Below are 57,671 nucleotides of genomic sequence, written 5' to 3'. Positions count from 1 at the left end.
GGGTGCGCAATTCACGCACGCCGCCAGCCTGGCGCAGCTGTGGCGATGCTGCGGCGTGCTGCCCGACATCACCGTGGGCCACAGTTTGGGTGAGGTGGCGGCGGCCTACGTGGCCGGCGCCCTCGCGCTGCCCGACGCGGTTGCCGTCGTGGCGGCCCGGGCCACCGTCGTCGGTCGGCTTCCGGGCCGATACGGCATGGCAGTACTGGGCGTGGGTGCTGAGCGCGCCGGGCAATTGATCGCCGAAACGCCGGGCTGGCTGGAGGTCTCGGTGGTCAACTCGCCCTCGTCGAGTGTGGTCTCCGGTGACCGCGACGCGGTCGCCGGCATTGTGGGCGTGGCCGAGCAGAACCGTGTTTTCGTCCGCGAGCTCGACGTCGACTTTCCGGCGCACACCAGCAAGCTCGAATCACTGCGCGCCACCTTTGCCGACCTGCTGCCCACATCGGCGTTCCTGGACGCCCCAGTGGAGTTCGCCAGCTCGGCCCGCGGTGGCGTGGTCCGGGCCGACACCGATTTCGCCGACTACTGGTACCAGAATCTGCGCAACACCGTCCGTTTCGACCACGCCGTGGCGACCGCCGCGCAGCGCGGGGCGGGCACGTTCGTCGAAATGTCGGCGGATCCGTCGCTGCTGTATGCACTCGGTGAGCTGGTCCAGGACGCGGTGCTGCTGACTTCAGGCCGCCGCGACGAGCCGTTCGTCGAGCACGTGTCCGCCAGCATCGTCGCCGCCGCCGTGGCCAATCCGGGTTACCGGTGGTCGGATCTGGCCGACGTCGGCGACCGGCAGCCGCTGTGGGGATTCCCGAGCGCACCGATGCGCGCCGTACGTCTGTGGGCCACGCCGGAACCGCTCCCGCCCGTTCCCGGCTTGGTGCCCGCCGTCTTCGGCGAGGAGTGGCAGCCGCTTGCGGTCGGCGACGTCAACCCCGCCGACCGGCCGTCCTGCGGCGTCACAATCGTGGCGCCGGTCAATTCCGATGCGGGTGATCCGGTGGTGCGCCAGCTGACCGACGCGGTCACGACGCATGACGGATGCTACTTGACGGATCCCGATGAGGCGGAGATCGCAGTCCTGGTCGCGCCGCCGCTCATGGCGCCCGACGCGGTGTCCGCCACCCAGCAATTCGCCTCGGCCGCAAGGCAACTCGACTACCGGCGAGCCGTCGGTCAGCGCTGCCGGCGGGTCTGGCTGGTGACCACCTGCGGTGAGCGGATGGATTCCGATGCGCCCGCTGCCCTGCCGGGTCAGGCCGCACTGGCCGCGATGCACCGCAGCGTCGGATTCGAATTCCCCGAGCAGACCTTCGCGCATCTCGACCTGCCCAGCCGCAGTATCGACGCGGACACCGCTCAAGCATGCGTCGACGCGTTGCTGGGAGACCAAACCGAGGTCGCCTGGCGCGACGGTTGCCTTGTCCGGACTTTGCAGGAATGTGCCGAACCCCCGGCTGAGCGGGTCCTGGATGCGGCAGCACTGGACGATGTGGTGATCACCGGGGGCAGCGGAACTATCGGACTGCGGTACGCCCGGCACTGCGTCGAAGCAGGCGCGCGACGGGTTATCCTGTTGAGCCGCAACGGCCTCAGCCAGGACGACCTGAACCGGTTGACGCACGGATATCCGGCACAGGTACACGCCCCGGCCTGCGACATCACCGACGCCGACGCGGTGTCGATGGTGGCCGAGCAGTTCGGCGGTGCGGGAGCTGCGCTGCTGATTCACACCGCCGGAACGGCCAGGTTCGCACCCCATGATCAACTCGGCGAGCAGGATCTGGCAGATGTGTTCTCGGCCAAGGTAATCGGGTTGGTCCAGATGACCGAGATTTGGCCGTTGCGGCCTGAAGCGCGAATCCTGTTGTGCTCCTCGGTATCCGGGGTGTGGGGCGGCCACGGACACGGAGCCTATGCAGCGTCCAACCGGATCCTGGATGTCTTGGCCGCCGACCTGCGGGCCCAGGGGCTCGACGCCATGGCGGTGCGGTGGGGGTTGTGGCAGGGCACCACAATCGCCGACGCCGACGAAATCGCCCGCATCGAGCGATCCGGCTTGATCGCGATGGAACCCGACGCGGCAGTTACCGCCAGCCTGCGCCGCTACGGTGGCGACCCGCTGATTCTGGCCGCCGACTTGGACCGCCTGCGGGTTTTCTTCGAAAGCCAAGGCGTGGCAGTGCCTTTCACGGTGCCCGTCGCCGAGGCAGATGACGTTTCGCCGGCCCATTCCCAGAGCACCGATCAGCGATCGGTCAGCGACCTGGTGCGGGCCGAGATTGCGGCCGCGTTCAGCCTCGACGGACCGAAGTCGGTGGACCTGAGTGCGGCGCTGGTTGACCTCGGCGCGGACTCGATGCTGGCGCTGGACCTGCGCGACCGGCTGCGCCGATGGACCGGTCAATCGGTGCCGGCGGCCCGATTGCTCGGTGGCATCACCGGCACCGAGCTGATCGACCTGCTGCAATCGGCTGCCGAGCAACCCGCCCCGAACCCCGAGAACACTGCGAAACCCGAGAGACTGGAGAGGGTGGAATCCTCGCGTGACTGATACCGACCAACGCGTGCAGCCAAGCCAGAACCGAAACGCCCGACTATCCGATGGTCAGCGCCGGATGTTGTTCGTGCAGTCGATGGATCCGGCCAGTTCGCTGCTCAACGTCTGCGCGTCCTACCGCCTGACCGGCGCGGTAGACCTCGAGCGGCTGCACCGGGCGCTGGACGCCGTGGCGCTTCGGCATCCGGTGTTGCGCACCACGTATGAGATCGACTCCCAGGGCAATTCTGCGGAGCCGCGTCCGGTGATGCACGACGATCTGCGGCCCGGTTGGAGCGAACACGACTTGTGCGAGCTGACCGAACAGGCCCGGCAGCTGCGCCTGGAAGTGTTGGCACAGCGAGAGTTTCGCCGTCCCTTCGATTTGACCGCCGATTCGCCGCTGCGGCTGGCCGCCGTGCGGCTAGGGACCGAAGAGCTGGTGCTGTTGGTGACCGCTCATCACATCGCCTGGGACGACGGATCGTGGACCCCGTTCTTCGCCGATCTGACCCGCGCCTACCGTGACGGCGACCTGGACGGCGCTCCGCTGCCGGCGGTGATCGCTACCGGCATCCGCGCCGACGATCTGGCTTACTGGCGGGCATTGCTATCGGATCTCCCTGAGCCACTGGAACTTCCAGGCCCCAGCGGGTCGGCGCTGCCCAGTACCTGGCGGGCCCAGCGGGCGTCGGTGCGGCTGCCGGCGCCTACCATCGGCCGCGCCACCGCGCTGGCCGATCGCAGCGGCACCACCACCTACGCGGTATTGCTGGCCGCGTTCTCGGCGCTACTTCATCGCTACACCCACGCCACGGACTTCCTCATCGCGGCGCCGGTGCTCAACCGCGGCGCCGGGACCGAGAGCGCGATCGGCTATTTCGGCAACACCGTGGTGGTACGTGCCCAACCGCAGCCGCGCCAGACATTTCGCGAGCTGCTGGACCAAACCCACGACGGCGTCACCGGGGCGTTCGCCCACCAGCGCGTCAATCTGGACTGGCTGGTGAACGAATCAAACTCCGACCACGACCACGGCGCCGAACGGATGACCCGGGTGAGCTTCGGGCTGCGCGAATCCGACGGCGCCGGCTTCAACCCACCCGCTGTCGAGTGCCGGCGCGGCGAGCTGCGAGGCCAGTTCAGCCAGCTGCCGCTGAGCTTCATGGTGGAGCTGGCGCCGGCCGGCGGCGACGGGCTGGTCGAAGCCGAGTATCTCGGCGAGGTGCTGGACCGTCAGCTGGCCCACCAGTTCCTCGGCCATTTCCTCACCCTGCTCGACAGCGCCCTGGCCGACCCGGACGCCGTCCTGGAGCGGCTGGCGCTGTTCGGTGCGGACGAGTCGGAATGGCTGCGTGAAACGGCAACCGGCGAACAGTTTTCGACGCCCGCCACCACATTGCCGGCGTTGGTGGCCGAGCGCGCGGCGTCTTCGCCCGACGCCGTAGCCGTCGTCTCCGAAGGCCGCCAGTACAACTACCGTGAACTCAACGAAGAAGCAAACCGATTGGCGCACTGGCTGATCGACCAGGGAGTCGGCAGCGAGGACCGTGTCGCCGTGCTGCTGGACAAATCTCCCGGACTCGTCATAACAGCGCTGGGCGTGCTCAAGGCCGGCGCCGTCTATCTGCCCGTCGACCCGACCTATCCCGACGACCGGCTGGCCTACATCCTCAAGGACGCCGAGGCCAAACTCGTACTGCGCGAACCGGTTACGGATCTCTCGGGCTACTCGTCCGCCGACCCAGAAGCCGACGAACTGATCCGGCCGCTGCGGCCCGACAACACCGCGTATGTGATCTACACGTCGGGGTCCACCGGGCTGCCCAAGGGCGTGCCGGTGCCGCATGCGCCGGTCGCCGAGTACTTCGTCTGGTTCGGCGACGAGTACCAGGTCGACGAGACCGACCGGTTGCTGCAAGTGGCCTCGCCGGGATTCGACGTCTCCATCGCCGAAATCTTCGGGCTGCTGATCTGTGGCGGCCGGCTGGTGATTCCGCGGCCCGACGGGCTGCGCGATATCGGCTATCTGACCGATCTGCTGCAGCGTGAGGGCATCACCTCGATGCACTTCGTCCCCTCGCTACTGGGCCTGTTCTTGTCGCTGCCCGGTGTCAGCCGATGGCGCACCCTGCGCCGGGTACCCATCGGTGGCGAGCCGCTGCCGGGCGAGATCGCCGACAAGTTCCACACCACCTTCGATGCGCTGCTGTACAACTTCTACGGCCCCACCGAGACCGTCATCAACACCACCAGCTACCAGGTGGAAGGCACCCAGGGCACCAGGATCGTGCCGATCGGGCGGCCCAAGATCAACACCCAGGTATATGTGCTCGACGATGCGCTGCAGCCGGTGCCGGCCGGCGTCATCGGCGAAATCTACATCGGCGGAACCCATGTCGCGCACGGTTACCATCGCCGGCCGGCGCTCACCGCCGAACGCTTTGTGGCCGACCCGTTCACTTCCGGCGGGCGGTTGTACCGGTCGGGAGACCTGGCGCGCCGCAACACCGACGGCGACATCGAATTCGTCGGCCGCGCCGACGAACAGGTGAAGATTCGCGGCTTCCGCATCGAGCTCGGTGAGATCGCCGCGGCAATCTCGGTCGACCCCAGCGTCGGGCAGGCCGTCGTGATCGCCGCGGATCTGCCGCAGCTGGGCAAAAGCCTGGTCGGCTACATCACCGCGGCCGACGGCGGCACCGAAACCGTTGACCTGGAACGTATCCAGGCCCGAGTCGCCGCCGCGCTGCCCGACTACATGACTCCGGCGGCCTATGTCGTCCTCGACGAGATTCCGATAACCGCGCACGGCAAGATCGACCGGAACGCTCTCCCCCAGCCCGAGATCGCTTCCACGGCCGAATATCGCGAGCCCACCACCGACAACGAACGCCACATCGCCCAACTGTTCACCGACCTGCTGGGGCACCCCAGGGTCGGTGTGGACGACTCGTTCTTCGACTTGGGCGGGCATTCGCTGGCCGCGACCAAGCTGGTAGCCGCGATCCGATCCGGGTGCGGCGTGGAACTCGGAATCCGCGATGTGTTCGAGCTCTCGACGGTGGGGCGCCTCGCCGAACGGGTCGACGAACTGGCATCCGACCCAGATATGCCCAAGCGGCCCAAGCTGGTCGAGATCCCGCACGACGGGCCGCTGCCAGTATCGGCCGCGCAATTGCGCACCTGGTTCGCCTACCAGATCGAGGGCCCCAGCGAAGTCAACAACATACCGTTCGCGGCCCGGTTGAGTGGGCCGTGCGACGTCGACGCCCTCGTCGCCGCCGTCGGCGATGTGGTGAGCCGGCATGAAATCCTGCGCACCACCTACACCGAAATCGACGGTGTGCCACACCAAGTCGTGCACCCCGCCGCCGAGATACCGGTGCGGCAGGCGACCGGCTCGGGCGAAGCGTGGTTGCAGCAGCAGCTGGACACCGAGCGCGGCTACCGCTTCGAGCTGGACCGTGACTGGCCGGTGCGCGCCGCGGTGCTGCACACCGGTGACGAGCACGTGCTGTCACTGGTGGTGCATCACATCGCCATCGACCATTGGTCGGGCGGAGTGCTGTTCGCCGACCTGCTCACTGCCTACCGCGCCCGGCACACCGGCCAACAGCCGGCCTGGGCGCCGCTGCCGCTGCAATACGCCGACTACGCGGCCTGGCAGGGCGAATTGCTGGCCGAAACGGACCAGGCCAGCATCGCGGGCGTGCAACGCGACTACTGGACGCGGCAGCTGGAGGGAATACCAGAGGACACCGGGCTGCGGCCGGATCTGCCGCGGCAGCCGGTGCCCAGCGGGGCCGGTGACTCCGTCGAATTCAGCATCGACGGGCAGACCCGCACCAAGCTCGCCGACGTGTGCCGCCAGCTCGGCATCACCGAGTTCATGTTGTTGCAGACGGCGGTCGCGGTCGTGCTGCACAAAGCCGGTGGCGGCGTGGATATTCCGTTGGGTACACCGATCGCGGCGCGCGCTGAACCCGAACTCGACCAGCTGATCGGCTTTTTCATCAACATCCTGGTGTTACGCAACGACCTCACCGGCAACCCGACGCTGCGCGAAGTGCTGGGCCGCGCCCGGGAAACCGCACTGGCCGCCTACACGCATCAGGATCTGCCCTTCGACCGGGTGGTGGACGCGGTCAACCCGGTGCGCACGCTGTCGCGCAACCCGCTGTTTCAGGTCGTCGTGCACGTTCGGGACCACCTGCCCGCCGAACGCGTCGTCGACAGCGGCCCGGCCGGCGACACGCTGTTCACCGCGCTGGAGCCGACATTCGATATCGCGCACGCCGACCTCAGCGTCAACTTCTTCGCCAACGAGACCGGCTACAGCGGCAATATCCTTTTCCGTACCGAGCTGTATCACCGCAGCACGATCGAACGGCTGGCCGGCTGGCTGGGCCAGGTCATCAATGCGTTCGCCGGTGACGTCGACCAGACACTGCGCAACGTCCAATTGCTCGATGACGAAGAGCGGCAACGCATCCTGACTTTCAGCCGTGGTCCCGAGCCGCCGGCCGAACGCCCGCTCACCATTGCCGCGCTGCTGGAGCCGAGCCGGCAATGGGGCGCCGACCGCATCGCGCTGCGCTGCGGCGACCAGCAGATCGATTACCCTGCGCTGCACCGGCGTTCGGATGCCTTCGCCCAGCTGCTCGCCGATCACGGCGTCGGGCCCGGATCGCTGGTGGGCCTGTCGACACGGCGCGGGATCGACATGGTGGTAGCACTGGTCGGCATCATGAAGGCCGGGGCCGGCTTCTTCCCGCTCGATCCCGGCTATCCCCTGGCCCGCAAACAGCTGATGCTCGACGATGTCCGGCCGCAAGTCGTCGTGGTAACCGGCGATGCCGTCGACACCATGCCGGATTCGCCCGGGGTGACGTTCATTTCGCTGGACGAGCCCAAAGTGCAAGAGGCCCTGGATGTTCCGGCGGCAAGCTCGCACCGATTGCCCGCCGCGCATCCCGACGACCCCATGTATCTGGTGTTCACCTCCGGATCGACCGGCACACCCAAAGGTGTGCTGGGCACCCACCGGGCCATGACGAGCCGGTTGAACTGGCAGGTCTGGAATTATCCGGTGGCGGGCGCAGACACCGAAGACATCCGGCTGGCGCAGGCGTCCTGGACCTTCCTGGAGGGCTGCATGGAGACGCTGGGCGGCCTGGCCGCCGGCGCCACCACGATCCTGGCCGACGACGCCGAGCACCGGGACCCCGAAGCCCTGGCAGCGCTGATCCAGCGTCACTCGGTGGCTCAGGTGACGGCGGTTCCCAGCCTGGTCTCGACGATCGTCGACGCCTGGCCGGAGTCGCTGCGCTCGCTGACCCGGCTGGTGTGCGGAGCCGAACCGATGACGGTGTCCCTGCAGGAGCGGCTGCTGGACGCATGTGGCGGCCCGCACGGACCCGAGCTACTGAACAACTTCGGCGCCACCGAGACGTCCGGCGCACTCGTCCGCGGTCCGCTGACCCCACCGGTTCCGATTCTGGGCACCCCGATGCCCGACTCGCAGGTCTACCTGCTCGACGACGCGCTCAAACCCGTCCCGGTCGGTGTGGTCGGCGAGTTGTACTACGCGGGCGGCCAATTGGTGCGGGGATACTGGAAGCGCCCCGGCCTTACGGCGTCGCGATTCGTGCCCAACCCGTATGCCCAGGAACCGGGCGCACGGTTCTACCGCAGCGGCGACCGGGCCCGCTGGACCGAGGACGGCCGGCTTGAGTTCGTCGGCCGCGCCGACCATCAGGTGAAGGTACGTGGCTTCCGCGTCGAACTCGGCGAAGTGGAGGCCGCGCTGAAGGCGGCCGACGACGTGGCCGCGGTGGCTGCGCGAACGTGGGACCTGCAGGGCAGTACCACGTTGGCCGGGTATGTGGTGCCACACCGGCCGGCCGCCGACGATGCCGCCAAGGCGACATTCGCCTCCGCGGTGCGCGCCGAAGTCGCCGGCGTCCTGCCCGGATACATGATGCCGTCGTCCATCACCGTGCTCGACGAGATGCCGAAAACCGAGTCGGGCAAGCTGAACCGGCCCGGGCTGCCGCGGCCGGCCGTCGCCACGACGGGTCACGCGGATCCGCCGCAAACCGGCACCGAATGCGCGCTGGCAACGGTTTTCGCCGAGCTGCTCGCGACGCCGGAGGTGGGCCGCTTCGACGACTTCTTTGCGCTGGGCGGCGACAGCATCCTGTCGGTGCAGCTGGCGGCCCGAGCGCGCGCCGCCGGCCTCACGGTCAGCCCGCGGATGGTGTTCGAGAACCCGACCGTGCAGCGGTTGGCCGCCGCCGCCGAGTCCGCCGGCCCCGATGCCGACGGGGCCGAACCGGATACCCACCACAAACCGATGACCACTTCCGGTCTGTCCGAACAGGATCTGGCCGCGGTGACCCAGAGTTGGGGTGCGTCCGGGATAGGCGGCACGCCGTGACCGCCACCGAAACCGGAACACCACCGGCCATCGAGGACGTGATGGCGCTCAGCCCGCTGCAGGAGGGGCTCTATTCGCTCACCACTTTGTCGGAGTTCAGCGAGGACGACCCGTACCTGATCGGGATCACCGCCGACATCTCAGGTGAGCTCGACGTCGAGCTGCTCAAGGATTGCGCGGGGAAGATGCTGGCGCGGCACCCGAATCTGCGGGCCAGCTTCGTCAGCCGCGACATCGCACGTCCGGTGCAGATAGTGCCGTCGCGAGTCGAGCTGCCCTGGCGGCAGGTCACCGCCGCGCCTGGAGATGTCGAACGCCTCGAAACCGCGGAGCGATGCCGGCCGTTCGATCTGGAGCGGATTCCGGCGATCCGCTTTTTGCTCATCGAATTGCCGGACGCACGTTGGCATTTGGTGATCAGCGCGCATCACATCGTGATCGACGGCTGGTCGCTGCCGGTATTCGCCGCAGAGATGATCGCCCTGTACGGGGCCGGCGGCAACGTCGAGGCACTGGCCGCTGAGCCGCGTCCCTACCGGGATTACATCGGCTGGCTGGCCGGTCGTGATCACGATGCCAGTGAGCAGGTGTGGCGCGAACACCTCGCCGGGCTACCGGGCCCTACCCTGCTCTCCTCCGCGATGAGCACCGAAGCCCCGGGCACCGGCCTACCGCGACGCACCGAATTGCGCTTCGACTCCGGTACCACCGCGCGCCTTTCCGAAGGCGCCCGGTCCCGGGGCATCACCGTCAACACGGTGCTGCAGATGGCCTGGGCGCTGGTGTTGTCGCGGCTGACCGACCGCGACGATGTGGTGTTCGGTGTCACGGTATCCGGGCGTCCACCGGAGCTGACCGGTGTGGAAACCATGATCGGCCTGTTCATCAACACCGTGCCGCTGCGGGTGCGACTCGACCCCGACGCCGACGTCGGTACGCAATGCCTTGGGGTGCAACGGGATGCGGCGATACTGCGCGATCACGGCTATCTCGGCCATGCGCAGCTGCGGGCACTGGGCGGGGTCGGCGAGATGTTCGACACCCTGCTGGTCTACGAGAACTTCCCGACCGCCGGGCTGGTCGACGGTGGTGAATTGACCGCCGGCGGTGCGACGTTCCGGCCGTCCGGCCTGGAAAGTGTGTCGCACTTCCCCGTCGCGCTGGCTGCCCACATGGCCGACGGTGAGCTGGTCATGTTGGTGGAAGTCCTCGCCGGTGCGCTGGGTGCGACGACCGGCGAGACGCTCGGGCGCCGGGTGCTGGCCACCGCCGAGCGGCTGTTGTCGGGGTGGGAGCGGCCACTGCGCGAAGTCAGTGTGCTGTTCGACGACGAGGCGCAGCCGCTGCGGTGTGCGGCCGCGCCGCCGTCGCGGCAGGCGACCGGGTTCCACACCCGGTTTGCCGCAGTGGCCGCGGCCCATCCCGACCACGCCGCGCTCAGCTGGGCGGACGGGTCGATGAGCTACCGCGAACTGGACGCGTCCGCCAACCAGGTGGCCGCCCTGCTCAATACGCACGGGGTGGCGCCGGAAGCGCCCGTGGCGATTCGGCTTTCGCGCGGCCCACAGTATGTCGTCGCGATGCTCGGGGTACTCAAGGCCGGCGCCGTGTGCGTGCCGCTGGAACCGGGGATGCCGCCCGAACGGGTGGAGTCGATCCTGCGCCAGACCGGCGCCGGTGTCATCGTGGACGAGGACATGTTGTCCGCGGCAATCGACCAGCGCGGCGACGATTGCCGCACCGCCGACGTGGACCCGCAGCAAGCCGCCTACGTGGTCTTCACCTCCGGCACGACCGGAGAACCCAAGGGCGTCATCGGAACTCACGCCGCGCTGGGCGCCTATGCCGACGACCACATCGACGGCGTACTACGTCCGGGTGCGGCCCGGCTGGGACGCCCGCTGACCGTGGCGCATGTCTGGTCCTTCGCGTTCGACGCCGCCTGGCAGCCGCTGGCCGCGCTGCTCGACGGTCACACCGTTCATGTCGTCGACGAACACACCCAGCGTGATGCCGAAGCCCTGGTGCGCACCATCGGCGAACATCGCATCGACCTGATCGACACCACTCCGTCGATGTTCGCCCAGCTGCGAGCCTTCGGATTACTCACCGACGTGCCGTTGGCGGTGCTCGCGCTGGGCGGTGAAGCCATCGGCCCGCCGGCCTGGCGGGCGATCCGCGACGAGTGCCGCCGCAGCGGCATGCTGGCATTCAACTGCTACGGCCCCACCGAGACCACTGTCGAGGCGGTGCTGGCGCCGATCGCCGAGCATGACGCGCCGACGATCGGGCGCCCGACCCAGCAGACCCGCGGCTATGTGCTGGATTCCGCGCTGCGCCCAGTCCCCGTCGGCGTGCCCGGTGAATTGTATTTGGCCGGAGCCCAATTGGCCCGCGGCTACCTCGGGCGCTCCGGCGAGACGTCGCATCGGTTCGTCGCCGATCCGGTCGCGCCCGGCGAACGCATGTACCGCACCGGTGATGTGGTGCGCCGCCAGCCGGACGGCGCGCTGCAATATCTCGGGCGCGCCGACGCCCAGGTGAAGATCCGCGGCTACCGCGTGGAACCGGGTGAGATCGCCGCCGCGCTGCAAGCCCATCCCGAAGTGGGCAACGCCCACGTCCTGGTGAGCGAGCAACACCGGCTGACCGCCTACGCGTCGACCGTCAACGGCTCCGCGCCCACCGCCGACCAGCTCCGGGGCATGCTCGGTGCGCGGCTGCCGCGCTACATGGTTCCGCAGCGCATCGTGGTTGTGGATGACATCCCGTTGACCGCCAACGGCAAACTGGACGAGGCCGCCCTGGCTGCACTCGATTCCACCGTCGAGGTGGCAGCCACCCCCGAAACGGCGACCGAAGCCGCACTGGCCGAATTGCTTTCGGAGTTGCTGCAGCTTCCGGCGATCGACATGACCACAGATTTCCTGCAGCTGGGGCTGGACAGCATCGTGGCCCTCTCGGTGGTGCAGGCCGCACGCCGGCGCGGTATTCCGTTGCGTGCGCGACTCATCCTCGAGTGCGGCACCGTCCGTGAACTCGCCGCGGCAATCGACGCCGAAGCTTCCGAGGTGACCCACGAAGCCGAGGATGAGACCACTCCAATCCCGTTGCTGCCCAACGCGCTTTGGCTGTACGAATACGGGGAGCCGCGACGGCTGACGCAGGTCGAGGCGATCCGGCTGCCCGAGGCCATCACCGGCGACCAGGTGCGGACCGCGCTTCGCAGCGTGGTCGACGGCCACCAGGTGCTGCGCACCCGCCTGGACCGCGCCGCCATGACCTTGGTACCCGTCCCGGCCACCGACGTCCTGACCGAGGTGACTCCGACGGGCGATCTTGAGACGGGCGATCTTAGGGCGGCCGTCACCGAACACGCGAACCAAGCGGTGGAAAGCCTTGACCCCGAACGGGGCCGGCTGCTGGCAGCGGTGTGGCTACGACCGGGCAATGTCCTGGTGCTGGCCGCGCATGTGCTGGCGATGGATCCGGCGTCGTGGCGGGTGGTGCTCGGCGAACTTGACGCCGCCCTGCATGCGCTGGCCGACGGGCGCTCACCCGCGCCGATTCACGAGCACACCGGCTTCCGCCGCTGGGCCCAGGCTCTGGCCCAGCGCGCCGAAACACTTGACACCACATCGTTTTGGCTCGACCAGCTGCGCGGCGACGACCCGGATCTGGGAGCCCGGCGGCTGCGGCCCGGTCGTGACCGGGCCGCAGATCTGATCGTCCGCCCCGCGCTAAGCGACACGGAAGTCACCGGCCGGCTGCTGAAGTCGGGCCTGCCGATGTTTGACCTGCTGGCGGCGGCGGCGGCGCGGACGGTGACCCGGTGGCGTCAGGATCGCGGTCAGCCGACGCCGCCACCGCTGCTGGCGCTGGAAACCCACGGCCGCGCCGACACCGTGGTCGACGGCGCCGACACCACCGACACCGTCGGCCTGCTGAGCGGCATCTATCCGCTGCGCGTGGACACTGCGGACCCGCACCGGGTCGCGGCGCGGTTGACCGCGATTCCCGGTGCCGGAATCGACTTCGGCCTGCTGCGCTACCTGCGCGCCGACACGGCGCGCCAACTCGGCGAATGTCCCGGGCCGCAACTGTTGGTCAACTATTTGGGCCGCGGCGACGTCGGCGACGCCGGGTTGGCGCTGGACCGCGAACTGCTCAGCGGACTGCCGCCGCTGCCCGAGCCCGGCCTGGCGGTGCGTCACGAACTCACCATCATGGCCGCGCTGTTGGGCACCGGTGACGAACAAGTCTTGCTGACCCAGTGGCGGGCGCTGCCCGACATCCTCGACGAATCCGATCTCACTGCGCTGCAAGCGCTTTGGAACGAAGCTCTATTGGAGATGGTGGCATGAGCACACTCGCGGTAGTGGGGGCCGGCGCCAAGGCGGTGGCCGTCGCGGCCAAGGCATCGGTGTTGCGGGCGATGGGCGTCGAGACATTCGACGTCGTCGCCGTCGAACGGACCGGGGTGGCCGCCAACTGGCAGGCCAGCGGCGGCTGGACCGACGGCGCGCAAAACCTTGGCACCAGCCCGGAAAAAGACGTCGGATTCCCGTATCGCTCGTCGCTGGTCCCGCGCCGCAACGCCGAACTTGACGAGCGGATGACGTGCCACAGCTGGCAGGCGTACCTGATCGCCACCGGCCAATTCGCCCAGTGGATCGACCGCGGTCGCCCGGCGCCTACGCACCGCCGGTGGGGACAGTACCTGCGCTGGGTCGCCGAGCGCATCGACATGTCGGTGGTCTACGGCGCCGTCGAGCGGGTCTCCGTCGACGGCCGGCGCTGGGCACTGCACACACCCGAGCGCACCGTGCACGCCGACGCCTTGATGATCACCGGGCCGGGCCAAGCCGAACGGACGCTGCTGCCGGGCCATCCACGGGTGCTCTCGATCGCCCAGTTCTGGCACCGCGCCGCCGAGCACGACCGGATCACCGCCGAGCGGGTGGCAATGGTCGGCGGCGGCGAGACGGCCGCGGCCATGCTCAATGAGCTGTTCCAGCACAAGATTTCGACGATTACCGTCATCTCGCCCCAGGTCACGCTGTTCACTCGCGGCGAGGGTTACTTCGAGAACTCGCTGTTCTCCGACCCGTCGGAATGGACCGCGCTGACGCTGGCCGAACGTCGGGGCGCTATCGCACGGACCGACCGTGGTGTGTTCTCGTCCACCGTGCAAGACGCGCTGATGGCCGACGACCGAATCCGGCATCTGCGCGGACGGGTTGCTCATGCCGTCGCACGCGACGACCAGATTCGGCTCACGTTGAGCACCAACCGGGGCAGCGAAGATTTCGAGACCGCCCATGGCTTCGATCTCGTCATCGACGGATCGGGTCTGGATGCGTTGTGGTTTACCACGCTGTTCAGCCAGGACGCGCTCGACCTGCTCGAGCTGGGCCTGGGCGGCCCGATGAGTGGGGACCGCTTACAGGAAGCGATCGGCCACGACTTGGCCGTCAACGACGTCACACCAAAACTGTTTCTGCCTGGGCTCGCCGGGCTGAATCAAGGGCCCGGGTTCCCCAATCTCAGCTGCCTGGGCCTGCTTTCCGACCGGGTACTGGGGGCCGCGTTATCCCGCGCGTCATCGCCCGCCTCATCCCACGCCAATGGTTCGACAAGGAGAAATGATGAGCACCAATCCCTTCGATGACGAGACCGGCACGTTCATCGTGCTGATCAACGGCGAGGATCAGCACAGCCTCTGGCCGAGCTTCGCCGACATCCCGGCCGGCTGGCGTCAGGTCTACGGCGAAGCGGCCCGGGCTGATTGCCTGCAGTATGTCGAAGAACACTGGCCCGATATGCGGCCGAAAGCGCTTCGCGAGGCCCGGAACTCACGGGGTTCGACATGAGCGAAACCGATGTGATCCTGCCGCGGGAATTGACCGATCTTTCCGACGAAGTCCGTAATGTCCCGGCGCCCCCAGCCAATCCTGAAGTGCCCGAGCCGTATTCGTTTCGGTTGGCCGACCCCGACGCCGACGCCGAGATGATCGCCGAATGGATGAACCGTCCACACCTTGCCGAAGCGTGGGAGTACGCCTGGCCCGTATCGCGGTGGGAACGCTACCTGCGCGCCCAGATCGACGGTTGCTATTCGCGCCCCTTCCTCGGCAGCGAGGGCGGCAGGGAGCGCGCTTACGTCGAATTATACTGGGCTGCTAAGGATTCCATTGCCGACCGGTACGACTGCGACACATACGATCTGGGCATACACGCCGCGATGCCGGATCTGGAATACATGAATAAGGGAGTCGCCCAGCTGGTGCTGCCACACTTCGTCGCGAGCGTGCTCAATGCCGAAACGCGTTGCCGCCGAATCATGTTCGATCCGGACCATCGCAACACGATGGCCCGCCGATTCTGCGAGAGCGCCGGCTGTGTTTTTCTCGGCGAACACGACATGGCCAACCGCCGGATGGCGCTGTACGCATTGCCCCGCTCGCCCGAGGATGCTCCCAGGCCGGCTGGGGCCTGCGACTGAGCAGGTGGACACGCGAAGCGATGCCCACGATCACTGCCCGCTGAGCGTAAGTGTCCCTTCGGTCTTGAGCACGCGGTTAGCCGTAATCCGCTCAGCCTTGCGAGCATCGCGCTCGATGTAACGCTGCTTGGATTCTTCGAATTTGTCGCAGGATTCCTCGAGCTCCTTGATCAACAGGGCCAGGTCGTCGCGCATCCACGCCCCTTCGCCCGTGAAGTCTTCACGTTCGAAGATCCGCCAGTTTTTCAGCACCGGCATGACCACTTCTTCGAGATGGATCCGCGGGTCGTAGACGCCGCCGACGGCGATGATCACGGCCTTGCGGCGGAACTCCGGCACGGTGAAGCCGGGCATCTTGAAGTTACGCAAGATCCGGTGCACCGACTTGATCGCCTGGTTAGGGGCGATGTCCAGCCCGGCGGCGCTGACATCGCGGTAGAAGATCATGTGCAGGTTTTCGTCGTGTGAGACCCTGGCCATCAACTGCTCCGCGATCGGGTCGTTACTGACTTTGCCGGTGTTGCGGTGCGAGACGCGGGTTGCCAGCTCCTGGAAAGAGACGTACATCACCGAGTCGAAGATGCTTTCAGCAAACATATCGCCCTGGCGGTTCTGCCCCGGGCTGAAACCTCTCGTCATTTGCTCCATACGGAGCTTCTCCAGCGCTACCGGATCGACCGCGCGCGTCACCACCAGATAGTCACGCAGCGCCGTGCTGTGCCGGTTCTCCTCGGCCGTCCACCGGTTGACCCATTGTCCCCATGGACCGTCCATGCTGAAGTTCATCGCGATCTCACGGTGATACGACGGTAAGTTATCTTCAGTCAACAAGTTTTGCACCATTGCCACCAGTGCGACATCGGAAAGCCGGCTCTGCTCGGGCGCCCAGTCCTGGCCATCAAGGGCGTAGAAGTTCTTGCCGTCCGACCACGGAACGTAATCGTGCGGGTTCCACTCTTTGAACATCGACATGTGGCGGTTGATCAGCTTCTCCACTACAGGCTCAAGTTCATGCAGTAGCTGTAGGTTGCTCATTTCTTTTGACATAACGTCTCCCAGCTATGTGTGTCATAGAGTAACAGTGAATATATCTGTAAACCTCGGTTACATCAAGTCGGACACGCCGGGACGAGCGATCGTGTTGAGGTCGGCGTTGTGGCGCGGATGCAGCAGGTTGCACCGGCGGTGCGGTCAGCAGGCGTCCGTCACGCTGGTGCTGCCACACTTCGTCGCACGGGTGCTCAATGCCGATGTTCCCAGCCGCGTAAGCGCCTAGCTCGAGCGCCGATCGCGGCGGGTCGCCTGGTATGAAGCGATGACACCGAAAGTCGCCAGGACGGTGAACACCGCGTAGAGCCAACGAGCCTCTGCCACTTCACCGCCGGTGGCGGTGTTGACCACCACACCGGCCAGTCCGGCTCCGAACGCCGCGGAGATCACCTGCACGGTGTTGATCGCCGCGGCCGCCGCGCCGCTCTCTGCCGGGTCGTCGACGGACTCCATCGCTCGCGCGGACAAGTGCGGCCAAGTCATCCCGATACCGGTTCCCGCGATCAGCAATGCCAATGTCCAAACCACCACGCTCCCCAGCGGTGCGTTGGCGCGCTGGCTCATTGCGCCGAGTGCCAGACCGCATGCCATTACCAGCGGCGCGGCCAAGATGACCCGCCCAATGACCCGTGAGCTGCTCAACGATGCGCTGACGATTTCGCTGACCGTCCAGCCGATCGCCACCGACGCGCCCAGGAATCCGGCCACCAGCGGACTCAAATTTCCCAACCGCTGACCGAACAACGGTACGTAGGTGTCGATCATCACCGCCATCATCTGCACGGCCATCGTCAGATAGATCCATCGCAGCGGGCCGGAGCCAAACACGCTGGGCGGCAACACCGCTGCGCCACTGCGGCGATCGACGACCACAAACGTCGCGACCAGCAGCAGGGCGACAACAAGCAACCCACCGATCACCAGGGCGTTGTGCGGGAGCTGCGCGGCGCTTATCGCCAGCGCCGCCGCACCGACCAGCAGCAACGACCACACCGGCACCCGGAACGCGCGAGCCTTGGGCGCCGGGTCCGCCTGCTGGTCCGGTGCACCACCGTTGGTGGCCAGCACCATCGGAACCAAGATGGCCATCAGCGCCGTCAGTATGGTCATGGCCCCAAACGCCCACCGCCACAGGCCGAATTCGGCGAACAGGCCACCCATCGCGGGTCCGATCACCGTGGCCACTCCCCACATCGCCGATACCAGCGCGGAGGCCCGCGTCCACAGCGCTCGCGGCAGCGTCGAGTTGATGAGCGCGTATCCCAGGCCGGCCAGCAGTCCGCCGGCGACTCCTTGCAGAGTGCGTCCCGCGATCAGCACCTGCATGCTCGGGGCTGCGGCACACACCAGGCTGGCGACCCCGAACACGGCCAGTCCCAGCAGAAACGACGAGCGCGCCCCAAGGCGCTGCAGTACCGAGTTGACGGTGGTCGCCGCGACCACGGATCCAACCAGATACAGCGTGACCACCCACGCGTACAGCCGGTCGCCGCCGATCTCGGCGATGGTGCTCGGCAGCAGGCTGATGGTCAGAAACTCGTTGGTGGCGTACATCGCGACACCACCGGCCAGCACCGTAGCGGTGCCCAGGTAACCGCCCAGCAGCTCGCGCCAGCTGCCGGTCCCGCTCGCCGTTTCCGTCACTTCAGGCCGGCGGCGTCCATTCCGCGCAGTTCCTTTTTGAGGTCGGCGATCTCATCGCGGAACCGGGCGGCCAACTCGAACTGCAGGTCGCGCGCCGCGGCCATCATCTGCGCGGTGAGGTCCTTGATCAGGTCGGCCAGCTCGGCGCGCGGCATGTTGGAGGTGTCGCGGCCCTCGATCACCCCGGCGCTGACCGCGCGGCCGGGCTCGCCCTGTGCGCGCCGGCCGCGGGAGACGCTGCGCCCCGATCCCATTTCGACGGTTTCGGTGTCGTCGGCCTCGCGGTAAACCTGGTCGAGGATGTCGGCGATCTTCTTGCGCAGCGGCTGCGGGTCGATGCCGTTGGCCTCGTTGTAGGCGATCTGCTTTGCCCGCCGCCGTTCGGTCTCGTCGATGGCTTCCTTCATCGAATCGGTGATCTTGTCGGCGTACATGTGCACTTCACCCGAAACGTTGCGGGCCGCACGGCCGATGGTCTGGATCAGGCTGCGCGTCGAGCGCAGGAAGCCTTCCTTGTCCGCGTCGAGGATTGACACCAGCGAAACCTCGGGCAGGTCCAGTCCTTCCCGGAGCAGGTTGATGCCGACCAGCACGTCGTACTCCCCGAGCCGGAGCTGGCGCAGCAACTCCACCCGCCGCAGTGTGTCGACCTCGGAATGCAAGTAGCGCACCCGGATGCCCATCTCCAGCAGGTAATCGGTGAGGTCTTCGGCCATCTTCTTGGTCAGCGTCGTCACCAGCACCCGCTGGTCGGCATCGGTGCGTTTGCGGATCTCGCCGATCAGGTCGTCGATCTGCCCCTTGGTTGGCTTGACCACCACCTTCGGATCCACCAGACCGGTCGGGCGGATGACCTGTTCGACGAACTCGCCACCGGTCTGGCTGAGTTCGTACGGTCCCGGGGTGGCCGACAGATACACCGTCTGCCCGATCCGGTCGGCGAACTCCTCCCAGGTCAACGGTCGATTGTCGACCGCCGACGGCAGGCGGAAGCCGTACTCGACGAGGTTGCGCTTCCGCGACATGTCGCCCTCATACATGCCGCCAATCTGCGGCACCGTCACATGCGACTCGTCGATGACCAGCAGAAAGTCCTCCGGGAAGTAGTCCAGCAGGGTTGCCGGAGGCGAGCCCGCGCCGCGACCGTCGATGTGCCTCGAATAGTTCTCGATGCCGGAACAGAACCCGACCTGGCGCATCATCTCGATGTCGTAGTTGGTGCGCATCCGCAGCCGTTGGGCTTCCAGCAACTTGCCCTGGTTCTCGAATTCGGCGAGCCGCTCGGCGAGTTCCTCCTCGATGGTGGAGATGGCGTGCGCCATGCGCTCCGGACCGGCCACGTAGTGGGTGGCAGGGAAGATACGCAGCGAGTCGACCTGCCTGATCACGTCGCCGGTAAGCGGGTGCAGGTAATACAGCGCCTCGATCTCGTCGCCGAAGAACTCGATGCGAACCGCCAGCTCTTCGTAGGAGGGAATGATCTCCACGGTGTCCCCGCGCACCCGGAACGAACCGCGCGTGAAGGACAGGTCGTTGCGGGTGTACTGGACGTCGACCAGCAGCCGCAGTAGCCCATCGCGCGGCACCTCGGTACCGACCCTTAGTTCGACGGATCGGTCCAGGTAGGACTGCGGGGTTCCCAGGCCGTAGATGCAGGACACCGAGGCCACCACCACGACGTCGCGACGGGACAGCAGCGACGAGGTCGCCGAGTGCCGCAGCCGCTCCACGTCGTCGTTGATGGAGCTGTCCTTCTCGATGTAGGTGTCGGTCTGCGCGATGTAGGCTTCCGGCTGGTAGTAGTCGTAGTACGAGACGAAGTACTCAACTGCGTTGTGCGGCAACATCTCTCGCAGCTCATTGGCCAGCTGAGCGGCCAGCGTCTTGTTGGGCGCCATGACCAGGGTGGGCCGCTGCAGCCGTTCGATGAGCCACGCGGTGGTCGCCGACTTCCCGGTGCCGGTGGCGCCCAGCAGCACCACGTCGCGCTCCCCCGCCTTGATTCGCCGCTCCAGCTCCTCGATGGCGGCAGGCTGGTCACCGGCAGGGTCGTGCTGGCTGACCACGTCGAAGTGGCCGCCGGTGCGCACCAGCCCCTCCACGTCCTCTGCGGCTGGGCGGTATTCCGAATGCGCGATTACTGGGTGCTCGGTGGCGAAGGCCATACCAAACAGGGTAGAACCACTCACCGACAGCCCTTCCTGCCGCGAGCGTGCGCAGAATGCCATTCTCACCGGCGTGTCCCCGTACAGACATGCACGCTCGCGGGAAGAGGCTAGTGGTGACGGGTCCAGGTCCGGGTCACCGGATCGCATTCGATCAGGTAGCCGTCGCTGGATGTGGCCATGGCGAAGACGGGGATGTCCGGTCGATCGCATGAGCTACCGGCGGCGTGCACACCCGTCGTGATCGGGGCCTTGGCCCAGGCGTTGCCCTCGCACACCACCTGTTCGTTGCTGGTCTGGTCGTAGCCGAGTTTGTCCACGTCGCTGCATACGCCGCCGAGTACCGGCGGCGACGGCTTGGCCGGTGCCGCCGGGGCGCTCACCAGTTGGGCGGGGTCGGCCAAGGCCAGGCCCGGGGGTATGTCCCCCACCCGAGTCGCCACCACGGGTACCCGCAGCACCGACCCCTGCGCCCCACACTCATTGCTGCGCACGGTTTCGGTTTCGACGCCGCGCAGCCTGCCGTCGGGCTGCGGCGCCAGCGACCAGGACACCGCTTCCTCCTGGGTGGCCCGCACCGGTCCGTTCTGCTGACGGCAGCCCACCCGCTCCTGCTGTGGGGCACCTTGCCAATAGCCGGCGACGAACCGCAGCACGTCGGTCTGGCCACCGTCGGCCGTGCTGATCACCTGATGGTTCGCGTCGTCCAGCTGGACACCGGTGGCCGCGCACCCGTTGCTGGTGCACACGGAATGAAAGGCCCACCAGTTGGTGTCGACGCCGTCGTGGCGGATGGGAGTGCCGTTGGTGGTCCGCTTGGAGCGGTTGTAGTCCAGCCGGTAGGTGCCGTCGAGCACTCGCGCGGGAGTTGCCGCCACCGGGGTGGGAGCCGCCGGGGCGGCCGGGCTGGCGGCCAGCGCCGGCTTGGGCTGGACGACGGGGTCGGCCTGGAATGAGTACAGGATCGACCACGTCGCGGCCACGGCTATCAGCACGGCGCAAACCAGCGCGGCCGCCGCCTGAGTCCGTGGCGAAAACTTGTGGTTCAGACCGGCAAACAGCGTTCGCCGGCCGGCCCGCGGACCCGTGCCGGTGACGGTTGAGCCCTGGGCCATGCGCTCACCCACGGCCGCGGAAAACCCGCGACACCGCTCAAACCGGTCCTGCGGTCTCTTGGCCAGGGCTTTGCAGAACACGTCGTCGAGGTGCGCCAGCTCCGGACGGTAGTCACTGATCCGCGGCGGCTCGTCATGCAGATGCTGGCTGATGACGGCGACCGGGTTGGGGTTGCAAAACGGCGGCATACCGGTTAGCAGGTGGAAAGCCGTTGCGGCCAAGGCATATTGGTCTGCTCGGCCGTCGATGTTGGAGCCGGCCAGCTGTTCGGGTGCCGCATACGCGACGGTGCCCACCGCCACGTTGGTCTGGGTGATTCCGCTGATGTCGCCGAGGTGGCGGGCAACACCGAAGTCCGCCAACAGGATTCGTCGCTCGTCTGCATGCGAATGGCCGTCGACGTGGGCGAGCAGAATGTTGGCGGGCTTGACGTCGCGGTGCAGCAGGCCGCGATCGTGCGCGTAATCGAGTGCTCCGGCAACGGCATCGAGGATGGCAGACATCTCCTCGGCCGGCATGCCCTCGGGGTAGCGTTCCCGCACCAGCCGGGCGGCGTCGGTACCTTCCACGTAGTCCATGGAAATCCAGAGCTGGCCGTTGAATTCGCCGCGATCGTGTACTCCGACTATGTGTGGATGCCACAGCGTGGCGGCCAGATCGGCTTCCCGGTTGAACCTTTCGCGAAACTCTCGATCCGCGGTGATCGCCTGGGCCAGTACCTTGATCACGTCACGGCGCGGCAAGCGCGGATGCAGAGCCAGATAAACCTCGGCCATTCCGCCCGCACCCAGCGGCCGCAAGATGGTGTAGCCCGCGAAGGGCGCACCGCAGGCCATCGACCCGGGCCCGGAATTGACCTCGTCCGTGTGCAATTCGGCCGCACCCCCCGCGGGCGGGGGCGACCTGACCTCGCGGACGCGGTGCAGGAAGAGCGCGACGGTGGCCGACGGCAGCGATTGAAAGCCCGCGCGCAGCGCATCGAGACGCCGGGTACCGCCCCTGCGCTCGTCCATACGCCGCTACCCTCCCAGTACCTACCTCCATGTCGAATCATGCCGGAAGATTCAGTGCCGCTGGGCCGTTGCCGGCTATGAAGCAGCTATGAGTGATTCATTGGAAACAAAGCTGCTTCACAGCTGGGACAAATCTGCTCGCGTGACAGTGATCTAGTGACTCGATCAGCCCTGCCCGCGTTGACGATTCGGCACGAGGGGTCCCGACGTTCCTTCGCCGCGGGCTACGAGGTGGTGGTCGGTCGTGACCTGCAGGCCGACCTGCGCATCCCGGATCCGCGCATATCCCGCGCGCATTTGATCCTGCGTTTCGATCAGGGCCGTTGGCTGGCGATCGACAACGGCTCGCTGAACGGTACTTACGTCAACGGCTATCGCATGCCGGTGGTGGACATCCACGACGGCCAGAGCATCAACGTCGGAAATCCCGCCGGACCGCGTCTGACCTTCGAGATCGGGCCGCAGCAGGCCAACACCAACCGGCCGCCGCAAGGCAGATCGCTGGACAGCGGACCGCCAACCCTGGCCTGGACTACCGCCCCGGTGCCCACGCCGCCCCCGCCGAAGGCCACGCCCCGCGGCCGCAGACCCTCCCCGCGGCGCTCGCCGATGCCACCGCGGCCCAATCGCCGCGCGCTCGACGACCGCACCACGGTCAACGTCGCACCGCCCCCGGCCGAGTTCACGGTGATCGACGCCAAAACGGGCGACGTGTCTCATCTCGCGACCAGGATGGTCAATCTGCTCTCGCCGCGACCCTCCGCGCCGGTGAAGACGACCGGTTCCGTCACCATCGGCCGGGCCGACGAAAACGACATCGTCATCCCCGACGTGCTGGCCTCCCGTCAGCACGCGACGCTGCGGCCCACACCGATCGGCACCGAGATCCGCGACCGCAGCGTCAACGGAACGTTCGTCAACGGAACCCGGATCGGGTCGGCGATCCTGGCCGAGGGCGACGTCGTCACCATCGGGAATATCGACCTGGAGTTCTCTAACGGCACCCTGGTCCGGCGTTCCGAAAGCCCAACTCGCACCGGCGGTTTGGAAGTTCGCGGGGTCAAATACACCGTCGACAACGGTAAGCAACTCCTCGACGACATCTCGCTGGTCGCCCGCCCCGGCACATTGACGGCCGTCATCGGTGGCTCGGGCGCTGGAAAAAGCACCCTGGCCCGGCTGATCGCCGGCTACGCCCGGCCCAGTTCCGGCTCGGTCACCTTCGAGGGCCATGACATCCACGCCGAGTATGCGTCGCTGCGCAGCCGGATCGGCATGGTCCCGCAAGACGACGTGGTGCACCGCCAGCTGACGGTGAACCAGGCGCTGGGCTATGCCGCCGAGCTACGTTTGCCACCCGACACCAGCAAATCCGACCGCGCTGCCGTCGTCACCCGGGTGCTGGGGGAATTGGAACTGACCAAGCACGCCGACACTCGCGTGGACAGACTCTCCGGCGGGCAGCGCAAACGGGCCTCGGTGGCGCTGGAATTGCTCACCGGCCCGTCACTGCTGATCCTCGACGAACCCACGTCCGGGCTGGACCCGGCACTGGATCACCAGGTCATGACGATGCTGCGCCAGTTGGCCGACGCCGGGCGCGTGGTGATCGTGGTGACGCACATGCTGTCCTACCTGGATATCTGTGATCAGCTGCTGCTGGTTGCCCCCGGCGGTAAGACGGCGTACTGCGGGCCGCCGGACGGAATCGGCACGGCGATGGGAACGACCAACTGGGCCAAGATCTTCAACCAGGTGGGTGCCGATCCCGACGAGGCCAACCGGCGCTTCCGGTCGCAGCACCAGGCGCAGCAGCCGTCGGCGCCGCCCGACACCGCGCCGGCCGCACTCGGCAAGCCGATACATACCAGCGTGCGGCGCCAGATCTCGACCATCGCGCGCCGGCAGGTTCGGCTGGTCGTGGCCGACCGCGCCTACTTCGTGTTCCTGGCTGTGCTGCCGTTCATCTTGGGTGCGCTATCGCTGACCGTTCCCGGCACGAATGGCTTCCGGGCCGTCGCCGAACACAGCGGTACCCCCGACGAAGCCGCGCAAATACTGAACCTGCTGCTGCTCGCCGCGGCATTCATGGGCACCGCGCTGACCATCCGCGACCTCGTGGGCGAACGCGCGGTGTTCCAGCGCGAGCAAGCCGTAGGGCTGTCGACCACCGCCTACCTGCTGGCCAAGACGGGTGTGTTCTGCCTGTTCGCGATCCTGCAATCGGCGATCATCACCGCCATCGTGGTGGTCGGTAAGGGTGCGCCGACGCGCGGGCCCGCGGTCCTCGGCCACGGCACCGCCGGAGCCATCGGAGAACTGTTCGCCACCGTCGCGGCGACCTGCATAGCCTCGGCGATTCTCGGGCTGGCCATCTCGGCGCTGGTCCGCTCCAGCGAGCAGATCATGCCGCTGTTCGTGGTGTCGATCATGGCGCAACTGGTGCTGTGCGGCGGCATGGTCCCGGTGACCGGAAGGCTGGTGCTCGACCAACTCTCCTTCGCCATGCCGGCGCGGTGGGGGTATGCGGCGGCCGCGTCGACGGTCGATATCCGGCACCTGATCCCCGGTTCGCTGGTCAGCCAGGACCGGTTCTGGCGGCACACCTCGAAGGTGTGGCTTTTCGACATGGGCATGTTGGCGGCGTTGTCGGTGATCTACACCGTCTTCGTGCGGTGGAAGATTCGGTTACGCCGCTAAGGTGAGGGCATCCATCCACCGAAGCACGAGACGTTCGACCTGCTAGCCCGCACGAACACCGACCCGAAGGGCGTGGTGCGGGCCGTTGACGAGTACGCGGTGCACCCGTGGGGGCTGTATCTGGCCCGGCCCACTCCCGGGCGGGTGCAGTTCCATTACCTCGAGTCATGGCTGCTGCCGTCGTTGGGCTTGCGCGCCACCGTGTTTCACTTCAACCCCGGCCATGAACGCGACCACGACTATTACCTCGACATCGGCGAATACACGCCGGGCGGGGCGGTCTGGCGCTCCGAAGACCACTACCTCGACATCGAAGTGCGCACCGGCCGCGGAGCCGAATTGGCTGATGTCGACGAGCTGCTGGACGCGGTGCGCCACGGCTTGTTAGCGCCTGAGACCGCCGAGCTGGCGGTGCGGCGCGCCGCGGCTGCCATCGACGGCTTGGCGCGCAATGGCTACGACTTGCAGACGTGGCTTTGCGCGAACGGCATGCAACTCAATTGGCTTGGGGCGTAGTCGGTTCCGCCGTCAGATGGCGCCGCACGAGTTTGCGCCAACGCCGTTGCCGGTAGCGGTAAATCCCGGTCGCCATAGCCACGACGACGGGGGTGGCTAGGCCGGCGTCGATGTCGACAGTGTCGCTGTAGCGGCACGAGTGGCCGTCGAGGGGTTCGACATGCAGCGTGTGGTTCCACGCCTTGAGGAGGCCGCCGTGTTCCCGGGTGCGGATGGTTCCGCTCGCTTGGTCAACCTCGACAACCTCGATGGTGTGCCGGTAGGCGGGTATCACATGGAATGCGAACAGCCAGCCCGTGCCGCGCTCACCGGCATACAGCGGCTCGGTGCGCCCGGCCAGGGCGGGAAAGCCGAAGAGGCCCTTGCAGACATAGCGGAAGGTGGCCGGGGAAAGCATCGCCGACCACACCCGGTCGGCGGCGGTGGGCAGAATGGTTTCGACGTGAACGGTGCGCACGGACCAAATTTTGCTGAACTTGGCGCCGAATGACTACTCGCTTTTGCCCGGGAGGTCCGCAATCGCACCCACAGATCGATTTCGCCAGCGCAAGCAGCCCAAACAGGAGCGGGCCGCCGAGACCCGACAGCGCATCCTGGATGCGGCGGCTCACGTTTTCGCCGAGCACGGCTATGCGGCGGGAACCACCAACCGCATCGCCGAGCGTGCCGGGGTGTCGATCGGCTCGCTGTACCAATATTTTCCGAACAAGGACGCGGTGCTGCGCGCGCTGATGGACGCCCACGTCGACGCCGGGGTGCGGTTGCTGGGTGAGCGCCTGTCGGCGGGCCTGCCGCCGCGACTCGACGATGCCCTGCGGTTGTTCGTGCGGGCGACCATCGACAACCACCGCGACAATCCGCGACTGCATCGCGTGCTGTTCGAAGAAGCACCGCGGGCGCCGGCGTTTTTGGCGCGGTTGCATGAATTGGAGCGGTTCAGTGTGGCTGCGACTGTCCAGCTACTCGAGCAGCACCCTGAGGCGCCGGCCGGCCGGCTGACCGCTCACATCGTCGTCGCGACGATCGATTCGCTGGTGCACCGGCTCGTCACGTCGGAGGCAGACGTCGACGTGCGACAGGTCGAGGACGAGATCGTCGCCTTGCTCAGCGGCTACCTGCGCCAGACCGGAGCAGCCGACGGCTAGGGCTTCCAGCCGGTGGTGTCGGCCCATTCCCAGGCCCGCCGGTATGCGTCGAGAAACCACGGTTCCTTCGCGGTCACATAGCGCAGCGTGTCCCCGCCACCGCCGGCATCGGCTTTGCGTTTGACGTCGAGGTAGTCGGCGCGAACAGCAGCGTTGGCTTTCAGCCAGTCGACGAACAGCAGGGCGAACTGCTGGTTGGGCCGGCCGTCCACCCGGATGTGCACATTGGTCGGCCGACCTGGATCGGCGGATGCGTGAATCCGCTTGTGCCACAATGCCGGATCGGCACTGTGGTCGTAGCGGTCGACGGTGCTGCGCGCGTCGGCCTTGGGGGTGTCCTGGGTGATGTGCTCCAGGCGCGGGTAGCCGGCGTTCAGCAACGGTTCGACGAGTTCGTCTGCCGTTTCGAGTGATTCGACGGTGACCTGGATGTCGATGACATCCTTGGCGTCGTAATCGGGCACCGCGGTCGAGCCGATGTGGTCCACGCGCAACGCCCGGTGGCCGCACGTCGTCTTCAGCCGGTTGATGATGCGCTGCGCCTGATCCGGCCAACTCGGATCGGCGGCCACCAGCCGCGCCGGCGCACGGGCGATCTGACGTTCGGTCAAGTTGTGCGCGAACGGCATTATCCGGTTGTGCCACACGTCATGCGCCTTGGCCACCAAGTCGCCCGGCTCACCGGAATTGTCCAGCCAGACGTCGGCGACGGCACGCCGCTGCTCATCGTCGGCCTGGGCAGCGATCCTGGCCCGGGCGTCGTCTTCGGCCATGCCACGCATTTCGACCAGCCGTTTCACCCGCAACTCGACGTCGGCATGCACGATGACCACCAGTGGGAACAGCGGCGCCATGCCCGATTCCACCAGTAGCGGAATGTCTTCCACTACAACGGCATCTTCGGAAACCGCCGCGATGATCTCCGCACGCCTGCGGGCCACCAATGGGTGCACGATGCCGTTGAGCTTCTTACGCTCGTCGTCATCGCGAAAAGCCTTGGCGGCCAAGGCCGGCCGATCCAGCGCTCCGTCCGGCAGCAGGATGTCGCGGCCAAAGGCGTCGACCAGTGCGGCCAGCCCTTCGGTGCCCGGCTCGACCACCTCGCGGGCGATGACATCCCCGTCGACGATGATTCCGCCGCAGTCCGAAAACGCTTTGGACAGCGCCGATTTCCCGGCGCCGATCCCACCGGTCAACCCGATGCGCAGCATCCGCTGACAGTATTAGGCGTTGCCGGCGAGCTTTTCCCGCAGCGCGGCCAATTGCGCGTCGCTGGCCAGCGAGCCACCCGCGGCCTTCTCCGACGGCCCACTGCTGGATTGAGTCTGCTCGCCGGCGGCATGCGCCTCGGCCTCGGCCGCGGCGAACTTCTCCATCTGCGTGGTGTGCATCTTGTGCCGGCGCTCGGCCTCGGCGTAGCGGGCTTCCCACTCGTTGCGCTGGGCGTCGAAACCCTCGAGCCATTCGTTGGTCTCGGCGTCGAAGCCTTCGGGGAAGATGTAGTTGCCCTGCTCGTCGTAGCTGTCGGCCATGCCGTACTTCGCCGGGTCGAATTCCTCGGTGTAGTCCTCGTTGGCCTGCTTGAGCGACAACGAAATCCGGCGACGCTCCAGGTCGATGTCGATGACCTTGACCATCGCGTCGTCGCCGACGGCAACCACCTGGTCGGGCACCTCGACGTGGCGCTCGGCGAGCTCGGAGATGTGCACCAGGCCCTCGATGCCCTCCTCGACGCGGACGAACGCGCCGAACGGAACCAGCTTGGTGACCTTTCCGGGCACGATCTGGCCGATGGCGTGGGTGCGGGCGAAGTGGCGCCACGGGTCTTCCTGAGTCGCCTTCAGCGACAACGAAACCCGCTCGCGGTCCATGTCGACGTCGAGCACCTCGACGGTGACCTCGTCGCCCACCTGAACCACCTCGGACGGGTGGTCGATGTGCTTCCAGGACAGCTCGGACACGTGCACCAGACCGTCCACGCCGCCGAGGTCGACGAATGCGCCGAAGTTGACGATCGAGGAGACCACACCCTTGCGGATGGTGCCCTTCTGCAGCTGGTTGAGGAATTCGCTGCGCACCTCCGACTGGGTCTGCTCCAGCCAGGCGCGCCGCGACAGCACCACGTTGTTGCGGTTCTTGTCCAGCTCGATGATCTTGGCCTCGATCTCCTTGCCGATGTACGGCTGCAGATCGCGCACCCGGCGCATCTCGACCAGCGAGGCGGGCAGGAAGCCGCGCAAGCCGATGTCGAGGATCAGGCCACCCTTGACCACCTCGATGACTGTGCCCTTGACGGCCTCGTCCTTCTCTTTGAGCGCCTCGATGGTGCCCCAGGCGCGCTCGTACTGCGCGCGCTTCTTGGAGAGGATGAGCCGGCCCTCTTTGTCCTCTTTGGTGAGGACGAGGGCCTCGACCTCGTCGCCCACGGAAACGACCTCATTGGGGTCGACGTCGTGTTTGATCGAGAGCTCGCGGGCGGGGATGACCCCTTCGGTCTTGTAGCCGATGTCGAGGAGCACCTCGTCCCGGTCCACTTTGACGATGGTGCCTTCGACGATGTCGCCATCGTTGAAGTACTTGATCGTTTTGTCTATTGCGGCGAGAAAGTCCTCGCTGGAGCCTATGTCGTTGACGGCTACTTGGGGCGAGGTGACGGTGGGACTCGGCATTTTGTTGGGTTGCTCCGGACAGGGTTCATCGTAGGGACAAATTGGGGTTTACCTGTCGAGGCTACTCGACGCGACACACGCTGGACAAACTGGTCACTCGCGACCTAGCCAAGGCGCAGTGGTGCTGTTCGGTGATCCTCGGGATTTGGATCGAGTTGCTGATCGGCCGCGGCGAGACCAAGTCGGTCACTTGTTGGCCGCGGGCCGCGCGCCGCTGGCGGAATAAGCCGCAAGTAGCCTGTTCCTGCTGGTAATGAGGACCGGGCATCGCCGCCGCGAACTCAAGTCCGGTAACCGCCTTGCCTGGGTTAACCGACCTGGTCGGCATCGGAGCCTACTTCGGCACGCACAGTCGAACGCCATCGCCCAGGAGGGCTAGGCGCTGTTCGGCTACCCGGGTGCGGTTGTCGTGCATGCGCTGGGACGGGTCTTGGCCGCCAAATCGTGCGGGCATGGTCGTCGCAGTCCCGTTTCCACGACTCGTACACGCCCGGCTGGCGCAGGTCATGGTCGTCGCCGTCGACCCGCGCCCGCAGGTCGGCTTCCAGCTCGGACACTTGGCGGCGCAACGCGGCCACCAGATCCGCTGCGGTCCAACTCACCATGGCGACACCTGCCCCTTATTCGGTCTCACGCGGATGCCCAGGCCCCGCGTGGCGCAGCCATAACGTGTGCTTCTCGACATCGACGAGGTACCAGATCCTTCCGCCGCCGGTCACCTCGTACTGCCACTGCTCCATGTCCACCCCACCATGCGCGGCCGATGCCAGCCGACCCTTGAGCCGGTGATGCCGCGGCGTTGGCGCCGGACTTTCCGGACGGCCGCGCAGCTCATTCCACGCAACCTCGGTGTTCGCTGCGGCTTGCTGGCATAACGACTCCCATCCCTTGACCGCCTCGCTGGTCGCAAACCGCAACTCCCACTGTCCCCGCGCGGCCGGCGGTGCTACGCGATCTCCCCGTTTCGGACTCACTCAGGCGCCGGCACCCTTCCGTAATCGCCGTCGCTCGGCGCGGTCAGGACCGCCGCCAACTCCGGATCGGCGAGCACCTCCGCGGTGTGTCGCCAACTCTCGATCAGCTGAGCCACCGGCGCCGGGTTGTCGATCGAATCCGCGGCGCGCATCGTCGCCACCAATTCGTCGACGAACTCGTCGACCTCCGCGCGCGACAAGAACGCCACCCATGGGAACGCCTCCGGCAACGCCTCGGTCACCAGGTGACGCACCCCGCGGTCGTGCCGCATCATCGCCACGAACAGCCGAGAAGTCGCCGACGACGCCTCCCGCTCCTGGGCCGCCCGCGAGGCGGTAGTCAGGACCAGATCCTCGGCGTCGCGCCGCCGCACCCGCAGGGGCCGTCCCGCCGAACTGCGCAGCCAACGCTCGATGGTCGCCTTGCCCTTCAACTGCAAGTCCGAAAATGACACCTCGTCCATGACATTAAAATTACTTCTAAAGTCGCCCCAGTGTCGAGATCGCTGGTGCGTGTTCGGCTGCGTTGTCATGTGTGCGCCGCCTCCGCGGTACCTCGCCAAAGTAAGAACTGCGCGGGCGAGCCCAGTTGAATCGGCCTACGGTCCACCAGCGCTCCGGTCTGCCCACGCAGTTGGGGTAGCAGCACCCAGACCGGGCGCCGCCGCGGCGCCGACAGGTCGCTGAGCTCGGCGAGGATGTCGAGATGCGTCGAGGCCCTGCTGCTCGTGGGCGAATTGCGACTCGGCGATCTGCACCCAACGGCCGTCCTTCACCGGTTGGGCACCTCCTCGTCGCTCTGGGCCGGATTGCTGTGCCCTAGTATCCGCCGCGACACCGACAATGCAGGCACTTCGGTGTCGCGTGTGCAGAACCGCGACCGCTAATGGGCTGCCGCGTCCCAGCTGCGGCCGTAGCCCACCGACACCTCCAACGGCACATCGAGCGGGTAGGCGCCGCCCATCTTGTCCCGGGCCAGCGCCTCCACCTGCTCGCGCTCACCGGGCGCGATTTCGAATAGCAATTCGTCGTGGACCTGCAGCAACATCCGCGAGGCCAGGCCCGCCTGTTTGAGCCCCTTGTCGACTTCGATCATGGCCACCTTGATGATGTCGGCCGCGCTGCCCTGGATCGGCGCGTTGAGCGCCGCACGCTCGGCCGCCTCACGCACCTGCCGATTGCTGCTGTCCAGCTCCGGGAGATAGCGCCGACGCCCCAGCACGGTCGACGTGTAGCCGTCCTTGCGGGCCTGCTCGACGATGTTCATCAAATAGTCACGCACCCCGCCGAATCGGGCGAAGTACTGGTCCATCTGCTCCTTGGCTTCTTCGGTGGAGATCTTCAGCTGAGCCGACAGGCCGTAGGCGCTCAACCCGTAGGCCAATCCGTACGACATGGCTTTGACCCGGCGCCGCAACTCCGCGGTCACCTCTTCTATCGGCACACCGAACGCCCGGGATGCGACGAACGAGTGCAGGTCCTCTCCGGTGTTGAACGCCTCGATGAGGCCTTCATCGCGCGACAGGTGCGCCATGATCCGCATTTCGATCTGGCTGTAGTCGGCGGTCATCAGCTCGGTGTAGGTCTGCGAGCCCACCACGAATGCGTCGCGGATCTGCCGGCCCGCGTCGGTGCGGATCGGGATGTTCTGCAGGTTGGGTTCGGTCGACGATAGCCGCCCGGTGGCCGCGATCGTCTGGTTGAACGTGGTGTGAATGCGTCCGTCGGCGGCGACCGAATTCAGCAGCCCGTCCACGGTGACCTTGAGCCGGGTGACGTCGCGGTGGGTCAGCATGTGCTGCAGGAACGGGTGCCCGGTTTTGTCGAACAGCGACTGCAGGGCGTCCGCATCCGTGGTGTAGCCGGTCTTGGTCCGCTTCGTCTTGGGCATGCCCAGCTCGTCGAACAGCACGACTTGCAGCTGCTTGGGCGAGCCCAGGTTGATCTGCTTGCCGATCACCGCGTAGGCGGCTTCGGCGGCGTCGCGAATCTGGTTACCGAACTGACTTTGCAACTCGGTCAGCATCTTCAGGTCGACGGCGATGCCGACGTGTTCCATCTCGGCCAGGACCTGCTGCACCGGCAACTCCATGTCACCCAGCAACGCGGTGGAGTCGATGCGGGCCAGTTCGGTGTCCAGCGCGTCCGCGAGATCGATGACGGCCCGGGCCCGCAAAATTGCGGTTTGGACGGCTTGCTCGTCCACGCCACCCGCCTCGTCGAGATCGTCGAGGAGCGAAAGCTGTTGCTGTTCAGGCGTTTCCGCCCGCAGCTCGCGACGCAGGTAGCGCAGCGACAGGTCGTCGAGGGTGAAGCTGCGCTGGCCGGGCCTTACGAGGTATGCGGCCAATGCGGTGTCGGAGGTGACGCCGTTCAGCGCCCAGCCGCGGCCCGCCAGGTCGTGGATGGCCAGTTTCGCCTCGTGCAGCGCCTTGGGTTTGGCAGGATCGGCGAGCCAGGCGGCCAGCGCGGCATCGTCGTCTGGAGTCAGCGTGGCCGTGTCGAGGTAAGCGCCTTCTCCGTCAGCGGCCGCGATGGCCAATGCCGTGGCATCCCCGCCGTGCGGCAGGTGAGTGCCCACCACGGTCACGCCCGACCGGCGCCCGTCCGCGGCGTGCTCGGCCAGCCACTGCCCCGCCGTCCCGGGTTCCAGCGCGCCGCCGCGCACGTCGAACCCCTCGTCGACCTCGGGCTCCACCGCCGCGAGTGTGTCGAACAACCGGTCGCGCAGCACCCGGAACTCCAGGTCGTCGAAGAGCCGGTGGATCTGGTCGCGGTCCCAGGGCAGCAGCCGCAGCGTGTCCGGCGTCTGCGCCAACGGCACATCGCGAACGAGTTCGGTGAGCTCGCGGTTGCGCACCACGTTGGCCAAGTGCGCCCGCAGCGCATCGCCGACCTTGCCGCGCACCGAGTCGACGTTGTCGACCAGCGACTGCAACGAGCCGTACTCGATGATCCACTTCGAGGCGGTCTTCTCCCCCACCCCGGGAATGCCGGGCAAGTTGTCGCTCGGGTCGCCGCGCAGCGCCGCGAAGTCGGGGTATTGCGTTGGCGTCAGGCCGTATTTGTCGAAGACGGCATCCGGGGTGAACCGGGTGAGTTCGCTGACGCCTTTGATCGGGTAGAGCACCGTCACGTCGTCGGTGACGAGTTGCAGCGAGTCGCGGTCACCGGTGACCACCAGCACCCGGTAACCCTCGTTCTGGGCCTGGGTGGCCAGCGTCGCGATGAGGTCGTCGGCCTCGAATCCCGGCTCGGAAAGCACGGTAATGCCAAGCGCGCCAAGCACTTCCTTGGTGATGTCGATCTGGCCGTGGAATTCGTCGGGCGTCGACGACCGGTTGGCCTTGTACTCCGGATACCGCTCGGAGCGAAACGTCTGCCGCGACACATCGAACGCCGCCGCGATATGGGTAGGACCCTCGTCGCGCAGCAGGTTGATCAGCATGGCGGTAAAGCCGTAGACCGCGTTGGTGGTCAGCCCGCTGCGGGTCTTGAAGTTCTCCGCGGGCAGCGCGTAGAAGGCGCGGAACGCCAGCGAATTGCCGTCCAGCAGCATCAGCGTGGGTTTGGCTTGATCCGAGCTGGTGGCCTCAACGGACGGAGCATTCACGGCTCACACTCTAGGCATCCGGTCTGACGCGGCCGGAGCCTGGCGGAACTGGAACACGTTTCAGTTTTGTGCCCGCGCTGGGTAGTCTGGCCGAGTGCCCGAGGTCACCAGCCAAGAACCCGCGGTCGACGGATGGTTCGCCACCGACGAAGCCGGAAACCCGCATCTGATCGGCAGTAAATGCCCGCAATGCGGCACGTACGTCTTCCCGCCCCGCGAAAACAACTGCCCCAACCCGGCCTGCGACGGCGACGAACTAGAGGCCGTCGCATTGTCGCGCCGCGGCAAGCTGTGGAGTTACACCGAGAACCGCTACGCGCCGCCGCCCCCGTACCCCTCCCCTGATCCCTTCGAGCCCTTCGCCGTCGCCGCGGTGGAGCTGGCCGATGAAGGGCTGATCGTGCTGGGCAAGGTGGTCGAGGGCACGCTGGCGGCGGATCTGAAGGTCGGCATCGAGATGGAGCTGACCACCATGCCGCTGTTCACCGACGACGACGGCGTGGAACGGATCGTGTACGCGTGGAGGATCCCATCATGAGCGCGCCCGAACCCGTTTACATCCTCGGCGCCGGCATGCACCCGTGGGGCAAGTGGGGTCGCGACTTCACCGAGTACGGCGTTGTCGCCGCCCGCGCCGCCCTCGCCGAGTCGGGCCTGGATTGGCGCCAGATTCAGCTGGTGGCCGGCGCCGACACCATCCGCAACGGCTATCCCGGCTTCATCGCCGGCGCCACGTTCGCCCAGAAGCTGGGCTGGAACGGCGTGCCCGTCAGCTCCAGCTACGCCGCTTGCGCCAGCGGATCCCAGGCGCTGCAGAGTGCACGCGCCCAGATTCTGGCCGGCTTCTGCGAGGTCGCGCTGGTGATCGGCGCCGACACGACGCCGAAGGGGTTTTTCGCGCCGGTGGGCGGCGAGCGCAAGAACGACCCGGACTGGCAGCGCTTCCACCTGATCGGCGCGACGAACACGGTGTACTTTGCGCTGCTGGCCCGCCGGCGTATGGACCTCTACGGCGCCACACTCGAGGACTTCGCTCAGGTGAAGGTCAAGAACTCCAAGCACGGGCTGAACAACCCGAATGCCCGCTACCGCAAGGAGAACTCGATCGACGACGTGCTGGCCAGCCCGGTGGTCTCGGATCCGCTTCGGCTGCTTGACATTTGCGCGACCTCCGACGGTGCGGCCGCCCTGATCGTGGCGAGCAAATCCTTCGCCGAGAAGCATCTTGGCTCGGTGGCAGGTGTGCCCTCGGTGCGGGCCATCAGCACCGTGACCCCGCAATACCCGCAGCATCTGCCCGAATTGCCCGACATCGCAACGGATTCCACCGCGGTGGTGCCCGCGCCGGATCGGGTGTTCAAGGATCAGATCCTCGATGCCGCCTATGCCGAGGCCGGCATAGGACCCGAAGACCTCAGTCTGGCCGAGGTCTACGACCTGTCCACCGCGCTCGAGCTGGACTGGTATGAGCACCTGAGCCTGTGCGCCAGGGGCGACGCCGAGACGCTGCTGCGCAGCGGAGCCACCACCATCGGCGGCAGGGTACCGGTGAATGCTTCGGGCGGGCTGGCGTGCTTCGGCGAAGCCATTCCCGCCCAGGCGATCGCCCAGGTCTGCGAGCTCACCTGGCAGCTGCGCGGGCAGGCCACCGGTCGTCAGGTGGACAACGCCAAGGTGGGTATCACCGCCAACCAGGGCCTGTTCGGCCACGGCTCCTCGGTGATCGTCGCGCGTTAGCCCGCAACAACCCTGGCGCGAGCGTGCGCAGATGTACGGCCGCGGCGGCGTGTCACTGAACAGACGCGCACGCTCGCGGGGCTATTCGGCAGGTGCGTCGCCGAGGGTTTCCAGGACCACTTCGGCCACCCGCTTCATGGTGGTCCGCCGGTCCATCGCGGCCCGCTGGATCCACTTGAATGCCTCGGGCTCGGACATGCCCTGCTTGGCCTGCAGCAGGCCTTTGGCACGTTCGACGAGCTTTCGGGTTTCCAGCCGGTCCGACAGCGTGGCCACTTCCCGTTCCAGCGCCGAGATCTCACCGAACCGGCTGACCGCCAGTTCGATGGCCGGGATCAGGTCGCTGATTGTGAATGGCTTGACCAGATAAGCCATTGCGCCGGCGTCGCGGGCGCGCTCGACCAGATCGCGCTGACTGAAGGCGGTCAGCACCACGATCGGCGCAATGCGCTTGCTCGCGATCTCCGACGCGGCGTCGATCCCGTCGCGCCGCGGCATCTTGACATCCATGATCACCAGATCCGGCTTATGCCGCTCGGCCAGCTCGACGGCTTCCTGGCCGTCGCCGGCTTCCCCGACGATGTCGTACCCCTCCTCTCGCAGCATTTCAGCGAGGTCCATCCGGATGAGCGCTTCGTCTTCCGCGATCAGGACCCGGCGCGGCGGAGCGGCTTCGGCGTCGTTGTTGGGGCCGGTCATGACGGACATTGTGTCGTGGACCGTTCAGACTCGGAAGCTTGGGGGGCGGTGAGTCGGGATGACGCTGCCTTAAGGTAGAAAGCCGTAAGCCAGCCCTCGTATCCCAACTGGCAGAGGAAACGGATTCAAAACCCGTACAGTGTGAGTTCGAATCTCACCGAGGGCACCACGAACAGGCACGTCAGCACGCATTGACCTAAAAATGGGGGTCCAGACCGTACACAGGTTGTAAACTTGGCGCGTGAGCATTCAGCGAACACCGGGCACTGGTGGGGTCGTTGACCTCTGGCGGGACCGGGACGGTAAACCAACCAAGCTGGCCACCGGCCGGTGGAAGGCCGAGGGGGTTGGACGCCCTACGGGAGTGGGTCAGCGTTGGCGCGGTTGGTATGTCGGCAGCGACGGCAAGCAACGCACCCAAAGGTTCCGGACCGAACAGGAAGCCGAGCGCTGGGTTAATCGCGAACGCGGCAAGGTTACAACTGCCACGTGGGTGAATCCTGACCTTGGCACCGAACCGTTCGGAGTTGTTGCGGAGCGTTGGTTTACGGGGAAGGGGCACCGCAAACCCAAGACCACGGCGGGGTACCGCTCCCTCTTGGACACCCTGATACTCCCCAAATGGAAAAACGTGCCCCTGAGGGAGATTAGCTACGCCGACTATCATTCCTGGCTCGGCGGGCTTTCTACCGACCCAGAGCGCCCGTTGTCGGCGTCACGGATACGCCAGGCGCACCAGCTCGCCGGAGCCGTCATGAAGTTCGCGGCCAAGTCAGGCCTCATCGCCACCAATGTGGTTGCCACCCTTGAATCCGACGACCTTCCCCGGCGCACAGAACGGGAGCGGCGGTATCTGACTCATGCCGAACTGTTGGCGCTGGCCAAAGCGACGGGGCGATTCGAGACGCTGACCCTAGTCCTCGGTTATGGCGGCCTGCGATTCGGCGAAGCCGTGGCGCTAAGGCGAAAACACGTGGGAGATGGCGAGTTGGTCATACGGGCATCTGTGTCCGGTGTCACCAAAAAGGGGTTGGTCGAGACGACGACGAAAAGCGGCCGCACCCGGCATGTCCCGATACCCGCACCAGTCTGGGAATTACTCAAAGACAATTTGCCTAACGACCCCGAAGCGCTAGTGTTTCCGGGACGGAAAGGTGATTTTCTAACTGTCGGCGAGTACCGATGGGCGTTCGATAACGCGTGCAAAGAGGTCGGCATCACTAATCTTGTGCCGCATGGACTTAGACACACCACTGCCTCACTCGCAATCAGCGCGGGTGCGAATGTGAAGGTGGTTCAACGGTTACTCGGACACGCATCGGCTGCAATGACATTAGACCTTTATGGACATTTGCTGAGTGACGACTTAGCTTCCGTCGCCACGGCTTTGGGTGACGCAATCAAGGCCGCTCAGAATGTCTCAAAATAGGGAATGGGTCATGGGGCAATGGCACTTAGACTTGGTTGGCAGGGAGCGGTGAGATGGTGCCGCTCATGACAGCCGAGGACGAACATGCAACGACTCACTACTGCCGAAGCGGCAGAATATCTACACCTCCCAGAGGCAACCCTGAGGTGGTGGCGCCATCAGGGACTTGGCCCCAAGAGCTACCGGCTCGGTGGGAGACGGGTGTTCTACGACTTCAGCGACCTTGTGCAATGGTCCGAGGAGCAGAAGATCACCAGTGCGGTCGGCGGCGGTGAGTGGTGACTGCCGCCGAGGGCCACTACGGTTGGACTGAGCTGCTAGGTGCCGATCCGAGAAAGTTAGTCGCGATGGCAAGACAACGCGAATCGGAATTCGCACTCGAACCGGCGAGAGACGACCACCGCAGCGTCATAAATATGCTGCGCCACGACTTCACCAACTACGACGGAAACGTCTACAGATCCGTGACGGATCGCCTGTACGAGGAAATACTGGACGCCATCGCTAGAGATTTTCCATGGCTTGCTCACCAGTGCGCGTACGACAAAGCCGGACACCCGCAGCGCGTTCCGTCGTGGGTAGCGGCCCGCCGGTCTGCTCACCGCGAGGCGCAAGCGCGGCAGCAAAGAGCGCGGGAAATGGTCAAGCATCTTCACATTGGTAAGCGGGTGATGGTGAGTTGGCGCGGGTCTCGCGAGGCCACGATAATCGAGATTCGGCGAACCCAAGTCAGAGCCGCATTCACTCTGCCAAATGGCAACCGGCATGTAATCACACGCAGCGCTCACGAGGTTCAACCTATTCCTCTCCCCTAGTTCATCTGAATTGAGACTGTCCCACTTTTGAGAATGCTGGTGACAGGCCATGCAACTGGCCTCACAATTGGCACATGACCACAAACATGCAAGAGAATCAGGATAGCCCGTGGGCTTAGATGACATCCGCGAAGATCTCACCGAAAAGGAGTGGCGTTTTCTGCGGAGATTCAAGCAACGCCTCATCGACAACTACGGCTTTACCTCCGATGACGCCGACCACGAGGCCTATTGGGTGGGCAGTCACTTCGAGTCACTAAGAGCATGACCCCATCCCATAAACAGTGCACCACCATTCACTGTTTGAGTAGGTTAAAACAGTGCACCACGAAGCGCAAAACAGTGCACCGTAGTGTCCGAAAACAGTGCACCGCCGTTCACCCCATCAGATCATTAACAAATCATTATCAAATCAGCGAATTTTCTCGAAAACCGCCTCAAATGCCCCTCAAACGCCTTCTATGGCGCATCGGGGCTAAAACCCCGTCAAACCCGTCAAAGGGTCTTGAGCGCGGACTTGGGAGGGCAATGCGATAGTTCTCGATGTTGCGCAGTAGCGTGGCCGAGTTGCTAGCAGGGGCGCTTCGCGCGGCAGGGAGGAGAAGAGGCAATAGGGGATAGAATGGACTTTACGACCCCCATTGCGATTCCCGTGATATCATATAAACGAAGGGAATAATCCCATTTCTTCGCTAATCTGCGAATTTCGGAGCAGAACATGGAACGTGCGATATACCTGCGACTACCGGCATGGATGGATGAGTCCATTCGCGAACGGGCCAAAGGGCTGGAAATGACCCCACAAGCCTTTTTGCGAACCATGCTGGCCGACCGGCTATTAAGACATCAGGTCAAGTCGAATCTGATTGTCGGTTACGATGGATAAATTCGCGTACCTCAAAAGCCTGAGAGGTAGGACAATTCCCCCATCCGCCTACCGGGTTCTGGTTGAGATGTGGAACTACTCCGACGAAAACGGCCGCAACGCATATCCGGGAGCCGAACGCCTCAGTGAGGATACGGGCCTAACCGTGAGGGCAGTCCGGAAGCAACTCGCCTGGCTTGAGGAGATGGGATATCTGATCAAGGAAAAGGGGGGCGGTCGCGGGCGGGCAACCGTGTATTCCCTGGCCCTCCCCGGCGAGCAAGCTCCAACTTTGAAAAATCCCGCAGGCCGCGAAATCCGCGTCTCAGATGGCACCGGGCCGGAAAACGCATTGTGGCCGGTCGCCAACGACCCTGACGACAATTGTCCCGGATGCGGAAAAGCACTTGAGATTGATTACCGCGACATCCACAAAGGCCTAAATCCGGTGGGCATCCGATACATATCAACGGGTGCCGGCTGGCACGAGAACTGCCACCGCAACACCCGGCCTAATTCTCTGCCGATGGAGGGCCAACTTGCAGCTGCTCTCCAATAGGGACACAGAAAGATTTGCGCTGTTGCTTTTTGTCGCGCACATGACGGACGACCGTGACGAGCGGGATTTGTACCGGGAGCATGTCCGGAAAATTTGCGGTGTTTGCGATGACGGATTCGCCCTGGCCGATGCGCTTGCGCGATTCGCTGCCGTCGCGTACGAGGGCGAAGAGTTGCGTGAGGAATGCCGGGCGGCGCTTTTGCGGATGATTGAACGGCGGACCGATTGGTTTGACGAATGAGCCAAGCGTTAGATGTAATCCTTTTGAAGGAAATCGGCCTTTCCAGCATTGTCATGGATGGCGAGCCGGTGCACCTGTTGCATGTTCGCAATTTGAGGGGTGACAGCGCGACATTTGCATTAGGCCAAGAGCATTTATCGGCGCTGATTCTCCGGGCGCAGGAATGCTTAACAAAGGGCATAGAATACGAGTTCGAAAACTGAGCCTTCCCGAGCCACCCTGGATTGCCAGGGTGCCCAGACAGAAGGACCGGCCGCACCTTCCGTCATCGGCATCAAGCTATCCGGGCGGCAACGCTACCTGCGATAAGCGGCGGCTTGTACTTTCCTCATCCCGCCACTGCGACGTGTGCGGCTGTCTTATTAATGGGCCGGTATATCAGATTTTCGCCGGTCCACTCGGAAACCCGGACTTGGGGTCGCACCTCAGGCATGGGGCGGTGTACACAACTGCGTTGTTCGGACCCCTGCATAAATCGTGCGCGGTGTATTCCACCTCGGCATGTCGATACCTGCGATACCCAAAGTCGAGAAGGCGATTCACGTCGGCCGGGAAGAAATTGGACTCGATTGTGCATCGTGGCGCGGCCGGGATAGTCGGATTTCGGAGATTCGGAATCCTCCCCGAAAGCACCAAGACTTTCGCGTTTTGGGGTGAGTGCGAAGTTCTGCCTTACGAGAGCTGGAAGGATTTCGCGGCCACATTTGACGAGATCGTTGACGGCGAGAATATTGACATTTCCACACGCATGTACTGGCCACCAGATCAAGACCTAGAGGAACGCTGGCGCTCTGCACGGGCGAAGATAGGCCGCACGTCGCTGGGCAATTGGGCAGCCAACAACGTCTACATCGGTGGCATTCGATATGGAATCCGCGAGATCCGATGAAGCCTTGCCTCATTTGCGGCACACCGACACTCAATAGCCGGTGTGGCAACTGCAAGCCCAAATACCGCAAGGCCCCGAACCCTGTTCACGCCTCCTGGCGCTGGAGACAACTCAGCAAGTCGGTACGCAGAGCATCTCCCATCTGCGAGCGATGCGGCAGTACAACACGGCTCACTGCTGAGCACGTCCACCCAGTAAGGGAACGCCCCGACCTTGCCTACGTGCGCGAGAACATCGCCGTCCTGTGCAACGCGTGCAACGCCTCCCGAAAGCCGTGGCCACAATGGCGCCAGCAAACTGTCTTGGATGCCATCGAGGCACGCAAGCAGCGACAGGCTAAATCCCGCTGACCTGGGCTTTTGCAAACTCCATGAAACGCCCCGCATTTCCGCAGGTCACAGCCTCGCGGATGGGCTGAACTCCAGCAGGATTAAGCCGACCAGACCGTATACCCCCGGCAAACGGCGACCAACATCAGCCATATTAGGCCTTTGACCTGCACTTATATGTAATGCTGCGAGGGTGGGGGGTAGGGGTATAGGGTGGTCCACTCGACGGTACGGCTGAAGCTCGGAGCTGTTCTTTAACAGCAAAATAGCAGGTCAGCACAGCAAACTTGTTTAATTTCACTGCCAATTTCCAAAAAAGAAGCTAATTATGCGCCTCAAGCCCGTGGATGCCTCGCCATTACCCTGGCGCCCACGTGGCACGGAATCCGAGCGATTCAGACAATTCTGCAAACGGTTCTTAAAAGTGCCGAAGGGACACAACGCCGGCAAGCCGGTAATCCTGCGCGATTGGCAAATTGATCTCGTTTCCTCGGTAATGGACGCAGATCCTAGGCCCCGTTTGGCGGGTTGGATGATCGGTCGCGGAAACGGCAAATCCTCTTTGCTGGCATGTTGGGCCCTCTACGAACTATTTACAGGCCCCGACGGGGGTCACATCGTTGTGTGCGCCCGCAACCAAAAACAGGCAACAATCCTGTTCAACGTCGCCAGGATGATGGTCCAGCGGAGCCCGGAGTTGTATTCACGCTGCCAGGTAATGAAGGAATCCGTCTACTACCCCCGCACCCTCTCGACCCTGGAAGCAATGCCCTCAGAGGCCGAGAGCTTAGAGGGGTTGGACTTCTCCCTAGCCCTGGTGGACGAATTGCAGGTGGTACCCCAGGAGACGGTTTCAACGCTGATGCTGGCTCAGGGAAAAAGGCCCATCAGCACATTAGTCGGGATCGGTAATCCCCCAGCTGAAATGCAGGACTCGCCACTGGTCACTTGGCGGAATCTTCACCGGGAGCTGGGGGACGACTTCATTACCTGGCGCGAATTCTCCGCGGACGAATTCCAACACCACGACATGCTCTGTGACCATTGCATCGAATTATCAAATCCCGCGTATGGCGATTTTTTGTCGATCGACGTTTTCGAGCGCGACGCCCGCACCGTGCCCGAGAACGACTATCGGAGAAAGCGCCTGTGCCAATTCGTCGAGTCCAACGAGTCACCATTCCTGACAGCGGACGCTTGGGACGACCTTTCCACGGGTGAAGCGATTAAAAACGGCACAGAAGTTGTGCTCTCCCTGGACGGCAGTTTCGGCGGCAGCGCAGCGGACTCGACAGCATTGGTGGTAGGCACCGTCTCGGCCACTCCCCATTTTGATCTGTTGAACATCTGGGAGGGCGACGGCTCGCCTGATTTCAGGATTGATGTTTTGGCAGTCGAGGACGCCATTAGACAGGCGTGCAGAAAATACAATGTGCGCGAATTGGTTGCTGACCCTTTTAGGTGGAATCGGACCCTGCAAGTATTAGCCCAGGAAAATATTCCCGTTGCCGAATTTCCGTGGTCCCCGAGTAGGGCCACCAAAGCTGTCGCCGATGTCTATTCAGCCGCCATGAACAAGAACTTCACCCATTCCGGGAATGACAATTTAAGGCGGCATGTATTGGCCGCGAAACTGATCGAAACAAACAGTGGAATCACCATTGATAAATCGTCCCGCCGCCGCAAGTCCGCGAAGATAGACGCCATAGCCGCGTTGATTATGTGCAACTCGCGCTGTGTGTGGTTAGGGACACAACGACCCAAAAAGAATAGAGCCTGGGCCTTTAGATGACCAGCGATAATCTCGTTGAACTGATCCAAACATTAGACGCGCCGCAACACCGATACTGCGAACTTGAACGTTACTACACCGGCACGCAACAGCTCGCATTCTTGGCGCCCGAACAGCGCACAGCATTAGGTGACCGTCTAGGGAGAATGTGTAGCAACATCCCCCGATTAGCAGTCACATCTTTGGCCGAGAGATTGCGTATCACCGGGTTCACTGGCGACGACCAAATTTGGTCAGATTGGCTCAGGAACGATTTAGAGATAGCTTCGGCCGCTGCGCACCGCGAAGCTTTACTATTCGGGGCTTCGTATGTGATCGTTTGGTCGGATAAAGCCGATAATCCATCCGCAACGGTGGAGTCGGCGAAACAGGTCGCAGTCATCACCGACCCTGCTACCAGGGAAGTCACGAGCGCCGTCAAACGATGGCGCACCAAGACCGAAACCCACGCGATGGCATATTTCCCCGACAGAATTGAACATTGGCGGGCAAAAACTCCCGGCGCGGCGACCGCAGGATTCGACCTGATCGAGGAAATCCCCAATCCCTTGGGCGTGGTGCCGGTTGTTCCGATTGTGAATTCAGACCGTATTTTGGGCTGTGGGGCGTCGGAGATAGATGATTTGGCCCCACTTTGTGATGCCCTCAACAAAATCTTAGCCGACATGTTGGTCTCCTCGGAATTCACCGGAATGCCGCGCCGTTATGCCACCGGCCTAATACCCATTGAAAAGCCACTATTGGATTCCGACGGGCTGCCGGTTTTGGATGGCAACGGAAACCCGCAGGTCGAATTGGCCAACCCCCTAACTGACGACGTTACCCGTGCATGGATTGCGGAGGACCCTGCGGCCAAATTCGGCTCGCTGCCCGCTGGGGATTTGGCAGGCTATGAATCCGCCGTCAGAATCCTGCTGACACAGATTCAGGCCGTCTCCGCACTTCCCGGATCGATGCTGGGGGTGTTGGCGGACCAGCCCACCAGCGCCGAGGCACTACTTGCGGGTGAGTCCGGTCTGACCTCGAAAGCCGAAGCTCGGCAACAGATTTTCGGCAAGTCGTGGTCGCAGGTCGGCCGATTGATGGTTGCCGTCCGCAACCGCGTCCAACCGTCCAATGTGCCCGAAATACAGGTTGTGTGGTGCAACCCCGGAACAGCCTCAACAGCGGCAGAAGCTGATGCTGCGGTCAAATATTTCACCAGTGGCTTGTTAAGCCGCCGAACCACCCTAGCCAGACTGGGTTTCAGCGCTGATCAAATCGAGGCCGAATTAGCCCAGTTGGAACAAGACGCCGCCATTTCGGCAGACATTAAATTCGGCCGGTACATTTCCGGCCTGAGCGATAGGTAGTCGCATGGACGATCAGGAATCAACGCAGAACGACGAAAACATGCCTCCTAATACGGAAGTGGCCGCGACGGAGGAAAATGCGCCAGAAACGCAATCAGGCGGCAATAACGACGAAACCGCTGGTGACACATTCCCGCGCTCATATGTCGAGGATCTGCGCAAGGAATCCGCTGGTTATAGGGACCGCGCCAAGCAAGCCGAAGACCGCGCCGACGCACTGGCAAAACAGCTGCACGCCGAACTGGTGAAGGCAACCGGAAAGCTTGAAAATCCCGCCGATCTTCCCTTCGATTCCAGCCACATAGAACACCCCGAAAAGCTTGCGGAAGCCATCGACGCGCTACTTGCTGACCGCCCGTACTTCGCAAAAAGGAAAATCGCGGGAGACATCGGGCAGGGAAATAGAGGGACGGCGGAACCCGTCAGTCTTTTGGGCCTCTTAAAAGGCGCAATCTGATAAAATCAATATAGAGCCTGGTGCTCGCAAACTCTCTGGCCTGGTGCCATTCTGACAGTCCCGGTGACGTGTCTTCTCCCCATTCAACTTTCCTATTTTAGGATCCCATTGTCTATTGAAGTTACTTCTGGCAATTCCGCGATTCTCCAGTCGCAGATTGCGCAGCTATTGGTTCAGCCCCTAGAACAGGGGTCGACATTTCTGGCCGCAGGGCCGACAATTCTCGACTCCGCTAGCCCGGTCCGTATCCCCCGCATCGCCTCGGGCGTGACCGCCGGATTCGTCGCCGAGGGCTCGCAAATCAGCGACGGCGATGTGACTCTCGATGAGATCGACCTGCTGCCGTCCACGCTGAAATCACTGAAGGTTCTTGTCCGCGTCTCGAATGAGCTTGTGAGGCAGTCCGTCATTGGCTTGGACGCGGTATTGCAGCAACGCCTGATCACCGATGTTTCTAACGCCCTAGATGCCGCCCTGTGGGACGGCACGGGCACGTCAAACACTATTAAGGGCATTCTGCGGGCAAGCTCGATTGCCACCGGCACGCTTGATCTAACCGACGCCGACAGCTTGATTGACGGCCTGGCGACCGCGATGGGCAACAAGGTCAGTCCTACACATTGGGTGATGACCAGTTCATCCTTCGCCACCCTACGCAAGCTGAAGATCGCCAACCCCGGCGAAACATCCGATCAGGACTTCCGCCAGTACCTGTTCGATCCGAGCACCATTCAGGGCGGCACCGCCTTCCAGATTTTCGGTCTGCCGGTCATCATCACCGACAACATTCCCGCCGTCTCCACGAAAAACCGTGTGGCACTTGTGGATTTCTCCAAGGTTGTCGTTGTGCGCGACGTGGACGCCGAAGTGAAGATTCTGGACCAGACCTGGGGCGACTACGACTCTGTTGGTATCCGCGTTGTAACCCGTTACGACACAGGGCTTTTGCAACCTGAGGCTGTAACACTTTTGACTGAGGCCTAAATGGCTGCACCAACGGCGTCGGACCTTTCGGCGTTCCTAGGTCCGCGCCAAACGGTTGACACCGCCCAGGCGAATGCAGTTCTCTCTGTAGTGACCTCGATGGCTTCCGCCTACACACGTGGCCTCGGATTCACCGATGGCGTGCCCAATAGCGACATTGAGAGCGTAATCGTCTGCGCCGCAGCGCGTTTGCTCGCGCACAGTCGTCAGGTATCAGTAGGCGAAACCTACGGCCCCAACAGTGCCAACTATGCCGCCGCACCCTTCGCATGGTCTGTCAGTGAGCTGCTGGTCCTTCAGCGTTATCGAGTGGTGGCGATCTGATAGAAAACTCATCCTAGGGGCCGCCTTTCCCCTGGGGTTGACGCTCCCCCCGGTTTGTTGCTTTTGTCCGGGGGTTGAGCAAAACTTTCCGCTGGTTTTTCGCCTGTAGTTGGCCCAGCGGGATCGCACGGGAAACACGTATGTAGGGCGCAGTCCGTGCAAAAGAGAACACCCCCCGTTTTCAGCCATTTAGCGGGGGGTGTTCCTCTTTAAAGGGTTTAGTACGCCTACAGGCGCTCAACTTCGTCCGCAGCCCTCAGGAGGTCCGCCGCAACCTGCCGCGCGCCAGCGGGATCAAGGCCGCCAAACTGCTTATCAATCTCCACCCACACGTTTGGCTCAAGGATGCGCCCGTCCTCGCTCTGGAAAGCGCCGACGGACACACGGACAGCTGCGCCGTGCTCGATGCCAAAGAGCGAGCGGGTCCACGAGCCGTCCTCATCATCCTCCCAAACACCCCCCTCGGCGAAGCTGTCCGGTAGGGGGACGGCCGCGTTCAGCTCCGCGTTGCGGGCATGCCAGGCGGCAAGATGGCTTTCTATCGTGGTCATCTTCCGAGTCCTTTCCGGTTGGTGTCGGCAGGGGTTTACCGAGGATACGGTTCAGCGTACACAATACGTACACAGATAGCACCGAAAGTCGCAAATCTAGCCAACTTTCCCAAACCGTCTAATCGGGCGTATGTGCTGCATATAGCCCTGGTACGTGGACTCGCCCATTCCCAGCAACGCCACAAACGCCAAAATAAACGGATTCAAAACCCGTACAGTGTGAGTTCGAATCTCACCGAGGGCACCAGTTACTTGAGGTGGATCGTGGCTGGTCAGCCGCGTTTTCTAGAGTCGCCCTACGGCCTTCTGAAGTGGAACGGGCCGAATGCAATGTCGGTCAGGTTGCTGGCGCCGGTAGCCTGCGCCATGGTGCCACCGATGAAGCGGATACCGATTGCGAGGTCGTTGTTGCCGTAGCCGGCGTCGGCCAGAACGGTGCCGAAGAACGTGGGCCTGGAGCCCAAGACGATGGCAACGTTTTGGTTGCCAGAAACAGCCGAGGCGCTACCACCGGACCCCAGGATGAACGCGACGTTGTGGTCGCCTATGCCGCCCGTCTGGACAGTGTTCTGGGTACCCAGGGCGACGCCAATATTGTTGTTGCCGAAGCTGCTTTGAACCGTGCCGGAGCCCGCGACGAAGGCAACGTTGTTGACGCCGAACAGGGCTTTGGCATTGCTCCCGGGACCCGAGGCGTAGGCAGTGTTGTTGTTGGTGTTGTCCGCGATGACGGAGACCTGGGCGTTCCCGCCGCCCAGGGCGGTGGCGCGGTTGAATCCTCCGGTGTAGTTTTCGGTCCCGTCGATAAGGACCCCGGCAGCACTGCCGCCACCAATGGCCGTGGCGTCGTTGTTGTTACCGACAATCACCTGGGCATGGCCGCCGCCTACGGCGAAGGCGTGGTTGTAGTTGAAGTTTGCGCCACCGGTGGGGTTCGCAACGTTGGCAACGGTGTTCATGCCCACCGCGGTGGCGAAGTTATTCGTGCCGGCCAAGACCTCAGCATCCCCGCCACCCATGGCGGTGGCATAGCTGTTGCCGGCGTTCTGGACGACGGCGTTGCTGTTCGCAAAGAAGGCGGTGGCGACGTTGCTGCTGCCACCGGTCGCGGAGGCCTGGCCGTTCAAGCTGAGGGCCACGTTGCTGGTGCCGCCCACGGTGGCGGGTCCCAAGAGTGCAAGGGCCAGGTTCTGGTTCCCGCCGGCGACTTGGGCCCCGGGAAAGTTGTTGATGGCGATGGCGGTGTTGTTCATGCCAACGGGCCCGCCTTGGGGAGTGCCGGCAAAGCCATTGATGGCGACGGCGAGATCGTTGGCGCCAAGGGGCGCTGCAACCCCGTTGACGGCAAGCCCAACCGAGGCGGGGCCGGTTAGCGCATCCGAGCTTTGGCCCATGGCAAATGCGAAGCCGTTGGTGCCGGAGTTGGCGCGCGACCAGGGGCCGATGGCGACTGCGGTGCCGCCTGCGGCGCTTTGGGCCGTTGCGGTGCCGTATTGCAGACCCCCCTGCCCGTTGGACGAGAAGGCGAAATCAATCGAATTGACCGGCGGGAGCGTCGTCGCAAGCAGGTGGTCGATCCTGATGTCGCTTAGATTGCTGCCGCCGGTAGCCGCCGCGTGGACGTCGTGGAAGACAGCGACGGCGACGTCGTTTCCGCCGGCCAAGCCGGCCTTCGCCGAGCTTTGCGTGCCCAGGACGATGGCGGTGTTGTGGTCGCCGCCGCCGGCGTCGGCCTCGCTGCCGAAGCCATCGGCGACGGCTATGTTGCCGGTGCCGCCTTGGATCTTGGCCACGCTGGTGGCGCCGATGGCGTAGGCGTGGTTATTGTCGGTGCTCCCGGCTTGGACCGTGGCAACGCTGTGGTTGCCCACAGCGGTAGCGGAACTGTTGGTGCCGGCCAAGATCTCGGCATCGCCGCCGCCCATCGCGAACGCGGTCGAGTGGCTCACGCCGTTCGGGGCGTTGACCCCGGCGACCGCGGTGCTGTTACCGAACGCGGCAATGGCGGTGTTGCTGTCGCCGTTGATTGCAGTGGCCTGGCCATAGAAGCTGATGGCCATGTCGTTGTTGGCGCCCACCGTTTGGGCTGGGTTCACATACCCACCGGCGGTGGCAGGGCCGTTGATGGCGACGGCCGTGTTGCCACTGCCCCCGAAGATGGCGGCCGGCCGGTTGAGGGCGATGGCGGTGTTTGATCCGAAGCCGGCCTTTGTGTAGGCCTGGGCGTTGATACCGACGGCGGTGTCGGAGTTGCCGTTGGCCTCGGCGTCGCTGTTGATGGCGATCGCGGTGGCGGACGGGCCGGCGATGGCCCGGGGGTTGTACCCGGGGGAACCTCCGCCGATGGCAGCTGCGAAGGCGTTGGTCCCGGCGTCGGCATAGGCATTGGCGCCGAGGGCGATTGCGGTGCCCCCCGAGGAACTAATGGCCCCGGCGGAGCCGAAATGAATACCTACTCCGTTGGACGAGAAGGCGAAATTGACGCCCATTAGGTTGGCGGCGTCATTGACGGTGTTGAACGCCGTTTGCTGGAGGGCGGCCGTCTGCGCGGCGAACATCGAAATCGTGGGACCGAACTTGATGTCTCTGAGGTGGTCGCCGCCGGTAGCGTACGCGTGAGCGTTATTGAAGTAGGCGGCGGCGCGGTCGTAGTTGCCGGGGAAGCCGGCCTGCGCGGTGCTACCGGAGCCGAAGACAACGGCGACGTTGTTGTCGCCGCCACCGGCATCGGCCTCGCTACCGGAGCCCACCACCAGTGCATGGTTGTGGTTGCCAATCGGGATTGAGGCCACGCTGTTGGCGCCCACGACAGTGGCGACGTTGTTAGTCCCGCCCTCGATAACGGCATAGCCGCCGCCCACCGCGGTGGCAACACTGTTGCTGGTGTTTTGGGCGACGGCCTTGGCATTACCGAATAAGGCGAAGGCTTGGTTGTTGTTGCCATTGACCGCGGCGGCCTGGCCGGAGTAACTGAACGCGACGTTGCCAGCGCCGAATCCACCACTGCCAATGCTTCCGGCGGTGGCAGGGCCCTCGATTCCAACGGCTACGTTTTTGACGCCGTACCCGGCAGTAGCCGGGGCGTCGATGCCGATGGCCAGATTGTTTGCGGGGTTGCCGCTAGTGGGCCCCGCCGTGGTGGCGTTGCCGTTGAAGCCGAAGGCGAGGTCGGAGTTGCCTCCGGCCATGGCGCTGCCGTTGATGCCAATCGCTGTGGAGCGCGGACCGCTGGCCATGGCGTGGCCGTTCAGGGTAGCCGCGACGCCGTTTTGTCCGGCAAAGGCCGTGGCACCGTCGCCGATAGCGATTGCGGTGCCGCCTGGGGCGCTGCCGGCCTGCGCAGTGCCCACCTGAACTCCATGCTGTCCGTCGGATGAGAAGGCAAAAGAAGCCCCCGTTAAGATCGCAACCTCATTGACCGCGTGCCACGCCGATTGGCTGAGGGTGGTCGCTGAAGCCGCGGCTAGCGAACTTGCGCTGGCGGCCTCGGCGCCCGCATAAGTGCTCGCATTGTTAAGCAGCGTTTGTACCAAGCTGGTGTGAAAGGCCACCGTCTGTGTGCTGAGCGCCTGAAAATCCGCCGCGAGGGTGCCAAACAACGTCGTAATAGCCGTCGATACCTCATCGGCTGCCGCGGGCGCAATCGTCGTGGTCGATGGCGCCGCCAACACGCTAGCCGCCCTGATGCCGTCCCCGATCCCGGATAAGTTGCCCGCGGCGGCCATCATCGCCTGCGATGCTGCGCTCACAAATGACATCTGACACCTCGCGATCGGTCGGCACCGCTTCGTCCTACCAGGTCAGAACGCTCAGCCGGCTCTCCACCGACCAGTTGGCAGGAACGCATCATATGCCCGCCCCAGGCAAGGCACTTGAGGTTTGCTCAAGCTGTTCGCGCCCGGTTTACGCGTGAAATCGGAAGGTGCCCGAAGACGTCCGGTGAACGTCGAGCTCAAAGGTTACGCTGTGATTCGTGGTGGCTAAGAAATGTGGCGCCCCACTAACAGGAGCCGACGGGTCGCAGCAGCGTCCGGACTGCGTGGCGGCCGCTCGCGCTCATGCCGGCGCTCCTAACCAGCACTACGCAGCCATTGCTGCACGCCGGGCCCGGATACTCAGCATCGCCGCCTGGATGTCGGTTGTCGTGACGACCAGCTTCGTGGCCGCGCAATTGCTGATGGGCTCGTGGCTCTGGCAGGTCATTTCGATCAACCTCGCGGCCGGGCTGATCTTCGCCAGCATCCCCATGCTGCACCGCTTCGGAGAATTGGTGGCTCCCCTGACCTTCATTGCGGCTGCCTACGTCACCGTGTTCGCCAGTGCCTGGGAAGTCGGAACCGGATCAGGCGCCCAGCTGTTTTTCATCGTCGGCACCTGCCTGGTCGTGCTGGTGCTGGGCGTTGAGCACATCGTGCTGGCCAGTGTCCTGGCCGCGACCGCAGCGGGCCTGGTCATCGCCTCGGAGTTCCTGATTCCGCGCGACACCGGACTGCAGCCGGCCTGGGCCCAGTCGATGGGCTTCGTCATCACCACGGTGTCCGCGTGCGTGGTGGTGGTGGTGACCGTCTGGTTCGCGCTGCGCGACACGGCACGCGCCGAAGCGGCCATGGAGGCCGAGCACGAGCGCTCGGAGGCACTGCTGGCCAACATGTTGCCGGCCAGCATCGCCGAGCGGCTCAAAGAGCCCGAGCGCAATGTCATCGCCGACAAGTACGACGAGGCCTCGGTGCTGTTCGCCGACATCGTCGGCTTCACCGAGCGCGCCAGCAGCACCGCGCCAGCCGATCTGGTGCGCTTTCTGGACCGCCTATACAGCGCGTTCGACGGACTCGTGGACAAGCATCAGCTGGAAAAAATCAAGGTCAGCGGCGACTCCTACATGGTCGTCAGCGGTGTTCCCCGGCCCCGGCCCGACCACGTCGAAGCGCTGGCCGATTTTGCCCTCGACATGGTCGCCGTCGCCGCCGAGCTGAAGGATCCGCACGGGCGATCCGTGCCGCTACGGGTGGGCTTGGCCACCGGTCCGGTGGTCGCTGGTGTGGTGGGTTCTCGCCGGTTCTTCTACGACGTATGGGGCGACGCGGTCAATGTCGCCTCGCGGATGGAATCCACCGACTCGGTGGGGCAGATCCAGGTGCCCGACGCCGTCTACCAGCGCCTGAAGGATGAGTTCGTGCTGCGAGAGCGCGGGGTCATCGACGTCAAAGGCAAAGGCGCCATGCGCACGTGGTACCTCGTGGGCCGCAAGGCCCCCAAACAGGCCGAAGAACCCGGCCACCTGGTAGCCGAGGACCCGCGCACCGCACGAGTCTGACCCTTAGCCCCTGTACCAGAACCGTCACATGCGTCACACTGGTGCCATGCAAGCAAGCCCTGCACCCCTCCCTGTCCCAAGTTTGCTACCGCATTTGTGGAAATCGACGCTGGTCTCCGGGGTTCTATCAGTGGTCCTCGGTGTCCTGGTGCTGGCCTGGCCGCAAATATCGGTGCTGGCCGCAGCCATCGCGTTCGGGGTCTACCTGGTGCTGACCGGTATCGCACAGGTCGCGTTCGCGTTCGCGTTGCATGTTTCGGCCGGCAGCCGGATCCTGCTGTTCATCAGCGGGGCCGCCGCACTGATCCTGGCCGTGCTGGCCTTCCGGCATTTCGGTAATGCCGTGCTGTTGCTGGCCATCTGGATCGGCATCGGGTTCATCTTCCGCGGTGTCGCAACGACGGTGTCGGCCATCAGCGACCCGACGCTGCCCGGCCGGGGATGGTCGATTTTCGTCGGCCTGCTCAGTTTGATCGCCGGCATCGTCGTCATGGCGTCACCCTTCGCGTCGATCATCACCTTGGCGATCGTGGTCGGCGTCTGGCTGGTCGTGATCGGCGTCTTCGAGATCGTCTCGGCGTTCGGCATTCGCAAGGCATCGCAATCGCTGCAACAGTAGCGTCGGCCCCGGCCCGTCTACTACACTCCGTCGTACCTGTTTTGTAACCCGCCGCAGCATCGGGAGATGACAATGAATGTCGTCGACATATCGCGGTGGCAGTTCGGTATCACCACCGTCTACCACTTCATTTTCGTGCCGCTCACCATCGGGCTGGCACCGCTGCTCGCGGTGATGCAGACGGCGTGGGTGGTCACCGACAACGTCGCCTGGTATCGCCTCACCAAGTTCTTCGGCAAGTTGTTCTTGATCAACTTCGCCATCGGCGTGGCGACGGGAATCGTGCAGGAATTTCAGTTCGGGATGAACTGGAGCGAGTACTCGCGGTTCGTCGGCGACGTGTTCGGGGCCCCGCTGGCCATGGAAGGCCTGGCCGCCTTCTTCTTCGAGTCCACCTTCATCGGGTTGTGGATCTTCGGCTGGAGCAGGCTGCCCAAACTGGTGCATCTGGCGTGTATCTGGATCGTCGCGATCGGGGTCAACGTCTCGGCGTTCTTCATCATCGCGGCGAACTCCTTCATGCAGCATCCGGTTGGCGCGCACTACAACCCGGCCACCGGCCGCGCCGAACTGAACAGCATCTTCGCGCTGCTCACCAACAACACCGCGCAGTGGGCGTTCTTGCACGCGGTCAGCGGCGCCCTGCTGACGGCAGCAACCTTCGTCGCCGCCGTCAGCGCCTGGTGGTTGGTCCGCTCCCGGACCTCGACCGTCGACCCCGGCACCCGCGCGATGTATCGCCCCGCGACCATCCTGGGATGTTGGGTTGCGCTGGCCGCCACCGCCGGCCTGTTCTTCACCGGCGACTATCAGGGCAAGCTGATGTTCCGGCAACAGCCGATGAAAATGGCTTCGGCGGAATCGTTGTGCGACACCCAGACCGATCCCAACTTCTCCATCCTGACCGTCGGCAGGCAGAACAACTGCGACAGCCTCACCCGCGTCATCGAGGTGCCCTACGTGCTGCCGTTCCTGGCCGAAGGCCTCACCGACGGCGTCACGCTGCAAGGCGTGCGCAACATCCAGCAGGACTACCAACAGCGGTTCGGGCCCAACGACTACCGGCCCAACCTGTTCGTCACCTACTGGTCGTTCCGCATCATGATTGGTCTGCTGGCGATTCCGGTGCTGTTCGCGTTGCTGGCGCTATGGCTGACCCGCGGCGGCCGGATCCCGAATCAGCGCTGGTTCGCCTGGTTCGCGCTGCTCACCATCCCCACACCGTTCTTGGCCAACAGCGCCGGCTGGGTATTCACCGAAATGGGCCGCCAGCCTTGGATTGTCGTTCCGAATCCCACCGGCGATCAACAGCTGCGACTCACCGTGGCCCAAGGTGTGTCAAACCACGCTCCCGCCATGGTGGTCACCTCGTTGGCGACGTTCACGCTGATCTACGGGGTGCTCGCAGTCGTCTGGTTCTGGCTGCTCAAGCGCTACATCGTCGAAGGCCCGCAGGAACACGATGCGGAACCCGCTGCGCCCCAAGCACCCAGCGACGACGAGGTGGCTCCCCTGTCGTTCGCTTACTGACCCTAGATAGGAGCTGGCCAGTGGGACTTCAACAAATTTGGTTCGGCATTATCGGGGTGCTGTTCCTCGGCTTCTTCGTCCTCGAGGGCTTCGACTTCGGCGTGGGCATGTTGATGGAGCCGCTGGCCCGGGTCGGCTCGGACAACAAAGGCGATAGAGAAGCCAACCGGCGCGCGGCGCTCAACACCATCGGCCCGGTCTGGGACGGCAACGAGGTCTGGCTGATCACCGGGGGCGCAGCGATGTTCGCCGCTTTTCCCGGGTGGTATGCCACCGTGTTCTCCACGCTGTATCTGCCGCTGCTCGCCATCTTGTTCGGCATGATCCTGCGCGTGGTGTCCATCGAATGGCGCGGCAAGGTCGACGACACCAAGTGGCGCGGCTGGGCCGATTTCGGCCTCGCGGCCGGGTCGTGGCTGCCCGCCTTGCTGTGGGGCGTGGCGTTCGCGATTCTGGTGCGCGGGCTTCCGGTGGACGCCAACGGTCACATTCACCTGTCCATCACCGACGTGCTCAACGTCTACACGCTGCTTGGCGGCTTGGCGACCACCGGCCTGTTCTTGTTCTACGGCGCGGTGTTCCTGGCTTTGAAGACCGCGGGCCCGATCCGGGACAGTGCCTACCGCATCGGCTTGTGGCTTGCCCTGCCGGTGACGGGATTGGTTGCCGGATTTGGGGTTTGGACGCAGCTGGTGTACGGCAAGCAGTGGACGTGGGCGGCGCTGGGAGTGGCGGTGGTCGCACAGTTGGCGGCGGTGCTGCTGGTGTGGCGACGCGCCTCCGACGGCTGGGCGTTCGTGTGCGTGCTGCTGGTCGTGGCCGCCGTCGTGGTGCTGCTGTTCGGTGCGCTGTACCCAGATCTGGTGCCTTCGACACTGAACGAGCAATGGAGCGTGACGATATACAACGCCTCCTCGACTCCGTACACGCTCAAGATCATGACCTGGGTCACCGCGATCTTCGCTCCGCTGACCGTGGTGTACCAGGGATGGACGTATTGGGTTTTCCGGCAACGGATTTCAGCCGAGCGGATACCGGCGTCGATCGGCCTGACCAGGCGACCATCCTGAGCGCTAGAGCCTCTACAACGCGGGCGCCGCTGGATCCACGCCTGCTGCGGGCCTCGAGAGCGCTGCGCCGCTACCTGGTGGCGGCGGTGGGCTGCGGCGTGGTGATCTCCGGCTGCGCCATCGGCTCGGCGATAGTCCTGGCGGGCATCGTCGCACGGGTGGTGGCCGACCCCTCGGCTCGTTGCCTGCGCTGCTGGGCCGAACCTTTGTCAATCCTGTTGGTGCTGTGGGTAATCCGCACGCTGACGCACTGGCTACAGGCGCGCTTAGGACAACGGGGAGCCACCGCGATCATTGCCGATCTCAGCGGCCAGGTGCTGGCCGCGGTGACCTCGCGCGAGCCCAGTGTGCTGGCCGCACAACGCGACGCTGCCACAGTCGTGGTCACCCGGGGCCTGGACGGCCTGCGCCCCTACTTCACCGGCTATCTGCCGACGCTGCTGCTGGCCGCGATCCTGACCCCGGCCACCGTCGCGGTGATCGCCGTCTACGACATGAAATCGATGGCGATCGTGGCGATTACGCTGCCGCTGATACCGATCTTCATGGTGCTGATCGGAATGGCCACCGCCGACCGATCGGCGGCAGCACTGGCGGCGATGACCACGCTGCAAGCACGGTTGCTCGATCTGATCGCCGGGATCCCAACGTTGCGCGCACTGGGCCGGGCTTGCGGGCCGGAACAGCGCATCGCCGAACTCGGTGCCGCACATCGACGCTCGACCATGGCGACGCTGCGGATCGCGTTCCTGTCGGCGCTGGTGCTGGAACTGCTGGCCACGCTCGGGGTGGCGCTGGTTGCGGTGAGTATCGGCCTTCGCTTGCTGTTCGGCGAGATGAGTTTGACCGCCGGTTTGACGGTCCTGCTGCTCGCACCCGACGTGTACTGGCCGCTGCGCCGCGTCGGCGTGGAATTCCATGCGGCCCAGGACGGTAAAACCGCGGCTGACAAGGCCTTCGCGCTCATCGGCGAGCCGGAGCCGCAAAGACCGCGCGGGCACACCGTCACCGCCCGGGGCGCCGAGATTCGCCTGGCGGGGCTCAGCGTCGCGGCCCGGGACGGCCGCGCGCCGCGTGACCTGACGGCGGTAATCGAACCCGGCCGGGTGACCGTGCTGACCGGACCTAACGGCGCCGGCAAAACCACCACGCTGCAGGTGATCGCGGGACTCACCCCGCCGTCGGCCGGACGGGTCACCGTAGCCGGGGTCGAGGTGGGCGAACTCACGCCGGCCGATTGGTGGCGGCAATTGTCCTGGCTGCCGCAGCGCCCGGTGCTGCTGCCCGGAACCGTACGCGACAATCTGCTGCTGTTCGGCCCCCTGGACGATCTTGAAAGAGCTTGTGCGACGGCCGGATTCGACGCGGTGCTGGCCGAGCTGCCCGATGGGCTGGATACCGTGCTGGGACGCGGTGGGGTGGGGCTTTCCCTGGGCCAGCGGCAACGCTTGGGCCTGGCCAGGGCGCTTGGGTCGCCCAAAGCCGTGCTACTGCTGGATGAACCGACCGCACACCTGGACGCCCGCACCGAGGACCACGTCCTCGCGGCCCTCGTCGAGCGTGCCCGCGCCGGTGCGACCGTGGTGGTCGTCGGCCATCGCGAACGGGTCGTCGCGATCGGCGACCGGGTCGTCGTCGTGACCGCCGAGAGCCGGGTGGACTATGCGCCGGTGTGATGCCAGCCCAGCGATAGAGCTATTGGGGCCCCGGCTGCCGCGGATCCTGGTCGCCATCACGCTCGGGGTGCTGTCGCTGGGCAGCGCCCTGGCGCTGGCCGGTGTTTCGGCATGGCTCATCACCCGCGCCTGGCAGATGCCTCCGATCCTCGACCTGTCCGTCGCGGTAGTGGCAGTGCGCATGTTCGCGATCTCGCGAGGCGTCTTGCACTATTGCGAGCGACTGGCCACCCATGACACGGCGCTGCGCGCGGCGGGCACCGCCCGGGTGCGGCTTTACGAGCGGCTGGCGCACGGGCCGGCCTCGGCCACCGTTCGGCTGCACAGCGGCGAACTGGTGGCACGTGTCGG

The 57,671-nt window shown here is 64.8% G+C and carries 43 protein-coding genes and 2 tRNA genes (2 of these 45 cut by a window edge); 31 read left to right on the top strand and 14 right to left on the bottom strand.

Features of this window, described 5'->3' with window-relative positions; translation table 11 throughout:
- The 6 genes in view from mbtD to BST12_RS06800 are tightly spaced (each overlapping or abutting the next) and all read left to right on the top strand, a layout consistent with a single transcriptional unit that may run on beyond the window.
- Positions 1–2,551, top strand: partial view of a mycobactin polyketide synthase MbtD gene (mbtD, locus tag BST12_RS30640; RefSeq protein WP_139801520.1) — the 3' portion only. It extends 536 nt beyond the left edge of the window; only the last 2,551 of its 3,087 coding nucleotides appear in the window; its start codon lies off the left edge, out of view; it ends in the stop codon at positions 2,549–2,551.
- A complete protein-coding gene (locus tag BST12_RS06820; RefSeq protein ID WP_245850108.1) occupies positions 2,544–8,978 on the top strand; it encodes a non-ribosomal peptide synthetase in 6,435 nt (2,144 codons plus the stop codon). The genes mbtD and BST12_RS06820 overlap by 8 nt, the downstream gene beginning before the upstream one ends.
- Positions 8,975–13,342 carry a non-ribosomal peptide synthetase gene (locus BST12_RS06815; protein WP_083112339.1) on the top strand — a complete coding sequence of 1,456 codons (4,368 nt, stop codon included), beginning with the start codon at positions 8,975–8,977 and terminating at the stop codon, positions 13,340–13,342. The genes BST12_RS06820 and BST12_RS06815 overlap by 4 nt, the downstream gene beginning before the upstream one ends.
- The gene (gene mbtG, locus BST12_RS06810; protein ID WP_083112337.1) at positions 13,339–14,649 is read left to right on the top strand and encodes an NADPH-dependent L-lysine N(6)-monooxygenase MbtG; all 1,311 of its coding nucleotides are present in this window, start codon (positions 13,339–13,341) and stop codon (positions 14,647–14,649) included. The genes BST12_RS06815 and mbtG overlap by 4 nt, the downstream gene beginning before the upstream one ends.
- Positions 14,627–14,851, top strand: a complete 225-nt coding sequence (locus tag BST12_RS06805; RefSeq protein WP_083112335.1) for an MbtH family protein — start codon at positions 14,627–14,629, stop codon at positions 14,849–14,851. Before mbtG ends, BST12_RS06805 begins: the two co-directional genes overlap by 23 nt.
- A complete protein-coding gene (locus BST12_RS06800; RefSeq protein WP_083112334.1) occupies positions 14,848–15,483 on the top strand; it encodes a GNAT family N-acetyltransferase in 636 nt (211 codons plus the stop codon). The genes BST12_RS06805 and BST12_RS06800 overlap by 4 nt, the downstream gene beginning before the upstream one ends.
- A gap of 30 nt (positions 15,484–15,513) precedes the next feature.
- On the opposite strand, the gene BST12_RS06795 is transcribed toward BST12_RS06800, so the two are convergent.
- The 4 genes from BST12_RS06795 to BST12_RS06780 all read right to left on the bottom strand — a co-directional run bounded on the left by BST12_RS06795 (position 15,514) and on the right by BST12_RS06780 (position 22,471).
- Entirely contained in the window at positions 15,514–16,530 is a 1,017-nt protein-coding gene (locus tag BST12_RS06795; RefSeq protein WP_083112333.1) for an acyl-ACP desaturase, read from the bottom strand.
- Between the two features lie 225 nt (positions 16,531–16,755).
- Positions 16,756–18,177 carry an MFS transporter gene (locus BST12_RS06790; RefSeq protein WP_083112332.1) on the bottom strand — a complete coding sequence of 474 codons (1,422 nt, stop codon included), beginning with the start codon at positions 18,175–18,177 and terminating at the stop codon, positions 16,756–16,758.
- Positions 18,174–20,342 (bottom strand): excinuclease ABC subunit UvrB, encoded by a 2,169-nt coding sequence (gene uvrB / locus BST12_RS06785; RefSeq protein ID WP_083112331.1) that lies wholly within the window; start codon positions 20,340–20,342, stop codon positions 18,174–18,176. The genes BST12_RS06790 and uvrB overlap by 4 nt, the downstream gene beginning before the upstream one ends.
- A gap of 110 nt (positions 20,343–20,452) precedes the next feature.
- Positions 20,453–22,471 (bottom strand): serine/threonine-protein kinase, encoded by a 2,019-nt coding sequence (locus tag BST12_RS06780; protein WP_083112330.1) that lies wholly within the window; start codon positions 22,469–22,471, stop codon positions 20,453–20,455.
- Positions 22,472–22,627: 156 nt separating this feature from the next.
- Between BST12_RS06780 and BST12_RS06775 the strand changes: the two genes are divergently transcribed.
- Positions 22,628–25,171, top strand: a complete 2,544-nt coding sequence (locus BST12_RS06775) for an FHA domain-containing protein (RefSeq protein ID WP_083112329.1) — start codon at positions 22,628–22,630, stop codon at positions 25,169–25,171.
- A gap of 75 nt (positions 25,172–25,246) precedes the next feature.
- Positions 25,247–25,687, top strand: coding sequence for a ribonuclease FAU-1 family protein (locus BST12_RS06770; RefSeq protein WP_170062070.1), 441 nt, complete (start codon positions 25,247–25,249; stop codon positions 25,685–25,687).
- Here BST12_RS06770 and BST12_RS06765 read toward each other — a convergent pair.
- Positions 25,668–26,144 (bottom strand): hypothetical protein, encoded by a 477-nt coding sequence (locus tag BST12_RS06765; RefSeq protein ID WP_083112327.1) that lies wholly within the window; start codon positions 26,142–26,144, stop codon positions 25,668–25,670. The two genes, BST12_RS06770 and BST12_RS06765, sit on opposite strands and share 20 nt — an antisense overlap.
- A gap of 19 nt (positions 26,145–26,163) precedes the next feature.
- Here BST12_RS06765 and BST12_RS06760 point away from each other — a divergent pair, with 19 nt between their 5' ends.
- Positions 26,164–26,832, top strand: a complete 669-nt coding sequence (locus tag BST12_RS06760; RefSeq protein ID WP_245850107.1) for a TetR/AcrR family transcriptional regulator — start codon at positions 26,164–26,166, stop codon at positions 26,830–26,832.
- Here BST12_RS06760 and coaE read toward each other — a convergent pair.
- The 5 genes from coaE to polA form a co-directional block, all read right to left on the bottom strand.
- Positions 26,829–28,043: a dephospho-CoA kinase gene (gene coaE, locus BST12_RS06755; RefSeq protein ID WP_083112325.1), complete on the bottom strand. Its 1,215-nt coding sequence runs from the start codon at positions 28,041–28,043 to the stop codon at positions 26,829–26,831. The genes BST12_RS06760 and coaE overlap by 4 nt on opposite strands.
- 12 nt (positions 28,044–28,055) lie before the next feature.
- On the bottom strand, positions 28,056–29,501 hold the full coding sequence (gene rpsA / locus BST12_RS06750) for a 30S ribosomal protein S1 (RefSeq protein WP_083112323.1): 1,446 nt from the start codon (positions 29,499–29,501) through the stop codon (positions 28,056–28,058).
- A 620-nt stretch (positions 29,502–30,121) separates the two neighbouring features.
- Positions 30,122–30,475, bottom strand: coding sequence for a hypothetical protein (locus tag BST12_RS06740; protein ID WP_083112319.1), 354 nt, complete (start codon positions 30,473–30,475; stop codon positions 30,122–30,124).
- On the bottom strand, positions 30,472–30,939 hold the full coding sequence (locus tag BST12_RS06735; protein WP_083112317.1) for a hypothetical protein: 468 nt from the start codon (positions 30,937–30,939) through the stop codon (positions 30,472–30,474). Before BST12_RS06735 ends, BST12_RS06740 begins: the two co-directional genes overlap by 4 nt.
- Positions 30,940–31,358: 419 nt before the next feature.
- Positions 31,359–34,034, bottom strand: a complete 2,676-nt coding sequence (polA, locus tag BST12_RS06725; protein WP_083112388.1) for a DNA polymerase I — start codon at positions 34,032–34,034, stop codon at positions 31,359–31,361.
- 148 nt (positions 34,035–34,182) lie between these two features.
- Here polA and BST12_RS06720 point away from each other — a divergent pair, with 148 nt between their 5' ends.
- A complete protein-coding gene (locus tag BST12_RS06720; protein ID WP_083112312.1) occupies positions 34,183–34,626 on the top strand; it encodes a Zn-ribbon domain-containing OB-fold protein in 444 nt (147 codons plus the stop codon).
- Positions 34,623–35,825 (top strand): lipid-transfer protein, encoded by a 1,203-nt coding sequence (locus tag BST12_RS06715; RefSeq protein WP_083112310.1) that lies wholly within the window; start codon positions 34,623–34,625, stop codon positions 35,823–35,825. Before BST12_RS06720 ends, BST12_RS06715 begins: the two co-directional genes overlap by 4 nt.
- An 81-nt stretch (positions 35,826–35,906) precedes the next feature.
- On the opposite strand, the gene BST12_RS06710 is transcribed toward BST12_RS06715, so the two are convergent.
- Positions 35,907–36,524 (bottom strand): ANTAR domain-containing response regulator, encoded by a 618-nt coding sequence (locus tag BST12_RS06710; protein ID WP_170062067.1) that lies wholly within the window; start codon positions 36,522–36,524, stop codon positions 35,907–35,909.
- A gap of 92 nt (positions 36,525–36,616) precedes the next feature.
- On the opposite strand from BST12_RS06710, the gene BST12_RS06705 reads away from it, so the two are divergent.
- From BST12_RS06705 to BST12_RS34820, 3 genes are all read left to right on the top strand, one after another.
- Positions 36,617–36,693: transfer RNA gene (locus BST12_RS06705), tRNA-Leu, on the top strand.
- A 195-nt stretch (positions 36,694–36,888) separates the two neighbouring features.
- Positions 36,889–37,953, top strand: a complete 1,065-nt coding sequence (locus BST12_RS06700; protein WP_245850106.1) for a tyrosine-type recombinase/integrase — start codon at positions 36,889–36,891, stop codon at positions 37,951–37,953.
- A gap of 84 nt (positions 37,954–38,037) precedes the next feature.
- Positions 38,038–38,235 (top strand): helix-turn-helix transcriptional regulator, encoded by a 198-nt coding sequence (locus BST12_RS34820; protein WP_083112306.1) that lies wholly within the window; start codon positions 38,038–38,040, stop codon positions 38,233–38,235.
- A gap of 56 nt (positions 38,236–38,291) precedes the next feature.
- On the opposite strand, the gene BST12_RS30630 is transcribed toward BST12_RS34820, so the two are convergent.
- Positions 38,292–38,609, bottom strand: a complete 318-nt coding sequence (locus BST12_RS30630) for a hypothetical protein (protein ID WP_170062066.1) — start codon at positions 38,607–38,609, stop codon at positions 38,292–38,294.
- Positions 38,610–38,877: 268 nt separating this feature from the next.
- Here BST12_RS30630 and BST12_RS31910 point away from each other — a divergent pair, with 268 nt between their 5' ends.
- The 10 genes from BST12_RS31910 to BST12_RS06640 all read left to right on the top strand — a co-directional run bounded on the left by BST12_RS31910 (position 38,878) and on the right by BST12_RS06640 (position 46,560).
- Positions 38,878–39,036 carry a hypothetical protein gene (locus BST12_RS31910; protein ID WP_170062065.1) on the top strand — a complete coding sequence of 53 codons (159 nt, stop codon included), beginning with the start codon at positions 38,878–38,880 and terminating at the stop codon, positions 39,034–39,036.
- 610 nt (positions 39,037–39,646) lie between these two features.
- Positions 39,647–40,192 (top strand): helix-turn-helix domain-containing protein, encoded by a 546-nt coding sequence (locus BST12_RS06685; protein WP_083112301.1) that lies wholly within the window; start codon positions 39,647–39,649, stop codon positions 40,190–40,192.
- On the top strand, positions 40,173–40,433 hold the full coding sequence (locus BST12_RS06680) for a hypothetical protein (RefSeq protein ID WP_139801518.1): 261 nt from the start codon (positions 40,173–40,175) through the stop codon (positions 40,431–40,433). The genes BST12_RS06685 and BST12_RS06680 overlap by 20 nt, the downstream gene beginning before the upstream one ends.
- Entirely contained in the window at positions 40,430–40,636 is a 207-nt protein-coding gene (locus BST12_RS06675; RefSeq protein ID WP_083112296.1) for a hypothetical protein, read from the top strand. The genes BST12_RS06680 and BST12_RS06675 overlap by 4 nt, the downstream gene beginning before the upstream one ends.
- A 682-nt stretch (positions 40,637–41,318) precedes the next feature.
- Positions 41,319–41,672 carry an HNH endonuclease gene (locus BST12_RS34815; RefSeq protein WP_083112291.1) on the top strand — a complete coding sequence of 118 codons (354 nt, stop codon included), beginning with the start codon at positions 41,319–41,321 and terminating at the stop codon, positions 41,670–41,672.
- Positions 41,673–41,979: 307 nt separating this feature from the next.
- Entirely contained in the window at positions 41,980–43,443 is a 1,464-nt protein-coding gene (locus BST12_RS06660; RefSeq protein ID WP_083112289.1) for a terminase large subunit domain-containing protein, read from the top strand.
- Positions 43,440–44,795: a phage portal protein gene (locus BST12_RS06655; RefSeq protein WP_083112287.1), complete on the top strand. Its 1,356-nt coding sequence runs from the start codon at positions 43,440–43,442 to the stop codon at positions 44,793–44,795. The genes BST12_RS06660 and BST12_RS06655 overlap by 4 nt, the downstream gene beginning before the upstream one ends.
- A 4-nt stretch (positions 44,796–44,799) precedes the next feature.
- Entirely contained in the window at positions 44,800–45,252 is a 453-nt protein-coding gene (locus BST12_RS06650; RefSeq protein WP_245850105.1) for a hypothetical protein, read from the top strand.
- Between the two features lie 108 nt (positions 45,253–45,360).
- On the top strand, positions 45,361–46,236 hold the full coding sequence (locus BST12_RS06645) for a phage major capsid protein (RefSeq protein ID WP_083112385.1): 876 nt from the start codon (positions 45,361–45,363) through the stop codon (positions 46,234–46,236).
- A complete protein-coding gene (locus BST12_RS06640) occupies positions 46,237–46,560 on the top strand; it encodes a hypothetical protein (protein ID WP_083112284.1) in 324 nt (107 codons plus the stop codon).
- A 227-nt stretch (positions 46,561–46,787) separates the two neighbouring features.
- On the opposite strand, the gene BST12_RS06635 is transcribed toward BST12_RS06640, so the two are convergent.
- A complete protein-coding gene (locus tag BST12_RS06635; protein ID WP_083112282.1) occupies positions 46,788–47,111 on the bottom strand; it encodes a DUF6907 domain-containing protein in 324 nt (107 codons plus the stop codon).
- Between the two features lie 144 nt (positions 47,112–47,255).
- On the opposite strand from BST12_RS06635, the gene BST12_RS31905 reads away from it, so the two are divergent.
- Positions 47,256–47,358: transfer RNA gene (locus BST12_RS31905), tRNA-Ser, on the top strand.
- A gap of 49 nt (positions 47,359–47,407) precedes the next feature.
- Here the strand turns inward: BST12_RS31905 and BST12_RS06630 are convergent.
- Positions 47,408–50,869, bottom strand: a complete 3,462-nt coding sequence (locus BST12_RS06630; RefSeq protein WP_083112280.1) for a beta strand repeat-containing protein — start codon at positions 50,867–50,869, stop codon at positions 47,408–47,410.
- Between the two features lie 215 nt (positions 50,870–51,084).
- On the opposite strand from BST12_RS06630, the gene BST12_RS06625 reads away from it, so the two are divergent.
- From BST12_RS06625 to cydC, 6 genes are all read left to right on the top strand, one after another.
- Complete coding sequence (locus tag BST12_RS06625; protein WP_083112278.1) at positions 51,085–52,425, top strand: adenylate/guanylate cyclase domain-containing protein; 1,341 nt, start codon at positions 51,085–51,087, stop codon at positions 52,423–52,425.
- Between the two features lie 28 nt (positions 52,426–52,453).
- Positions 52,454–53,044: an HdeD family acid-resistance protein gene (locus BST12_RS06620; RefSeq protein WP_083112276.1), complete on the top strand. Its 591-nt coding sequence runs from the start codon at positions 52,454–52,456 to the stop codon at positions 53,042–53,044.
- A 72-nt stretch (positions 53,045–53,116) separates the two neighbouring features.
- Positions 53,117–54,574 (top strand): cytochrome ubiquinol oxidase subunit I, encoded by a 1,458-nt coding sequence (locus BST12_RS06615; protein ID WP_083112274.1) that lies wholly within the window; start codon positions 53,117–53,119, stop codon positions 54,572–54,574.
- Positions 54,575–54,594: 20 nt separating this feature from the next.
- A complete protein-coding gene (gene cydB / locus BST12_RS06610; protein WP_083112272.1) occupies positions 54,595–55,644 on the top strand; it encodes a cytochrome d ubiquinol oxidase subunit II in 1,050 nt (349 codons plus the stop codon).
- Positions 55,645–55,706: 62 nt separating this feature from the next.
- Complete coding sequence (gene cydD, locus BST12_RS06605) at positions 55,707–57,320, top strand: thiol reductant ABC exporter subunit CydD (RefSeq protein WP_264061319.1); 1,614 nt, start codon at positions 55,707–55,709, stop codon at positions 57,318–57,320.
- Positions 57,307–57,671, top strand: the start of a protein-coding gene (gene cydC / locus BST12_RS06600; protein ID WP_083112269.1) for a thiol reductant ABC exporter subunit CydC. The gene runs 1,282 nt beyond the window's last position; the window shows 365 of its 1,647 coding nt (coding positions 1–365); its start codon is at positions 57,307–57,309; its stop codon lies off the right edge, out of view. Before cydD ends, cydC begins: the two co-directional genes overlap by 14 nt.

Source organism: Mycobacterium angelicum (genome assembly GCF_002086155.1).
GTDB classification, from domain to species: Bacteria; Actinomycetota; Actinomycetes; order Mycobacteriales; family Mycobacteriaceae; genus Mycobacterium; species Mycobacterium angelicum.
The sequence above is the reverse complement of the archived record's forward strand: the minus strand, read 5'-3'. Positions and strand labels throughout refer to the sequence as shown.

Coding starts and splice junctions, on each gene's coding strand:
- BST12_RS06630 (WP_083112280.1), bottom strand. CDS start 50,869: ATGTCATTTGTGAGCGCAGCATCGCAGGCGATGATGGCCGCCGCGGGC.
- BST12_RS34815 (WP_083112291.1), top strand. CDS start 41,319: ATGAAGCCTTGCCTCATTTGCGGCACACCGACACTCAATAGCCGGTGT.
- BST12_RS06615 (WP_083112274.1), top strand. CDS start 53,117: ATGAATGTCGTCGACATATCGCGGTGGCAGTTCGGTATCACCACCGTC.
- BST12_RS06780 (WP_083112330.1), bottom strand. CDS start 22,471: ATGGACGAGCGCAGGGGCGGTACCCGGCGTCTCGATGCGCTGCGCGCG.
- BST12_RS06660 (WP_083112289.1), top strand. CDS start 41,980: ATGCGCCTCAAGCCCGTGGATGCCTCGCCATTACCCTGGCGCCCACGT.
- BST12_RS06735 (WP_083112317.1), bottom strand. CDS start 30,939: ATGGACGAGGTGTCATTTTCGGACTTGCAGTTGAAGGGCAAGGCGACC.
- BST12_RS06685 (WP_083112301.1), top strand. CDS start 39,647: ATGGATAAATTCGCGTACCTCAAAAGCCTGAGAGGTAGGACAATTCCC.
- BST12_RS06675 (WP_083112296.1), top strand. CDS start 40,430: ATGAGCCAAGCGTTAGATGTAATCCTTTTGAAGGAAATCGGCCTTTCC.
- BST12_RS06715 (WP_083112310.1), top strand. CDS start 34,623: ATGAGCGCGCCCGAACCCGTTTACATCCTCGGCGCCGGCATGCACCCG.
- BST12_RS06620 (WP_083112276.1), top strand. CDS start 52,454: ATGCGTCACACTGGTGCCATGCAAGCAAGCCCTGCACCCCTCCCTGTC.
- uvrB (WP_083112331.1), bottom strand. CDS start 20,342: ATGGCCTTCGCCACCGAGCACCCAGTAATCGCGCATTCGGAATACCGC.
- BST12_RS06655 (WP_083112287.1), top strand. CDS start 43,440: ATGACCAGCGATAATCTCGTTGAACTGATCCAAACATTAGACGCGCCG.
- coaE (WP_083112325.1), bottom strand. CDS start 28,043: ATGCTGCGCATCGGGTTGACCGGTGGGATCGGCGCCGGGAAATCGGCG.
- BST12_RS06650 (WP_245850105.1), top strand. CDS start 44,800: ATGGACGATCAGGAATCAACGCAGAACGACGAAAACATGCCTCCTAAT.
- BST12_RS06805 (WP_083112335.1), top strand. CDS start 14,627: ATGAGCACCAATCCCTTCGATGACGAGACCGGCACGTTCATCGTGCTG.
- mbtG (WP_083112337.1), top strand. CDS start 13,339: ATGAGCACACTCGCGGTAGTGGGGGCCGGCGCCAAGGCGGTGGCCGTC.
- BST12_RS06800 (WP_083112334.1), top strand. CDS start 14,848: ATGAGCGAAACCGATGTGATCCTGCCGCGGGAATTGACCGATCTTTCC.
- BST12_RS06710 (WP_170062067.1), bottom strand. CDS start 36,524: ATGACCGGCCCCAACAACGACGCCGAAGCCGCTCCGCCGCGCCGGGTC.
- BST12_RS34820 (WP_083112306.1), top strand. CDS start 38,038: ATGCAACGACTCACTACTGCCGAAGCGGCAGAATATCTACACCTCCCA.
- BST12_RS06640 (WP_083112284.1), top strand. CDS start 46,237: ATGGCTGCACCAACGGCGTCGGACCTTTCGGCGTTCCTAGGTCCGCGC.
- polA (WP_083112388.1), bottom strand. CDS start 34,034: ATGCTGCTGGACGGCAATTCGCTGGCGTTCCGCGCCTTCTACGCGCTG.
- rpsA (WP_083112323.1), bottom strand. CDS start 29,501: ATGCCGAGTCCCACCGTCACCTCGCCCCAAGTAGCCGTCAACGACATA.
- BST12_RS06795 (WP_083112333.1), bottom strand. CDS start 16,530: ATGTCAAAAGAAATGAGCAACCTACAGCTACTGCATGAACTTGAGCCT.
- BST12_RS06635 (WP_083112282.1), bottom strand. CDS start 47,111: ATGACCACGATAGAAAGCCATCTTGCCGCCTGGCATGCCCGCAACGCG.